The following is a 57,671-nucleotide window of genomic DNA, read 5'->3' as shown; positions in this document are numbered from 1 at the left end:
CTGGAGCTGCGGGGCGTGAGCGAGGCCGAGGCCAGGAGCCGGCTGCTGACCCGATTCGACGGGCCCGCGCGGCGGGGGCCGCGCTTCCCGTCCGCGCTGCCCGCCGTCTGGGACGGTGTGCCGCGGCGCAACCCCCATCTCACCGGGCGCGCGGAGCCGCTGGCCGCGCTGCGGAAGCGGCTGACCGCCGCACCGGCCGACACCGCCGTATGCGCCCTGCTCGGCCCGCCCGGTATCGGCAAGACACAGCTCGCGGCCGAGTACGCGCACCGGTTCGGGCCCGAGTACGACATCGTGTGGTGGGTCCGCGCGGACGGCCGCACCGCCGCGCGCGAGCGCCTCGCTGAACTCGCCCCCGCCCTGGGCCTGAGCGGCGGCGGGTTCGGGGAGCGCGTCCGGGCGGTGCACGACGCTCTGCGCCGCGGGCGGCCGTACGCCCGCTGGCTGATCGTCCTGGACGGGGCGGACGACCCCGACGCGGTCGCGGACCTGCTGCCGTCCGGGCCCGGCCATGTGCTGATCACCTCGCGGAACCGGGCGTGGGGCACCCACTACGCCGAACTGCTGGATGTGCCGCCGCTGCGCCGCGAGGAGAGCGTCGCCCTCGTCCGCCGCCGCGCGCCCGGCCTCGACGGCGACGCGGCGGCGCTGCTCGCGGAGGCGGTGGAGGACCATCCGCTGTTACTCGATCAGACGGCCGGCTGGCTCGGCGAGTCGATCGTGCCGGTCGGCGACTACGTCGAGGCGCTGCGCGAGGGCAGGACCGAGGACCTGGGCCTCAAGCTGGCGGCCGCGTATCCGCTGTCGTACCCGGTGGCGCTGAGCATCCAGCTCAACCAGCTCAGGGAGACCGTGCCGGCCGCCATCGACCTGCTCCGGCTGTGCGCCCACTTCGCGCCCGGGCCCGTCCCGCTGGACCTGCTGCGGGCCGTGCCGCTGCGCGAGCTGTCCGTCCCGCTGGCCGAGTTGCTCGACGACGACCTGCGGTGGCATGCGACGGTCGGCGCGCTCGCGCAGTATTCGGTGGCGCGTCTGGAATCCGCTGCGCTGTGCCTGCCCCGCGCACTCCAGCAGGCCGTACGGGCGTCGATCGCCGGCGCCGAGCGCGAGTCGTACGCCCGGGTCGTCCGCCTGGCGCTGCGGCAAGCGGACCCCGGCACCCCGGACGACCCCGCCGCCTGGCCGAGCTACGCCCGGCTCGTGCCGAACCTGGAGCCCTCGGGCGCGCTGGACTCACCGGATCCCGTGTCGCGCGAGCTGGTCGTCGGATTCCTCACCTATCTGACGCTGAGCGGCGACTACGCGACGGGTGAGCACATCGCGGAACGGGCGACGGGCAGCCACCCGGAGCTGGCCACCCGTCGTGCCGCGCTGCTGCGCGAGACCGGGGACTACGCCGCGGCGGAGGCGCTGGACCGGTCGGTCCTGGAGAGCCTGACCGAGACCGACGCACCGGGCCGATGCGTCGCCATGGCCAGGCTGGCCGCGGACCTCCGGGGCCTGGCCCGCTACGCCGAGGCACACCAGCTGGCCTGCCGACAGCGTGATCTGTGCGCCGCGAGCCGCCCGGAGGACGGTGCGGAGGCGCGGAACGCCCAGCGCGGCCTGTCCCGCTCACTGCGCATGCTCGGCTCCTACACCGAGGCCGCGGAGCTGTCCCGGCAGGTGCTGGACAGCGCGCGGGCCCAGCTGGGCCCGACGGCGCTGGTGACGCTGGCCTGCGAGACGGAGCACGCGTACGACCTGCGGCTCTCCGGCCGTCACCGGGATGCCCTGGAGCTTCAGGTGCCCAGCGTCGATCGGCACGTCGCGGTGCTGGGCGCCGGGCATCCGCTGAGCCTGGCCGCCGAGTACCACGTGTGGCTGTGCGGCGGACACGGCGACGTCGACGACATCCACGGCCTGTTGCGACGCGCGGCGGACCTACTGGGCGAGGGCGCACCCACGACGCTCATGATCGCGACCGGGGTCACCCGCGCCCTCCGGCGCGAGGGCCACCTGACCCGGGCCGGGGAGGCCGCACTGGAGACCGCGAACCGCTACCGGGCCGCCCTGGGGGAGCGGCATCCCTACACCATCGGGGCGCGCGCGAACCACGCGCTCACGCTGCGTACGGACTTCGCGGTACGGCTTCTGGACACCGCGCTCATGGACATGACCGCCGCCGTCGGCGAGCACCACCCCTGGACACTGGGGATCGCGCTCAACACCGCCGCCACGTACCACGCGACGGGGCGGCACCAGGACGCCTGCGCGCTGAGCCGCGAAACCGGGCTGCACGCCGCCGAGGCGCTGGGCGAGCGGCATCCGCTGGCCCTGTTGGCCCATATCGGTCTGGCCGCGGACCTGCGGATGATCCGCGGCGGGCGCGACGAGGCGGACGTGATCGAGGAGGTGGCCCTCGGCGGTCTGGCCGCCGTCTTAGGACCGAATCACCCCGAGACCGCGGCGGCCCGCAAGCGCATCCGCCCGGTCTGGGACTTCGAGCCGCTGCCGGTCTGACGCGGCCGAACGGCCGGAAGGCCAGGCCCCTCAGGGGACCTGGCCTTCCGGGACGGACGGGGCGAATCAGATCTCGAAGACCTCGCTCACCAGCGCCCCCTGCTCCGACTGGTGCCGCTTGTTCGACCCCACCGCGGGCGAGGACGAGTGCGGGCGGGAGACCCGGACCAGCCGCTCGGCGGCGGGGACATCCGCGCCGACCGACAGCTCCAGGTGGTCGATCAGGTTGAGCGCGACGAACGGCCAGGCACCCTGGTTGGCCGGTTCCTCCTGCGCCCAGACGAACTTCTGGACGCCCGAGTACTTGGCGATCTCGGCCTGGAGCTCCGCGCCCGGCAGCGGGTACAGCCGCTCCAGGCGGATGATCGCCGTGTCGTGCGCACCGCGCTTGTCCCGCTCCGCGGCCAGGTCGTAGTAGACCTTGCCGGAGCAGAAGACCACCTTGCGCACCGCGGCCGGGTCGGCCGTCTCGTCACCGATCACCGGGCGGAACGAGCCGCTCAGGAACTCCTCGGTGCTCGACGCCGCGGCCTTCAGACGCAGCATCGACTTCGGGGTGAAGACGACCAGCGGCTTGTGGTGCGGGTTGTGGACCTGCCAGCGCAGCAGGTGGAAGTAGTTCGACGGCAGCGTGGGCGCGGCGACCGTCATGTTGTTCTGCGCGCACAGCTGGAGGAAGCGCTCGATACGGGCCGAGGAGTGGTCCGGGCCCTGGCCCTCGTAGCCGTGCGGCAGCAGCAGGGTGACTCCGGAGGTCTGGCCCCACTTCTGCTCGGCCGAGGAGATGAACTCGTCGACGATGGTCTGCGCGCCGTTGACGAAGTCACCGAACTGCGCCTCCCACATGACCAGCGCGTCCGGGCGGGCCAGCGAGTAGCCGTACTCGAAGCCCATCGCCGCGTACTCGCTCAGCAGCGAGTCGTAGACGTTGTACCGCCCCTGGTCCTCGGTGAGGTACAGCAGCGGGGTGTAGTCGTCACCGGTCTCGCGGTCCACCAGCACCGCGTGGCGCTGGCCGAAGGTGCCGCGGCGGGAGTCCTGGCCGGCGAGCCGGACCGGGGTGCCCTCCATCAGCAGCGAGCCGATGGCGAGGGTCTCGCCCATGCCCCAGTCGATCGAGTCGTCCTCGATCATCGCCGCGCGCCGCTGGAGCTGCGGGTACAGCCGCGGGTGGACGGTGATCCGGTCGGGGATGTTGACCTGGGACTCGGCGATCCGCTTGACGACCTCCTGGGAGACGGCCGTCTGGACGGTGACCGGGAACTCCGGCTGCGGCTCGGGGACATGGGCCGGGGCCGGGGCCGAGACCGCGTCGCGGACCTCGGTGAAGACCTTCTCCAGCTGGCCCTGGAAGTCCTGGAGCGCCTGCTCGGCCTCTTCCAGCGTGATGTCGCCGCGCCCGATCAGCGACTCGGTGTAGAGCTTGCGCACCGAGCGCTTCTTGTCGATCAGGTCGTACATCAGCGGCTGGGTGAAACCGGGGTTGTCGGTCTCGTTGTGGCCGCGGCGGCGGTAGCAGATCAGGTCGATGACCACGTCCTTGTTGAACGCCTGGCGGAACTCGAAGGCGAGCCGCGCGACGCGCACGACGGCCTCCGGGTCGTCGCCGTTGACGTGGAAGATCGGCGCCTCGATCATCCGCGCGACATCCGTGGCGTACATCGAGGAGCGGGACGCGGCCGGGGCGGCGGTGAAGCCGACCTGGTTGTTGATCACGATGTGCACGGTGCCGCCGGTGCGGTAGCCGCGCAGCTGCGACATGTTCAGCGTCTCGGCGACCACGCCCTGGCCCGCGAAGGCCGCGTCGCCGTGGAGGGCGACGGGCAGCACCGTGAAGTCGGTGCCGGCCTTGCCGATGATGTCCTGCTTGGCGCGGACGACGCCCTCCAGGACCGGGTCCACGGCCTCCAGGTGGGAGGGGTTCGCGGTCAGCGAGACCTTGATCTGCTCGCCGTCCAGGCCGGTGAAGGTGCCGTCGGCGCCCAGGTGGTACTTGACGTCGCCGGAGCCGTGCATGGACTTCGGGTCGAGGTTGCCCTCGAACTCGCGGAAGATCTGCGCGTACGACTTGCCGACGATGTTGGCGAGGACGTTGAGCCGGCCGCGGTGGGCCATGCCGACGACGACCTCGTCCAGGCGCGACTCGGCGGCCGCGTCCAGCACCGCGTCCAGCAGCGGAATGACGGACTCGCCGCCCTCCAGGGAGAACCGCTTCTGGCCGACGTACTTGGTCTGGAGGAAGGTCTCGAACGCCTCGGCCGCGTTCAGCCGGCGCAGGATGCGCAGCTGCTCCTCGCGCTCCGGCTTGTCATGGCTGCGCTCGACGCGGTCCTGGATCCACTTGCGCTGCTTGGGGTCCTGGATGTGCATGAACTCGATGCCGGTGGTGCGGCAGTACGAGTCGCGCAGCACGCCCAGGATGTCGCGCAGCTTCATCATGGTCTTGCCCGCGAAGCCGCCGACCGCGAACTCGCGCTCCAGGTCCCACAGGGTGAGCCCGTGCTCGATGATGTCCAGGTCGGGGTGCTTGCGCTGGCGGTACTCCAGCGGGTCGGTGTCGGCCATGACATGGCCGCGGACCCGGTAGGAGTGGATCAGGTCGAAGACCCGCGCCGCCTTGGTGACATCGTCGTCGTGGCTGACGTCGATGTCCTTGAGCCAGCGGACCGGCTCGTACGGGATGCGCAGCGCCTTGAAGATCTCGTCGAAGAAGTCGTTCTCGCCGAGCAGCAGCTGGCTCATGATCCGCAGGAACTCGCCGGAGGCGGCGCCCTGGATCACCCGGTGGTCATAGGTGCTGGTCAGCGTCATGACCTTGGAGATGCCCAGCTTGTTCAGGGTGTCCTGGGAGGTGCCCTGGAACTCGGCCGGGTACTCCATGGCGCCGACGCCGACGATCAGGCCCTGGCCGGGCATCAGCCGCGGCACCGAGTGGACGGTGCCGATGCCGCCGGGGTTGGTCAGGGAGGCCGTGACGCCGGTGAAGTCATCCATCGTGAGCTTGCCGGCGCGGGCGCGGCGGACGATGTCCTCGTACGCCTGCCAGAACTCGAAGAAGTTGAGGGTCTCGGCCTTCTTGATCGCCGCCACCACGAGCTGGCGGTCGCCGTTGGGCTTGACCAGGTCGATGGCGAGGCCGAGGTTGATGTGCTCGGGCTTGACCAGGGTCGGCTTGCCGTCCTTCTCGGCGAACGAGTGGTTCATCGAGGGCATCGCCTTCAGCGCCTGCACCATGGCGTAGCCGATCAGGTGCGTGAAGGACACCTTGCCGCCGCGGGCGCGCTTGAGGTGGTTGTTGATGACGATGCGGTTGTCGAACAGCAGCTTGACCGGGACGGCGCGCACCGAGGTGGCCGTCGGCAGCTCCAGCGACGCGTTCATGTTCTTCGCCACTGCGGCGGAGGGACCGCGCAGCGTGACGAACTCGGGCCCGGCGGCGGGCGCGGCGGGCTCCTTCTTGGAGACCGTCGGCTCGGCCGGGGTCGGCTTGACCGGGGCGGGCTTGGCCGGAGCCGCGGGGGCGGCCGGGGCGGCCTTCGCGGCGGGGGCCGCGGGCTGCGCCGCCGCGGGCTTCGGGGCAGCCGGAGCCGCGGCCGCGGGCTTGGCGGCCGGGACGGCGGGCTTGGCCTCCGCCGGCTGGGCCGCGGCGGGCTTGGCCGGGGCCGCCGGGGAGGCGCTCGCGGCTACTGCCTGTGGTGGCGCGGCCACCGCGGAGCCGGTGTCCTGACCCGGCTTGTAGTCGGCGAAGAAGTCCCACCAGGCTCGGTCGACCGAGTTCGGGTCCTGGAGGTACTGCTGGTAGATCTCGTCGACGAGCCACTCATTGGGGCCGAAGGCAGCGGCAGGGTTACTTCCCTGCCCGTCCTGTTCTTCGGTCGAGACGCTCGAGGTGTTGGGGGACTGTGGCGACACGGCGGCAACCGCCCTCTTCCGCTTCCTAAGGTGGTGGACAGCGGGAATAAAGGCTACGCCTTCTGGACCCTTACGTGCAGGTCGCACTGGTCATCGTCGTGCAAGTCACATTGATTGGCGGGTTTCAGCGCATGTCCGACCGGGAAACACACGGGGTTTCGTGTGTTTCCTCGGGCGCGGAGCAGCAGACGTGCACCCCTGCCGCTCGTATGTGCGCGACAGGTTCGATTTTACTTCAGCTTTGATCTCAGGGGGTGCCTGGTTTGGGTTCCGGTGCCGGTCCGGGGATGCTGACCTTGATCCGGCAGCCGCGCGGGGACTCCGCCACCCCTATCCGCCCGCCGTGCAGATCCACCGCCCAGCGCGCGATCGCCAGTCCCAGGCCGGTGCCGCCGTCGCTGGCCGGGCCCGGCCGCCGCCGGCCGTCCGCCGAGCCGTCCGGGGAGAGCCCGCCCCGGTTGAACCGCTCGAAGACGCGGTGCCGCTCCGCCTCGGGGATGCCGGGGCCCTCGTCCAGCACCTCCAGCTCCAGGCTCTCCGGGCCCTCGCCGCGCCGAGCGCGCACGGTCACCCGGCCGTGCGCCGGGCTGTGCTTCACCGCGTTGTCGATCAGGTTCGCCATCACCTGGTGCAGCCGCTCGGCATCGGCGTGGGCGGTCAGCTCGGGCGGGGAGACGTCCAGGTTGAGATGGACGTCCTTACGGGTGTGCGCGCCCGAATGGGACTCCGCGCCCTTGGCCATGCCGGCCTCCTTGAGGATCCCGGCCAGATACGGCCAGACCTCGAACCGCCGCGCGTGCAGCGGCACCACCCCGTTGTCGAGCCGGGAGAGGTCGAGCAGCTGATCCACCAGGCGGCCCAGGCGCTGGGTCTGCTTCAGTGCGACCCGCATGGTCTCCGGATCGGCGTCCGACACCCCGTCCACCACGTTCTCCAGCACCGCGCGCAGCGCCGCGATCGGGGTGCGCAGCTCATGCGAGACGTTGGCCACCAGCTCCTTGCGGTGGGTGTCCACCGCCTCCAGGTCGGCCGCCATCCGGTTGAACGCGGACGCCAGGTCGCCGAACTCGTCCCGGCGCTGCGCCGCCCGCACCCGCCGGGTGTAGTCGCCGTTCGCCATCGCCCGGGTGACGGCGGTCATCTCGTCCAGCGGGGCGGTCAGCCCGTTCGCCACGAACTGGGTGATCAGCAGCGAGGCGATGATCGAGAAGATGGTGATGACGCGCAGCTCGGTGTCGGAGTGCATCGCCGCGAAGACCAGCAGCGTGGTGATGATCACCGAGCCGACGACCAGCGCCCCCAGCGCCGCCTTGACCGAGCGGTACGGGTCGAAGGGGCGCAGCGCCTCCCAGATCCGGGCCCAGGTGGCGCGGGACCACGCCCGGCGCCCCTTGGGGTCCCCGGGCATCCGGCAGACCTTGGGGACCCTGCGCGCCCAGCCCCCGGGAGCCCGGCGGGCCCAGCGTCCGGGCGCCCGGCGGGCGGCCTTCCGTGCCCAGTCCTTGCGCGTCCAGCCCTTGCGCGCCCAGCCCTTGGGGGCCCGGCGGGCCCAGAGCTCGGTGACCCTGCGTGCCCAGAGGGCCCTCTTCATGCCGCCGGGGTCTCCAGGGCGTAGCCGACGCCGTGCACCGTACGGATCCGTTCCGCGCCGATCTTCCGGCGCAGCGCCTTGATGTGGCTGTCCACGGTGCGGGTGCCCGAGGCGTCCGCCCAGTCCCACACCTCGGCCAGCAGCTGCTCACGGGAGAGCACCGCACGCGGGGTGTTCGCCAGACAGACCAGCAGATCGAACTCGGTCGGGGTGAGGTGCACATCCGAGCCGCGCACCCGCACCCGCCGCTGGGCGTGGTCGATCTCCAGCTCGCCCAGGCGCAGGATCCCGCTGCGCGGGGTGTGCGCGGCCAGCGCCGCCCGCTCGACCCGCCGGAGCAGCACATGCACCCGGGCGGCCAGCTCGCGCATGGAGAACGGCTTGGTCATGTAGTCGTCGGCGCCGACCCCGAGCCCCACCAGCATGTCGGTCTCGTCGTCGCGCGCGGTCAGCATCAGCACGGGCACCGGCCGCCGGGCCTGTACTCTGCGGCAGACCTCGAGACCGTCGAAGCCGGGCAGCATCACGTCGAGAACCAGCAGATCGGGCTGCCACGCCTCGGCCGTGTCGACCGCCGCCGGACCGTCTCCCGCCGTCTGGACCTGGAACCCCTCGGCACGCAGCCGGGCCGCGATGGCGTCCACTATGGTCGGATCGTCCTCGACGACGAGGACCCGGCGCTGTGCGCCAGGGGTGGTCGTGGCGGTCCCGTTGTGACCGTTGTGAGTCTGCTCCATACGCCCGCCCCTGCGTCTTCCGGTGAAACCCGCGGCTCGCGCCTGGTCATCGCTCAGCCGCGTTTGGTAGGCAAGCAAGCGTAAAGCCAGCGTACGCGGCTTTGCTACGCGCCCCGAACCGCGAGATGCACGACGTCGGGAACACCCCGGGCAACGGTGACCTCTTCCGTACGCACCCGCGTGAACCCGGCATTCCGGAGAGATCGCTCGAACGCGGGCGACGGCTGCGCCGACCAGACGGCCAGCACTCCGCCCGGTGCGAGGCGCGCCGCGCAGGCGGCGAGCCCGGTGGGGGAGTAGAGGCCGTCGTTGCCCTCGGTGACGGTCCAGTCGGGGCCGTTGTCGATGTCCAGGCACAGCGCGTCATAGGTCTCCGGGCCGGTCCGCAGCCACTCGACCAGGTCGGTGTGGAGGATCTCGGTGCGCGGATCGGCCAGCGCCCCGGCGGATACGGCCGCCAGGGGGCCGTCGAGGTGCCAGTCGATCACCGCCGCCTCCCGCTCGACCACCGCGATCCGCCCCCACCGGGGCTCCGCCGCCGCCTCGACCAGCGAAAACCCCACGCCGAGCCCGCCGATGAGCAGTGCGGGAGAGGGACGGTCGGCGGGCAGCGCGTCGAGGGCGGTGCGGATGAGCAGCCGCTCGGAGCGGCCGTCGGAGGTGTCCATGAGGAAGCACCCATTGGCGATGATCTCGAAGACGGCCTCGCCCGACGGCCCGCCACCGCGCCGCCGCAGCACCACCTCGCCGTACGGGCCCTCCCGGCGGTCGACGATCACCGGCCGGTCGTCGTCGGCGGGGTGGAGGTCGTACATCGGCTGCGGCTGCATAGGGGTGGGGTCCTCCCGGATGGTTCTGACGCCGCCATCCTCGCGCCGCCCCGCCCACCGGTCCAACCGATTCCACGGTGGCCCGGCGGGCGGGGCCTGGCGTCGTCCACGTCACAGCTCGGGGGGAGGTGAGATGACTCACGGCACCCGGGTTGTTGTTCGGGCGTGGCGGAAATGCGCGGGGCAGGGGGAGCGGAGGCGGGAGTGAGGAAGGGGCGCGGACGTTGACGACATCGATACGGGGGACGGCCGTCCCGGGCGCGCGGGCGGCGGACGGGGGCGACCCGGACGAGGCCCGGGGCGCCGCCCTGGCGGTTCCGTGCGCCCGCGCGGCCGGTTGGCGGCTGGTGGCGAGCTGTGCCGGGCCCGTGGCCATCGGGGCCGGCACACCGCGGGTGCCGCCGGCCGCTGGGGCGGGGCGCGGGCGCCGTACGGCGGCCATGGCGGCGCGGCTGCGGCGGCTCTCGCATGCGCTCATCGCCGTGCCGCTCACCCTCGGCTACACGCTCGTCCTGCTCGGCACCGGGCTCTACACCCATCTCGGCGACCCCGGCACGGTGCGCGATCTGCTCGTGGGCTCCAGCACCGATGTGGCCCACCTCTCCCAGCGGCCGCTGCTGACACTGCTGGTCAGCGCGTTGTGGGCGGTGGGCGGGATCACCTCGCCGTATCTGCTCGCCTTCCCCCTGGTGCTCGGCGCGCTGGAGCGGCGCGTCGGCGCGATGCGCACCGCCGGGGTGTTCCTGCTCGGCCATGTGCTGGCGACGCTGCTCACCGAGCTCCCGGTGGCCGCATCCGTGGCCGTCGGACATCTCCCGGCCAGTTCGCTGCGGCGCCTCGACTACGGGGTCAGCTACGGGCTGATCGCCTGCGCCGCCGCGCTCGCCGGGCTGCTGCCGCCCCGGCGGCGGTGGGCGCTGCTCGGCGGGATCGGCCTCGCGCTCGCCGCCGGAAGCCTCGTGGACATCGATCCGCTCACCGGGTGGGGCCATGCCTTCGCCCTGCTGATCGGCGTCGTCTGCTGGCCGTACATCCGGCGAAACGCCAGGTGGCGGCCCTCCTCGAACGGCGGCGACGGCGCCGGACGCCGCTTCGCTCACAGCGAACGAGCCTCCGGGAACACCTGAGGCCCCTTCGCGCATTGAGTGGGCATTGACTTATTGAGTCCTTCTGACTCAACTTGCCTGCCGAAGGGAGATCATGGCTTCGCTGTCCACACCGCTCACCCTGCCTGTGCTGCCTCTCGATGACGAGGTCGTGCTGCCCGGCATGGTGGTGCCGCTGGACCTTTCCGATACCGAGGTGCGCGCCGCGGTGGAGGCCGCCCAGGCCGCCGCCCGCTCCAGTGGGAGCGGAGGAGGCAAGCCGAAGGTGCTGCTGGTGCCGCGCGTCGACGGCACCTACGCCGGCATCGGCACGCTCGGCACCGTCGAACAGGTGGGCCGGCTCTCCGATGGCGACCCGGGCGCGCTGATCCGCGGTGTGCGCCGTGTCCGCATCGGGGCCGGGACCACCGGACCCGGGGCGGCGCTGTGGGTGGAGGGGACCACGGTCGAGGAGATCGTGCCCGATCCGCTTCCCGGCGCCGTCACCGAATTGATCAAGGAGTACAAGGCGCTGGCCACCAGCTGGCTGCGCAAGCGCGGCGCCTGGCAGGTCGTGGACCGGGTGCAGCAGATCGACGATGTCTCACAGCTCGCCGACAACTCCGGCTACTCGCCGTTCCTGAGCGTGGCCCAGCGCGTCGAACTGCTGGAGACCACGGACCCCGTGGCCCGGCTGAAGCTGGCCGTTACCTGGCTCAGCGACCACATCGCCGAGCAGGACGTGGCCGAGTCGATCGCCAAGGACGTCCAGGAGGGCGTCGACAAGCAGCAGCGCGAGTTCCTGCTGCGGCGCCAGCTCGAAGCGGTCCGTAAGGAGCTCGCGGAGCTGAACGGCGACTCTGAGGGCGAGTCCGACGACTACCGCGCCCGGGTGGAGGCGGCCGATCTGCCCGAGAAGGTCCGCGAGGCGGCCCTGAAGGAGGTCGACAAGCTGGAGCGGACCAGCGACCAGAGCCCCGAGGGCAGCTGGATCCGCACCTGGCTGGACACCGTCCTGGAGCTGCCCTGGAACGAGCGCACCGAGGACGCCTACGACATCCGGGGCGCCAAGGCCGTGCTCGACGCCGACCACGCGGGCCTGGAGGACGTCAAGGAGCGGATCACCGAGTACCTGGCGGTGCGCAAGCGCCGTGCCGACCGGGGCCTCGGCATCGTCGGCGGCCGCCGCGGCGGCGCGGTGCTCGCCCTGGTGGGCCCGCCCGGCGTCGGCAAGACCAGCCTGGGCGAGAGCGTCGCCCGCGCGATGGGGCGGAAGTTCGTCCGGGTCGCGCTCGGCGGCGTCCGCGACGAGGCGGAGATCCGCGGCCACCGGCGCACCTACGTGGGCGCGCTGCCCGGCCGGGTCGTCCGGGCCATCAAGGAGGCGGGCTCCATGAACCCCGTCGTCCTCCTCGACGAGATCGACAAGGTGGGCTCCGACTTCCGCGGCGACCCGGCCGCGGCCCTGCTCGAGGTCCTGGACCCGGCGCAGAACCACACCTTCCGCGACCACTACCTGGAGGTCGAGCTCGACCTGAGCGATGTGGTCTTCCTCGCCACCGCCAACGTCCTGGAGGCCATCCCCGAGGCGCTCCTGGACCGGATGGAGCTGGTGCGCCTGGACGGCTACACCGAGGACGAGAAGGTCACCATCGCCCGTGACCACCTGCTGCCCCGCCAGCTGGAGCGGGCCGGTCTGGAGCCGGGCGAGGTCACCGTGGCGGACGAGGCGCTGCGCAAGCTGGCGGGCGAGTACACCCGCGAGGCGGGCGTACGGACCCTGGAGCGGTCCATCGCCCGGCTGTTGCGCAAGGTCGCGGCCCAGCACGAGCTCGGCGAGCGCGAACTCCCCTTCACCGTCGACGTGGCGGAGCTGCGCCCGCTGATCGGCCGGCCGCACCACACCCCCGAGTCCGCCCAGGACCCGGCCGAGCGCCGCACCGCCGTCCCCGGCGTGGCGACCGGGCTCGCGGTCACGGGCGCGGGCGGTGACGTGCTGTTCGTGGAGGCGTCGCTGGCCGACCCGGAGACGGGCGGCGCGGGGCTGAACCTCACCGGTCAGCTCGGCGACGTCATGAAGGAGTCCGCCCGGATCGCGCTCTCCTTCCTGCGCTCCCACGGCGCGGAGCTGGAGCTGCCGGTCGGCGACCTGAAGGAGCGCGGTGTCCACCTCCACGTCCCGGCGGGCGCGGTCCCCAAGGACGGCCCGAGCGCGGGTGTCACCATGACCACCGCCCTGGCCTCGCTGCTCTCCGGCCGCCAGGTGCGCCCGGACGTGGCGATGACGGGCGAGGTGTCCCTGACCGGGCGGGTGCTGCCCATCGGCGGCGTCAAGCAGAAGCTGCTGGCGGCGCACCGGGCCGGGGTGACCACCGTGATCATCCCCAAGCGCAATGAGCCCGACCTGGACGACGTCCCCGCCGAGGTGCTGGACAAGCTGGACGTCCACCCGGTCTCGGACGTCCGCAGGGTCCTGGAGCTGGCCCTCGAACCCGCCTCGACGGCCGCCGCCCCCGAGGTTCCGGCAGCGGCGTGACGGACGCTGCCGGTGGCGCCGTGGCCCGGGGCCCCGTGTCGAACGGGGTTCCGGGCCACGCGTGACCTCTCGGCCGTGCGTATCGTTGGACTAACCGGTCGCATACGTTCGGTGTGCGGCGGGGAGGAGCGGCACGGTGACCGTCATGGAGATTGACCGGATCGACACTGACAGGATCGAGATGGCCGACAGCAGCGACGAGCGGACCTTGGACGCGATGTTCGAGTGGCTCGAGAAGATGCCCGTCCCCGAGGGATTCAAGGTCGAGATTGTCGAGGGACACATCTTCATGTCGCCGCAGACGAACACCCACTGGGACATCATCGCCGACATCTACGACCAGCTACGTGCGCAATTCCCGCGCACGCGGATCAAGTCGGATGTCCGTATCGACTACCCGGGCCACCTCAACGGCTTCGCGACCGATGTGACCCTGGTCGCCAAGGGTGCGGCTATGGATGCCAAGGGCTTGTGGCGCTATCAGGACGTTGAGTTCGTTGCCGAGGTGATCTCGAAAGGCACGGCGGCGAACGACTACGGCCCGAAGAAGGCGGCCTACGCGGAGGCCGGGGTTCCCATCTACCTGATCGCGGACCCCTACACCGGCAAATGCCACCTGTTCACCGAGCCCAAGGAGGGCGACTACCTCAGTGAGCTGTCGATTCACTTCGGCCAGGATCTCGACCTGACGAACACCGCCGTCGACCTGCCGCTCAAGACCGACGAGTTCCCCCGCGACTGACCCGCCGACGCCCTCCGGTGTACAGACAGACCTGTCCGTACGCCGGAGGGCGGGACCGCCGGATGTGGGGAGTGACGAGCCGCGGGGCCCGACCGGAGCTCAGCGGGCTCAGCCGGCATTCGGCTCAGCCGGAGCTCGGCTCAGCGGGGCTCAGCCGTTGGCGAGCGCCTGAAGCCGGTCCATGGCGCCGTTGAACTTGTTGTGATCGCCGACCGTCGGGCCGGTGGAGGTGTACTGCCAGATGGTGTGGAAGCCCCAGCCGGCCGGAAGCTCACCCACGGACGAGCCGTAGCGCGGAATCCACAGCGGGTTGATGCCGCCGAAGGCGGCGGAGTTGCCCGTGCAGGTCTTCCACCAGCTGGTGGAGGTGTAGATCACCGGATCGCGACCGGTGCGCGACTTGTAGGTGCTGCTGAAGGACTTGATCCAGTTGACCATCGCACTGGCGCTCAGCCCGTAGCAGGTCGCGCCGTAGGGGTTGTACTCCATGTCGAGCGCGCCGGGCAGCGTCTTGCCGTCCTTGGACCAGCCGCCGCCGTGGTCGACGAAGTAGTTGGCCTGTGCGGCGCCAGTCGAGTTGTTCGGCAGGGCGAAGTGGTACGAGCCACGGATCATGCCGACGTTGTACGAGCCGTTGTACTGCTGGGTGAAGTTCGGATTGGTGTAGCTGGTGCCCTCGGTCGCCTTGACATAGGCGAACCGGACACCGCTGCTCCACAGCGTCGCCCAGTTGACATTGCCCTGGTGGCTGCTGACGTCCACGCCTTCGACGGTGGCGAGCAGCCCCAGCGGCTGTTCACCGGTCGTGGATCCGCCCTCGTGCTTGAGTATTTGTGAACCCGCCCAGTCCTGCTCGGGGTGGGGGATGGCCTTGTCACCCTCGCCCTGGGCGGCGAACGCCGAGCCGGGCAGTGCGACGGTCATGGCGAGTAGAGCGGCGAGAACACCGATCAGCGCGCTGATGGCGCCTCGGGTCGAACCAGGTCTGTGCGCGGGCATGGCGTTACCTCCGAAGCCTCGGTGGGGGAGAGGGACGTCCGATTGGAATGACCATGTCAGGATCGACGCTACGGGCGTAGATAGGCGGACGGAAGGGGGAAGGTGTGATGCCGTTGGTCTAATCCTGCGAAATACTGGTGGAGCTGCGGTAACTGCTGCGCATGATAGAAACTTTCACCAAGTGAAAACCCGGAGAGGGCTCTGACGTGCACAACAATGGGGGACTGTCCCCTGGGCGGGGTGAGGGCGGCACCGCGGGCGGCATTGGTGTGGACCACGCATTCCTCGCTCTGGAGCGCGAATTGGCGGTTTTCCTCCGCAGGGCCCGCGCCGCCTCGGGGGAATTGGCCCGGGAGGTCCACCCCGAGCTCGAATCCGCCGCCTACGGACTGCTGATGCGGCTGGAGGACGCCGGTCCGCAGCGCGCCACCGACCTCGCGGCCTTCGTGGGCGTCGGAAAGGCCACGATGAGCCGTCAGCTGCGCGCCATCGAAGGGCTCGGCCTGGTGACGCGGACGCCCGATCCGGCCGACGGCCGGGCCTTCCTGGTGGAGTTGACCGAGGAGGGCCGCAGCCGCTTCCGCGCCGTGCGGGTCGCCCGGCGGGCGCGCTACGCCCGTCGGCTCGCCGCGTGGGAGCGCAGCGAGGTGGCCGAACTCGCCAGGCTGCTGCACCGGTTGAACGCGGAGCAGGAGGCCGACGACCCCGGTCAGGCGGCGCGCGCGGCGCAGGAGTAGGGCGCTCATACCCGCCAGGATCCGCGACCCCCGCGCATCCGGCGACGCGGATGTGGCAACCGCGCTACCCGGCCCCGGAGGGCGCGGCATCCGGCCCGGTCAGGGCTCCACGAAGACCACGGCGGCGTCGTCGTGGGTCTTGCCCCGCGGAAAGGCCGTACCGTCCGGATCGGCGTGCTCGGCCGCCCGAACCCGGTCGATCAGCGCCTGCGGGCCCTCCTTGCGCAGCAGCGCGAAGCATTCGCTCCAGTCGCCCTCGCCGAACTTCTCCACCCAGCGCGACGCCCCGTCGGTGAGCGCCGCCAGCGCCCGCACCTCGCCGCGCGGGAACTCCCCGGTGACCGCCTTGCCGGCGACGCCGGGGTCGGCGGCGGCGGTGAAGAAGCCGTCCTCCGCGTTGCGCAGCGGGGCGAGCCGCCGGCCCTCGGCGCGCAGCCGGTCGATGCGGTCGTCCAGCACCGGGGTCACTCCGTCGTGGAGCAGCTCGATGAGCAACACCGAGTCGGAGAGGACCAGATGCTCGATGCGCTCGTCGTCCCAGCGCGCCATGACGACGGTTGCCTGTGGGGTGAGGGGGTGAGAAAGGTCACACGTTGAACTGTGGAATGCGGCGGTTCGCCCGATCGCCTCGGCGAGGCACTGTGTCAGAGGCATATCCCGTCGCGAACCGGACAGTTCGAGCAGCGATCCGCCGAGCCGCGCGGTGAACCAGCTCACGCTGTGCACACATCCGTCGTCGCCCTCGGGCGGAGTCACCCCGTCCAGTACCACCAGCGCACCGCCGCTCCCCGAGGCCGGGAGGGCTACTGAGGCGTAGTCCTCATTGGGGTATTGCTGATCGCCGGGGGCGGTCGCGAGTTCGATGCGCATTCCATCAGTCTGCCGGACCGTCGACGATCAACCTTGGCGCGGGGGCCGCGGCGGGATTGGTCCGTACCAAATGCCGCGCCGGTTTCCCGGCTGTCTGATTGGGGCGGAAATTGGTGCTTCTGGGAAGCTGCGGGTGGGCATCTTGTCAGGGCATGGAGGTCTTTACCAATCCGCACAAGGTTGACGGGAGGGTATGGCCGCGCGTCGAAGTTGGTGGTCAACTACGCAATGCGGTTCACTCGTTCGGGTGGCCGGGTGGGTGATGTGTACCCGCCCCAGACCCGTCCTGAAAGGGTCGGAATCCCTACCAGGGGTGGGGAAACACAATTGTTGATCCGTCGTCACCTCTGGTCCAACATCAGCGGTCGGGCGAGAATGGATTGTGAGCACCGGTGCGGAAGAAACGGCTTCGGGGCACCACGCGCGATGCGGTAGACGAGCCACGCCAGGACGAGATGACGCCACGACGGAACACCACACGCGTCCGCCGTCGGCTCACCACGTCCGTCGTCCTCGTCTCCGTCGCCGTCCTCGGGGCCGGAACCCCCGCCGTTCTGCTCGCCCTCGATGACACCACCGACGCCCAGCGGCTCGTCGACCTCGCGGAGACCAACCGCGGCGCGGTGACCCTCGCCCACGCCCTCGCCGACGAGCGCGACGCCATGACCCGGTTCGTCGCCGACGGGCGCTCCACCGCCTCCGGCGGCGGGGTCTCCGAGGAGACCCGCGCCCGTGTCGACCTGCGGATCCGGGAGGTGCGCCGGCAGGTCCCGGCCTCGGTCCGGCGGCTCCTGGACGCCCTTCCCGAACTGCGGCAGGAGGCGCTGACCGGCAAGGGCTCGGCCCTCGACGTCTTCACCTCGTACACCCGGACCGTCCAGGCGCTGAACGGGGTCACCGACACCCTCGCCCACCGGCTCCCGGCCGACTCCGAGACCGCCGCCACCGCCGCGCTGGCCCCGCTCGGCCGTGCGGTGGAGGAGGCGTCCGCCACCCGCGGGCTGCTGCTGGCCGCGCTCGACGCGGGCGGCGGCCAGTCCACGCTGGTCTCCGCCGCCCAGCGGACCAACGTCCGCGAGCAGTCCGCGCTGGCCGACTTCGAGCAACTCGCCCCGGCCGCCATGCGCGAGGCATACGACCGCACCGTCAACGGCACCGAGGTCACCAACGCCGAGCACTACCTCGACCGGCTCACCGACCAGGACCACTTCGCGGGCAATGACTTCTTCCTCAACGAGGACCGCGTCGAGGCCGGGCTGAACGCCAGGATCGACCGGATGCGCGGCGCCCAGTCCTCGCTGGCCTCCGGTGAGGCCGCCCAGCTCGCCCGGTTGCGGGACGACGAGGTCACCGCCCTCGAGCTGCGCATCGGCATCGTCGGCGCCGCCCTGCTGGTCGCCCTCGGCGCCGGAGTGCACAGCGCCCGCTCGATGACCCGGCCGCTGGCCGCGCTGCGGCTCGGCGCCCGGCGGGTCGCGGCCGATCCGCCGGCCGAGGAGCCGGTGGCCTTCACGGGCCGCGACGACGAGTTCGCGGACGCCGTACGGGCCGTCAACGAGCTGCACGCCAAGGCCGCGCAGGCGTACGAGCGGGTCACCGAGCTCGAGACCGAGCGCACCCGGCTGGTCGGCGAGCGGCAGCGGCTGGCCGATGAGCGGGACGGGCTGCGCGCCGAGCGGGACGCGGTCGCCACCCGGCTGGAGGGGCTGCGGGCCCGGGTCCACGGCAGCTTCGTCAGCCTCGCGCTGCGCTCGCTCGGCCTGATCGAGCGGCAGCTCGCCATCATCGAGTCCCTGGAGGAGCGGGAGCAGGACCCCGACCGCCTCGAAACGCTCTTCCAGCTCGACCACCTGGCCACCGGGATGCGCCGCTACGGCGAGAACCTCCTGGTCATCGCGGGCTCCGAGAACAAGGCCACCCATCCGGGGCCGGTGCCGCTGCTGGATGTGCTGCGCGCCTCGATCAGCGAGGTCGAGCGCTACGACCGGGTGCAGATCCAGGCGCTGCCGCCGCATGCCCAGGTCGCCGGGTTCGCCGCGGACAGCGTCAGCCACCTGATCGCCGAGCTCCTGGAGAACGCGACATCGTTTTCACCGCCGGACGCCTCGGTCCAGGTCTCCGGCTGGCTCCTGGAGACCGGTGAGGTCATGCTCTCCGTCCAGGACGAGGGCATCGGGATGACGCCCGAGCGCTTCGTGGAGCTGAACAACCGGCTCGCCGACCCGGTGCCCGAGTACTGCCAGGGTCCCCAGCCGGAGGACCCGCTGGGCCTCGGGCTCTACGTGGTGACCCGGCTCGCCGCGCGCCACGGCATCCGGGTGCAGCTGCGTGAGCAGCAGCCGGGCGGGGTGGCGGCCGTGGTCGTCCTCCCGACGAAGATCCTCCCCTCCGGTCCGCCCGGTGCCGGGCTGCCGCCCGCCCCGCCGGTGGGCGTGGGCGCGACGTTCGCCGGCACCGGATCGGCGTCCTTCCTGGGCTTCCCGGGCTCCGAGGCCGAGGCGAACTCCAACACGCTTCCGGGGCAGACCCGTTCGGTCTCGCCCGACCAGGAGGGTGCGCCGCCGAACGGTGCGGCGGGGGCCGGTGCCGAGCCGCCGGCCGAGCCGGTCGCGCCCGCCGCGCCGCAAGCGGAGCCGATCGCGCCCGCCGCGCCGCCCGCGGAGCTGCTCGCGGCGCTCTCGGCGTTCGCGGAGCGGGGTCCGGCGCCCCGGGCCGCCGAGCCGGAGCCCGAGGACGAGCCGCGGCCCGGCCCTGAGCTCGGGCCCCGCCCGGACCCCGCGCCCGCCGACGCGGCCACGCCCGTCGGGACGGCCGCGGATCCGGAGCGGACCGCCTCCTCATGGGCCGTCTCCGGCGAGGGGTGGGGGCGGACCGTGGACACGGGCCGCGACTACCCCATGGATCCCACACCGCCGCGCGGCCATCCGGCCGCGGAAGACGCCGGTGCGCTGCCCGCCCTGCCCAAGCGCGTCCCCAAGCTGACCCAGGCCGACGAGCGGGACGGCGCACGGCATGGCGCGGACGACCAGGCCCCGGCGCCTCAGGACGGGGAGCCCGAGGTCCCGGCCGTCGAGCAGACGATGGAGCTGACCCCCCGGCGCCTGCGCGAGGGCTATGGGGACCCCGAGGACCGCGATGGCCGCCCGGACCGTACGGATCGCGCCGACCGTGAGAGCCGCACGGGCCGCGCGAGCGGCCGCACGGTCCGTGAAAGCCGCGAGAGCCGTCAGGACCGCGACGGTCGCGACGGACGTGAGGACGCCGCGGACCGCGCGGACCTCGACGACCCCGCGGACCGCGAGTGGTATTTCGGCGGTCATGGCATACGCCCGGTCGGCGCGGCCGCCTGGGGCCCGGCCCATGGCGGTCCGGCATCGCGCGGCGGGCTGACGGACGGCGCCCCCGCGTCGCATGACGGCCCGGAGGACAGCGTCCCCTCGACGCCCGGCGGCGTTGCGGGGACGGGTGGTGCGCGGGCAGGCGGCGGTGAGCCGTCCGCCGATCCGTACGCCATCGGCCCCGACCAGCACGCCCGCCCGGCGGACGAGGCGGCGCGCACCGACAAGGGGCTTCCCAAGCGCACACCGCGGAACCTGGCGGTCCGGGAGCCCGATCCACGGGAGCGGACCGGTTCGGTGAGCGCGGATGAGCTGCGGCGCCGACTCGGCGGCTTCCAGCGCGGCGCCCGTGAGGGACACCGCGACGCCGCCGCCGAGATCGCCGCCCGCGGCGAGCCCGTACGGCGGCGCGGGGAATCAGCAGGGCAAACGGGGGCGCAGATCGAGGGTGGCACGGTTGAGGAGGCACGCGGGTGAATGCGCCCAGTAGTACCTACGGGTTGAGTCGCGAGGCCCGTAATCTGCACTGGTTGCTGTCGAACCTCGTCGAGGAGGTGCCGGGCGTCCGCTCGGTTGTGGTCGTCTCGACCGACGGGCTGATGCTGCTCTCCTCCGACGCACGGCACCACGCCGCGACCGCGGCGGCCGATCCGGTGGCGCAGGACGGCCCCAAGGGGTCCAGTGCGGATCTCGCGACGATCGTCTCGGGGCTCGGAAGCCTCACGCTCGGCGCGGCGAAGCTGATGGACGGCGGCAGTGTCAAGCAGACGATGGTGGCGATGGACGAGGGAAGTCTGTTCGTCATGTCGATCAGCGACGGTTCGCTGCTGGGGGTGCACGCCACCCCCGACTGCGACATGACCGTCGTCGCCTATCACATGGCGTTGTTCGTGGGCCGGGCCGGACATGTGCTCACCCCCGAACTCCGCAATGAACTACGCAGGTCGCTGGAGCACGCGCAGTGACGACCGCCGGGTCCGGTCGACCCGCCCGTAAACCCGCTCGCGTACGTCCGTACTCGCTCACCGGTGGTCGCACCCGCTCCGGCCATGTGCTGCTGGTGGAGACCTTCGTGGCGGCGCTGGAGGCTCCGGACGGACGGCTCGACCTGGCCCCCAGCGGGTTGAACACCCGGATGCTGCCGGAGATCCGGGCGATCATCGAACTGTGCAGCAGGATGCGTTCCGTCGCGGAGGTCTCCGCGATGCTCAAGATCCCACTCGGTGTGGTGCGCGTCCTGCTCAGCGACCTGGCCGACCAGGGAAAGATCCGCGTCTACGGCACCGGGCGGGGCCCCGGCCAGCCGGAACGCGCGTTGCTCGAAAGGGTGCTCAGTGGACTTCGCAGGCTCTGAGACGATGACGGCGACACCGCCGGCGACGTCGGAGATACCCCGGGCCGGGATACCCGGGGCCGAGGAGGTGCTCCAGAGGTGGCAGACGGACCGCTCCCGCGCTCCGATCGCCACCAAGATAGTGATAGCGGGAGGCTTCGGGGTCGGCAAGACGACCTTCGTCGGCGCGGTTTCGGAGATCACTCCGCTCCAGACCGAGGCGCTGATGACGCGGGCCAGCGAGAGTGTGGACGATCTCGAGGCGACGCCCGAGAAGCTGACCACCACCGTCGCGATGGACTTCGGCCGGATCACGCTGGAGAACGATCTGGTCCTGTATCTCTTCGGCACCCCCGGTCAGCAGCGCTTCTGGTTCATGTGGGACGACCTGATGCGCGGGGCCATCGGCGCCGTGGTGATGGTCGACACCCGGCGCCTGGACGAGAGCTTCCCGGCGCTGGACTACTTCGAAAGCCTCGGTCTGCCGTATGTGGTGGCGGTCAACCACTTCGAGGGGACCCCGGTCTACCAGCCCGAGGACGTGCGTGACGCGCTCTCGGTGGCCTCCTCGGTGCCCGTGGTGATGATGGACGCCCGGCGCCGGATCTCGGTCGTGGACGCGCTGCTGTCGCTGGTGAGGCACGCTGTTGCCGTGTCACCCGAGTGACGTAACCTCGGCTCCTCCCGCGGAATGGAATGGCCCGTTCCCGCTTTTGGCCCGAGCCTGAGGGAGAGTCGACAGCCATGCGGAAGATACTCATCGTGGGCGCCGGCCAGTCCGGTCTCCAACTCGCTCTCGGCCTCCAGTCCAAGGGCTACGAGATCACGCTGATGTCCAACCGGACGGCTGATGAGATCCGCGGCGGCCGGGTGATGTCCACCCAGTGCATGTTCCGCACCGCGCTGGGCCATGAGCGCGATCTGGCGCTCAACTTCTGGGACGAGCTGGCGCCGCGGGTCGAGGGCCTTGGGCTCTCCGTCGCCGGGCCGCCGACTCCCGGGGGCCATCCGCGGGTCGTCGACTGGGTCGGCCGGCTCCACGGCCATGCCCAGAACGTCGACCAGCGGATCAAGATGGCCGGCTGGATGGAGACGTTCGAACAGCGCGGCGGCCAGGTGGTCATCCATGGCGCCGCCGTCTCCGACCTGGACGTCCTCGACCGGAAGTACGACCTGGCGCTGGTGGCCGCGGGCAAGGGCGAACTGGTCTCGCTCTTCGACCGGGACGCCGCCCGCTCCCCGTACGACACCCCGCGGCGCGCCCTCGCGGTCGCCTATGTGCACGGCCTCGGCCCGCGCCCCGAGCACCCCGACTTCGACGCGGTGCGCTGCAATCTCGTGCCCGGCGTCGGCGAACTCTTCGTGATGCCCGCGCTCACCACCACCGGCCGCGCCGACATCCTCTTCTGGGAGGGCGTCCCGGGCGGCCCGGTCGATGTCTTCCGGGGCATCACCGACCCCTCGGAGCATCTGGAGCGCGTCCTGGAGCTCATGGAGTGGTTCACGCCCTGGGAGTACGCGCGCGCCACCAAGGTCGAGCTGACCGATGCGGGCGGCACCCTGTCCGGGCGGTACGCGCCGACCGTACGCCACCCGATCGGGCGGCTGCCGGGCGGCGGGCTGGTCCTGGGCGTCGCCGATGTGGTGGTCGCCAACGACCCGATCACCGGCCAGGGCTCCAACTCCGCGGCCAAATGCGCCGCCACCTATCTGGCGAGCATCGTCGAGCACGGCGACCGGCCGTTCGACGAGGAGTGGATGCGGACGACCTTCGACCGCTACTGGCAGAGCGCGCGGCACGTCACCAAGTGGACCAACACCATGCTGGCCCCGCCGCCCGAGCACATCGTGAACCTCCTGGCGGCGGGGACCACCTTCCCCGCCGTCGCCCACCGCATCGCCAACGGCTTCGACGACCCCTCCGACTTCGAGCACTTCTTCTACGAGCCGGAGAAGACGGCCGCCTATCTGGACGAGGTCAGGGAAGAGGCCGAGGCGGCGGCCGCCGCGGCAGCGGCCGAAGCCGAGAGCGAAGCCGAGGCCGACGACGGGGCCGAGACCGGGGCCGAGGCCGACGACGGGGCGGGGATCGACGGCGGGGCCGAGGCCATCCGGTCCGTCCGCTGACTCCGGTCGGCCCCGGGGCCGTCAGCGCTTGGGCACCACGGCCCGACCCGGGCGCACCGCGCCGTGCAGCGGATTGGAGGCGAGCGGGGAGAGCTTCACCCGCTGGCCGGGGCGCGGTGCCTGGACCACCTGGCCGTCGCCCGCGTACATCGCCACATGGCTGGCCCCCTTGTAGTAGATCACCAGATCGCCGGGGCGCAGCTTGTCGAGCGGCACCCGGGGCAGCTGGCGCCACTGCTCCTGGCTGGTGCGCGGGATGACCCGCCCGGCGTACGCCCATGCGGAGGAGGTCAGCCCCGAGCAGTCGAAGGAGTTCGGCCCCTCGGCGCCCCAGACGTACGGCTTGCCGATCTGGTCCAGGGCGTAGGCGAGCGCCCGCTTCCCGGCCTCCGCGGATGCCGTTTTGGGGCCGGCGGCGGACGGGCGGGGGCGGGGCGCGGTGACGGTGGCCATCGGGGCGGGGGTGCCCGCCGCCGGGGTGTCCCGGCCGCCGCCGGGGGGCTTGGTGGCGCCGGTGCCCGCGCCGTTGCCCGGGGTGGGGGACGGGGGCGCGGCGCCCGGTGAGGCGCCGTTCGCGGTGCCGAGCGCTCCGGAGGCGAGCAGTTTGCGCTGCGCCTTCGCGGTCTCCTCGCGCTCGCGCTGCGCCACCTGGGCGATCTGCCGGGTGCTCAGCTCGGCGAGCAGCTTCTCGATGGAGCGCAGCTGCTTCTTCACCTTGTCCTGCTGTTTCTTTCGCTTCACCGCCAGCGACAGCTGTTTGTCCAGCGCGCTCCTGGCCCGGGTGGCGACGGTGTCGGCGCGTCGCTCGCCCCTGGTCAGCCGCTGGATCAGGGCCGCCTCGCGACCGGCCGCCCGCTCCAGCTCACGCGCCTCGTCGGCGGCGTCCTCCGGATGGGGGGTGAGCAGGGTCAGCAGAAAGCCGTAGGAGGAGAGCGCGCTGTGGCCCTGGTACTGCTGCCGGGCCAGCCGCCCCGCGTCGTCGTGGCTGTCGGCGAGCCGCGTACGGGCCTGGACGAGCTCGGCGGCGAGTTCCCTGGTCCTGGTGCGCTGCTTGCGCAGCTTCTCCTCGGTCCCGTTGTACGCCTCCGTCGCCTCCTCGGCCTTCCGGTACAGCGTCTTGAGCTGCGTCAGCAGCTGGGAGACGGACCGGTCGGCGGGGCGGGAGGGGGCGGCCGACGCCGTGGCCGCCGGAACGGCGGGTACGAGGGCTGCGGCCGCGGTGATCGCCGCCGCGCAGACCGAGCCCACGATCCGTCCTGACACGTGATCACCTCCGGTTCCGTGACGCCTCTGTTCGGCGTCCAGCTCAGCAGGGATCGTGGCATGACGTTCGTATCTTCAGGAGAATTGTGGGCGAGTCGGACGAATACGGTCACTCGTCCGGCGGGCCGTGGGCCCGGCTTGGACCATCAGCTCGGCTTGGACCACGGCCACTTCAGCCCGCCGCCCGGCTTTCCCTCCGGGTCGTATGCGTAGGCCCAGCCCCGGATCAGGCCCAGCCGCTTGGACGTCGCGGCGGGAACGCGGCGGTAGACGTACACCGTCGGCGGTCCGCCCGCCTCGTCCTCCACCGGCACCTCGTAGGTCTTCGGCGGCTGGCCCGTGGGGCCGACCAGCACCCGCAGCACCCGGCCGTCCATCGGCCCGCCCACGAAGGGCGTCTCCTCGCTTCTCACCGCACCAGTCTCACAGCATCGCCCGCGCCACGTCGGTCACCGGCCGTACGCCGCACAGCCGCCACACCTCACGCCCGCACATCTCACCGGCCGCACCCGTCACAGCGCTCATCGGCCGCACCCGTCACAGCAGATGCGACGCCTCGCCCAGAGCGGGCACCACGCGGCGGGCCAGTCGCCCGACCGGGCCCTCGGCGGGCTCGATCACGAGCGCTGCCCGGATCACCCGCGCCGCCTGCGGATCCGTGGTCGCGGTGGCGGTCAGCAGCGCGACGAAGTGGTCCACGAGCCAGTCGCGCAGCTCCTCCACCGGCGGCTGCTTCTCCTCGTCCAGCCAGATCAACGAGGCCGCCTCGACGGCCGTGATCCAGGTGCGGACCATCATCCGCAGCCGTACACCGGGCTCCTTGACCGCCAGATGGAGCAGGATCTCCTCGGCCGCCGTCCGCCGCACCTCGTCGACGATCGCGTTCGTCCGCGAGGTCTCGACCACGCTGCCGCTCTGCAACAGCGCGCTGAACCCCGCGTCATGCTCGTCCACGAAGGCCAGATAGCGGTCCAGCACCCGGCTCAGCCGGCCGCTGAGCGGACCGCTTCTGGGCTCCTCGAAGCACCGTTCCAGCTCATCGGCGGCGCTGCGCAGCGCCGCCTCGTACAACTGCTGCTTACCGCCCGGGAAGTAGCGGTAGACCAGCGGCCGGGAGGCGCCGGCGGCCGCGGCCACATCGTCCAGCGACACATCCTCGGGCACGCGATGGGCGAAGAGGCCGAGGGCGGCGGTGAGGAGTTCGGCGCGCCGCGCCTCGACGCTCAGCCTGCGGTAGCTCCCCCGCCGCGCGGCCGGTGGGCCCGCGGTGCCCGGAGGGCGTGCGGCGGGCGGGGGTTCCGCCGCCGGGCGGGCGGCGGCGCTCGCCGCCGCCGGGGGTGTCGCCTCCGGGGGCGCCGAAGCGGTGCCGCTGCCTGTCGTCATGTCTGGCAGCGTAACCGGCCATGGTGACGAAGCGGATGCCCCCTTCGATTCGGACCGAATACCCCCTCGGGCCCCGGCCCGATGCCCTCCCTGATGAGCGACGGCGGGGCTCCGGCGGGGCGCTCAGGCCAGCAGCCCCGAGCTCTTCCACAGTCGGCGGCCCACGCCCCGCATCACCCCGACGTCGTCGAGGAATTCGGTCAGCTTGCGGGCGCCGCTGCGCATCACCTCGCGCCGGTGGGCGCTGGCCCGCACTTGAGCGACGGCCGCGCGCCGGTCGAGCCCCACGTCCGTGTAGACCTTGGGGTTGATGAACGCCTGCGAGAAGATACGGGAGAACTCGCCCGATCCGATCCGGGTCAGCTCCGCCTCCCAGCGCGGCGCCCGCAGCATCTGGCGGCGCAGTTCCTCGCGCGCGTACCGCACATGGCGGGCCTCCTCGACCACATGGATCCGGGTCACCCCGCGCACCAGCGGCTGAACGCGCTCGTCGGGGAAGGTGAGCCGCTGCATCCAGTCCAGGATCTCCTCGCCGAGGAGGGTCGCGGTGAAGGAACCGGGTGTGGTGGAGACCGTCTTGAAGAACCGGCCCAGATTGTGGTGGAGCCGGGCGACCGGATACGCCGGGGTGCCGCCCTTGGCGATCAGCCGCGCGAACATCTTGGAGTGGCGGCACTCATCGGCGATCTCGGTGAGCGCGTACCGCACATGGGCGCTGGTCGCGGGCTTGTCGTAGATATGCCGGGTGAGCAGTTGGATCAGGATGATCTCGAACCATATGCCCAGCGAGGCGAGGGCCGCCGCCTCGTGCTGGGACAGCAGCAGCCGCTGCTCCTCGGACATCCGGCGCCACATGGGGGTGTCGTAGAGCGAGACCAGCTCCGGTGGCCAGAACCACTTGCCGGGCTCGAACGGCGCGTCCCAGTCCAGTTCGGTGTCGGGGTCGAAGGAGTGCTTGGCGGAGGACTGGAGCAGCCGCTCGGCGACCCGTTCGCGGTCCTTGATCAGCCCGAGCGCGTCCCGGAGCGCGGGCGGTTCGGTCGTGGTGGTCATCGCTGAGGGCACCTCACTGATGGCTCGGACAGACGCCGGTGGGAAGGGTTACCGGCGGATACAGTTTATGAGACTCCGTGTCAGCAAGGGCGTCAATCCCTTGGGGAGGTCTTATTGACCGCTGGTAAAGGACGTGTGAGCCTGCCGAGTACGCATCCGTTCACGGGGGAGCGAGGCGAAGGAGGCGTCGGTGTCGACGCAAGAGCTCTACGCGATGGATCCCGGGGACCCCCTGTGGCAGGTGCCCGCCGGCGGCGCCGCCCGATTCAGCTGGGAGTACGACGACCACCGGGCCCGGTTGCTCGCCCTCTACCAGAAGGGCAAGGACAAGCAGTGGGACGCGGTCAAGCGGATCGACTGGGGCCTGGATGTGGACCCGTACGATCCGCTGGGCACCCCCGATGAGTCCCTCGCCCTCCACGGCACCCGCCACTGGGACCGGATGACCGACCGGGACAAGGGCGAGCTGCGGCATCACGTCGCCGCCTGGCAGTTCAGCCAGTTCCTCCACGGCGAACAGGGCGCGATGGTGTGCGCGGCCCGGATCGTGGAGTCCGCGCCCGACCTCGACGCGAAGTTCTACTCCGCGACCCAGACCATGGACGAGGCCCGCCACGCCGAGCTCTACGGCCGCTTCCTGCACGACAAGCTGGGCACGTTCTACCCCATCAACACCGATCTGCGGACCCTCCTCGGCGACACCCTCCGCGACTCCCGCTGGGACATGGCCTATCTGGGCATGCAGGTGCTCATCGAGGGCCTCGCGCTCGCCGCGTTCGGCCTCATCCGCGACACCACCGACAAGCCGCTGCCCCAGCAGATCCTCGCCTACGTCATGCAGGACGAGGCCCGCCATGTCGCCTTCGGCCGGATGGCGCTGCGCGACTACTACCGGCAGCTGAGCGACGCGGAGCTGCGCGAACGCGAGGAATTCGTCATCGAGGGCTGCTACTTGATGCGCGACCGGCTGCGCGGGGTGGAGGTCCTGGAGAACTTCGGCATCCCGAAGGCCGAGGCCGAGGAGTACTGCGAGCAGTCGCCGTTCCTGCATATGTTCCGCAAGCTGCTGTTCAGCCGGATCGTGCCCTGTGTGAAGGACATCGGGCTGTGGGGCGAGCGGCTCCAGCGGGCGTATGTCGACATGGGCGTGCTGGAACTGGGCGACAGCAACCTCGACCAGCTGATGAACCAGGACGAGGAGCTGGCCGAGCAGCTGGACCGACGGCGCTTCGCGACGGAGGAGGCGGAGCGCACGGGCGAGGTCGAGGAGGCGATCGCGGAGGGCGCGGCGGCCGAGGCGGAGGCGTAAGGACCCGGGCGGTCGAGGCGTAAGACCTGGCGGTCGAGGCGTAAGGACATGGCGGCCGAGACGTGAGGGCGTGGCGGTCGAGGCGTAAGGACGGAGGGGCCGGGGTGTGCCGACGAATATGACACCCCCTCAACCTCGCCCCCAGGGGCGGACCTTGGTAAGTTCTTGATCATCACCAGCGGAGAAGCCGAGGTCATTGGGGTGACCTCGGTCCGGTGGTGTTCATATGCGTTCATATGAAGGAACGGCCGAAGGGTGCCCTCCACGGCGGTGGGGGGCACACCTTTGTTCCTCCGTTCCGGAGGATGATGGTGGGGTGCGGATTCGAACGAGCACCAGTGAAGAACTCCCCGTCCTCCAGGACATAGAGCGCGCCGCCGGACTCTGCTTCCGGGACATCGGAATGGACGAGGTCGCCGATGACGAGCCACTGAGCCTGGAGGAGCTGAGCCGCTACCAGCGGGCCGGACGGGCCTGGGTCGCGGTGGACGAGGCCGACCGGGCGATGGCGTACCTGATCACCGACCCCGTCGACGGAAACATCCATATCGAGCAGATCTCGGTCCACCCCGACAGCGCCCGCCGAGGCGTGGGACGGGCCCTGATCGACCACATCGCGGCACGGGCCGCCGACGACGGCGTGCCCGCGCTCACCCTGACCACCTTCGTGGACGTGGCCTGGAACGCCCCGTACTACGCCGCACGGTGCGGCTTCCGGACCCTGACCGAGGCCGAGCTCACCCCCGGCCTGCGCGAGATCCGGCGCTGCGAGGCCGGTCATGGGCTGGCCCGCTGGCCACGGGTGTGCATGCGCAGGGATGTGCCGTAGCCGATACGCCGAGGCGGGAGGGGGCGGCCACGTGCTTCGGGGCACGGCACCGGGGCACGGCACCGGGCACGGCACCGGGGCGGAACCGCGAAGCGGCGTGGCCGCCCTCTCGGTATTGATGAGCCTCGCTCATGTATGGCTGAAAACGTGGGCGTTGTTCCCGCAGGGGTACAGCTGTTCGCTTAGGACATGGCCAATAGCACGGAATCCACCGCTCCGGCAGGCGCATCCGGGTCACCTCCCGCGGTGCGCTCGCCGCTCAGGGCCTGGCTCGCCGTCGTCGCCGTCGCGGTCGGCACCTTCTCCGTGGTCACCACCGAAATGCTGCCGGTCGGCCTGCTCACCTCGATGGGCTCCGCGCTCCGGGTCTCGGACGGTACGGCGGGGCTGACCATGACCGTGCCCGGTCTGGTCGCCGCGCTCGCCGCCCCGCTGCTCACCGTCACCGTCGGCCGCTTCGACCGGCGGCCGGTGCTGTGCGGTCTGATGGGGCTGCTGGCCGTCGCCAATCTGCTGTCCGCGCTCGCGCCCGGCTTCGCCGTGCTGCTGGCCGCCCGGGTGCTGCTCGGGGTGAGCATCGGCGGGGTGTGGTCCATCGCGGGCGGGCTCGCGGTGCGGCTGGTCCCCGAGCGGTCCGCGGGCCACGCCACCACGCTGATCTTCAGCGGTATCGCGGTGGCCTCGGTGCTCGGGGTGCCGATCGGGACGCTCATCGGCGATCTGCTCCACTGGCGGGTCGCGTTCGCCGCCATGGCCGCCCTGTCGCTGACCGTGGCCGCCGCCATGGCCGTCACCCTGCCGCCGCTGCCCGCGACCGGGACCATCCGGCTGCGCGAGGTGCCGGCGCTGTTCCGCAACGTCCGGCTGCGGATCGGCCTCATCACCACCCTGCTGCTGGTCACCGGCCACTTCGGCGCGTACACATACGTCCGCCCGGTGCTCGAGGACGTGGCCGAGGTCGGGACGGGCCTGATCAGCACCCTGCTGCTGGCGTACGGCGTGGCGGGCATCGCCGGGAACTTCCTGGCCGGCACCACCGCCCACCGCGACCCCCGCCGCACCCTCATGGTCATCTTCACCCTGCTGGCGGCGGCCGAGCTGCTGATCCCGGTCGCCGGTGCCACGACGGCCGGGGCGGCCGTGCTGCTGCTGGTGTGGGGCCTGGCGTACGGCGGGGTGTCGGTGACCTGCCAGACCTGGGTGCTGCACGCGGCACCGGACGCACGGGAGGCGGCGTCGGCGCTGTACGTCGGGGCCTTCAACGTGGCGATATCGCTGGGCGCGCTGCTCGGCGGCCGGGCGGCGGACGGGATGGCGGTCGCCGGCGTGATGTGGTTCGGCGGCGCGCTGGTGGTGCTCGCCCTGGCGAACGTGGCGCTCTTCGGCAGACGGGGGACCGCCGCCGCTCCCGGCCGGACGGGGGAGCCGGGAGCCACGGGCGCCACGGGCGACAGAGGGGCCACGGGCGCCACAGGGGCCACTTCAGGCCATGTGGACCAGGCGATCAGGTGAGACCCTGAAACCAGGGGACTCGTCTGCGGGAGTGGGTCCGATGGCAGTGAGCATGCACGTGGTCTGGAGCAAGTGTGAGCCGGGACGCGTCATCTACGAGACGCATTCCATCGAGACGGTCACCGACGGCTCGGGCGTTCACGCGACCGTTGACAGCCACACATATGAGATCTCCCTCCGCAGCCGTTCCCAGGCGGAGTCCATCGCGGACGAGGAGGGCTTCGAGCTGTACCGCAAGGGCGAAGCGTGGGAGAGCCTCCCCGAGGAGGACGAATGAGAAGGAGCAGCGCCCGGGGGCGCTGCTCCATGGCTCCGAACCTCCGACGAGCGTGCTACCGCTGCGTGCGCGGCAGCTAAAGACTCCGTCTCACTCCTCGCCGTGACCCAGCAGGAAGTCCACATCCCGCCGCTCGGGCCCCGCCGCGCCGCCGACCGTGATCTGCCGGGTCGCGGGGGCGTAGCCGCTGGCCACCACCGTGTAGTGATCGCCGGTGAGGGCCTCGAAGCCGAAGGACCCGTCCGGACCGGTGACGACCTGCCCGACCACATCACCGGACGCGTCCAGCAGCGAGACCCGGGCATCCCCGAGCGGCCGGCCGCCCCGGTCCCGTACGGTGCCCCCGACCCGGGCCGCGGCCCGCAGTTCGGCGTCCACGTGCACCGGCTCACCCGCGGTGAGCCGCACCTGGGTGGCGTACGGCCGGTGCCCGGCGGCGGCCACGGTCAGGGCGTACGTCCCCGGGGCCAGCTCGGGCAGCGCGAACTCGCCCTTCTCGTCGGCGGTCGCGGACCCGGCCACATCGCCGTCGGGCCCGGTGGCCGTGGCGGTCGCACCGGCCAGCGGCTCGCCGCCCACGGCCCGTACGGATCCGGTCAGCCCGCCCCCGCCGGACAGCCGCAGATCGCAGACGACCGGCAGGTCCGACACCAGCAGCGTGGCCGCCTGCGGCTGGTATCCGGCGGCCGAACCGATGAGGACGACGCTCGCGGTGTCGGGGGCGGGCAGATGGTACCGGCCGTCGCGGCCGGTGACCGTACGGCCGAGCTGACGGCCGCCGGTGTCGATGAGGGTGATGGCGGCGTCGGCGAGCGGGGTGTCGCCGGGGCCGAGGACACGGCCGTGGATGGCGCTGCCGGTGAGGACGGGCACGTCGTCCGCGACCTCGGCGTACTCCGCGCCCCCCGCGCCCCCCTCGACCGTCGCCACCGCCGCCGAAGGCGAGGCGGCAACGGCGGCCGGGACGCCAACCGGAACGAGGTCGACCGCAGGAGCGGAATCAGCCACTGGAGCGGACTGAGCCGCGGGAACCGAGGTGGCGATGGGGGCCCGCACGGCGCGCCGCCGCGCGGGCAGGAACAGGGCGATCAGCAGACCGCCGACCGAGGCAGCGCACGCCACCAGGAAGGAGATCTTGAATCCGTCCTTGCTCGGCAGGGCCGCCCCGCCGAAGTCGATGGTCTGGTGCGCCAGGATCACCCCGACCACCGCGCTGGAGGTGGACATGCCGATGGACCGCATCAGGGTGTTGAGCCCGTTCGCCGCACCCGTCTCGGCGGCCGGAACGGAGCTGACGATGAGCGTGGGCATGGCGGAGTACGCGATGCCGATACCGATGCCGAGCGCGGTGGAGAGCACCACGATCTGCCAGATGTGGTCGATCATCACCAGGCCCGCACCGTATGTCGCGCCGATCACGATCAGCCCGATGACCAGCGAGACCTTCGGCCCGCGGGCGGCGTTGATGCGTGCGGACAGCGGAGAGACCAGCATCATGGCCACGCCCATCGGGGCGAAGTAGAGCCCCGCCATGACCATCGACTGGCCCAGGCCGTAACCCGTGGCCTCCGGGAGCTGGAGCAGCTGCGGAAGGATCAGCGACATCGCGTAGAACGAGAAGCCGACCATGATCGAGGCGAGGTTGGTCAGCAGCACCTGCCGCCGTGCCGTGGTCCGCAGGTCGACCAGCGGCTCCGCGGTGCGCAGCTCGAAGACGCCCCACAGCAGCAGGATCACCACGGCCGCGCCGAACAGCCCGAGCGTGGTGCCGCTCGTCCAGCCCCAGTCGCCGCCCTTGGTGATGGGCAGCAGCAGACAGACGAGACCGGCCGTCAGCCCGAGCGCGCCGATGGCGTCGAAGCGGCTGGGGGTACGGACGGAGGACTCCGGGATGACGCTGAGCACCAGGGCTATCGATATCGCGCCCAGCCCCGCGGCCCCGTAGAAGAGCGCGTGCCAGTTGGTGTGCTGCGCCACGAACGCGGCGGCGGGCAGCCCCAGCGCGCCGCCGATGCCCAGCGACGAGCTCATCAGAGCCATGGCCGAGCCGAGCTTATGCGGCGGAAGCTCGTCCCGCATGATGCTGATGCCGAGCGGGATGGCCCCCATGGCCCCGCCCTGGATGGCCCGGCCGACCACCATCACCACCAGATCCGAGGTGACGGCGCAGGTCAGCGAGCCGATGACCATCAGCGCCAGCGCGACCATCAACATCCGGCGCTTGCCGAACATATCCCCGAGCCGCCCCATGACGGGGGTGGAGACCGCACCGGCGAGCAGGGTGGCGGTGACCACCCAGGACGCATTGGAACTGGTGGTGCGCAGCAGCTGGGGCAGCTCCGCGACCAGCGGAACGACCAGCGTCTGCATCACGGATACGGCGATACCGCAGAACGCGAGCACCGCCACGAAGCCACCACCGACCTCCCGCGGGAGCGGCATGCCGGACGGCGCGACGCTCATATGTTCCGCGGCGCGAGGTGGGGCTGACTGGGGCATGCGAATGCCGCCTCCAAGGGATTTCGAGAGTCGAGCGATGAGTGGAACGATAAGAAACGATGAGAGGTGTGCATCCTACACATGGTGTGTATCGTGCACACTTCCATTGATGGGCGCGGGGGAGGCGAGGAGGAATCGTGCTCGATCGACGGCTGGAGCGACTGGAACGCGAGCTGATGCTGGTGGCCAGGTGCTCAGTCCTGACACCCCGCGAACGGAAGGGCTGCCAGGCGACGGACCCCCAGACCGCCGAGTCCGAGCAGCCCACCGCGAAGCGGGACACCGGCCCGGACCTCCGCAAGGAGACCCGCGCAGAGTCTCGCGGTGACGCCCGCGCCGAACCTCGGACCGAGTCCCGGACCGAGTCCGGAACCGAGTCTCGCGGCGAACCCGGCCCCGACCCCTGCGCCACCACCCCCGCCCGCCTGGACCGCTCCGGCTATCTGCTCCTCTCCCGCCTGGACGCGGAGGGCGCGATGTCGATCGGCCAGCTGGCGGACGCGCTCCAGCTGGACGTATCGACGGTCAACCGCCAGACCGGCGCCCTGCTCCGGGCCGGCCTCGTCGAACGCATTCCGGACCCCGACGGCGGCCTGGCCCGCAAGCTCCGCGTCACCTCGCAGGGCGCGGACCGCATGGCGGCGGAGCGGACGTGCAGGCAGACCGGCCTGTCCCGGCTGCTGGAGTCGTGGAGCCCGGAGGATGTGATCCGCTTGGAGGACGTCCTCACCCGCTTCAACCGCGAGGTGGAACGCCAGGAGGGCCGGGCCTGGCCCCGGGAGACGCACGACGCGGAATGACGCCGCCACCGGGAGCGTTGCGACAGACAGGAGAGATGACGTCTGTCACACCGGGAAACCGAGGGAGCCCGAGGGCCCCGGAACCGCAGACCCGCACAGCTGAACGCCCGCATGCACCGGCATGCACCCGCACACCGAGGAGGCAAGGAAGAGATGCCCACCCCCGCTTCCCACCCGCCGACCACCGGCACCGGCGGACACCGCGTCGATGTGGAGCGCGGCTCCCAGCACGTCACGGTCACGATCGACGGCCGTGTCGTCGCCGAGTCGACGCACCCCCTGCTGGTCCACGAGACCGGTCTGCCGGTCCGCTACTACCTCCCCCCGGAGGACGTGGACCTGACCCTCTTCGAACCGACTGATTCCCACACCACCTGCCCCTTCAAGGGCGAGGCCGCGTACTGGACCTACCGCGGAGCGGCGGGCGACGAGGCGGAGCCCCGGCCGGACGTGGTGTGGGCATACCCGCAGCCGATCGAGACGGTGGCGGAGATCAAGGACCATCTGTCGTTCTACGACTCGGTGGCGAAGATCGAGATATCGGAGTAACGCGACAGCCGACCACCAAGGGATCACTCACCCAAATCACCCACCCATCACCCCATCAGTGGCCTTCCGGGAGACCCTCGGGGGGAACCCCTGACGCGTGCACATCCACGCGTACTCGTGGCTGGGCGAGAAGGAGCTGTTCGACCGGGAGGCCCGACGCCGCCTGCCCGACCGCCCCCGCCTGCCCGTCACGGCGGAGGACGAGGAGCACTACCGCACGCTCCTGGAAACGTTCCGCCGCTCGGAGCTCCCCCCGCTGGAAACGTCCCTCTGGCTGCTGAAGTCCCGCACCCTCATCCGCGCCACCTTCGAAGAACCCAAGGACGCGGCGGCCTGGCTGGGCCGCGAACTGACCGAACACGCCCCCGGCTTCCTCTCCCACCAGGAAGCCGACACCGCCCGCCTGGCCCGCCTGGTCACCACAGCCACCGCCCGCTTGACCCACGGCACGGACGTCTCGTTCGGCTTCTACCTGGGCCGCACGTCTTTCCTCTCCCTGGCCCTGGTGACCTGCACCCCCAACCACTGGCTGCCGGACCTTCGCTGTCCCCTCACCCCGTGATCGCGTCGTCCGACACAGTCAGGGGACAGGCGAGGCCATCCTTCTTCGGCTGGCGACGCCTGGGCCAGGACATCCGTGCCGCATTGGAAGCGGACGTCGCCGAGTTGTGCGCACAGGGCGTGTTCGTGGACGCGGAGGGACGGATCACCGTGGCGCGATGAGGCCGGCCCGCAGCCCGGCGGGCCCCGGAAGCAGGTCGGACCACCTCAGCCCACCGGCTCCGGGGTCCTGGCCTCGGCCTGGACGAGTTCGCGCAACTTGGCACGTGTCTCGGCGTCCGTGGAGTAGATCACGGTGCCTTTCATGCCCCGGGTGAGCAGTACCTTGTACGTATTGCGGATCAGCCGGTCCACGTCCTCATACGGAGTGGATTTCTTGAACACCGGGTCCTTCGACGCGGCATGGTCGGCCACCCAGCGGCCATCGCGCCACACGAGGTCCGGCCCCATGATGACGCCACTCCAGTCGTACTCGAAGCCCTGCGCGGTATAGACACAGCCGACCTGCCCGAAGCCGGCCGGGTCCGTGGCCCACAGCGCGGCCGGAGGCGCACCGGCCACCGCTCGATCCCCGTAGACATTCCATGGCCGGGCCCAGTCACCGATGACGACATCCGCCGGGAGCGACTGGCCCGGTGCGACCTTGGTGGTCCACTTCCAGCAGTACCCGGCGGACATGCGGGCGCCATACCCCTGAGCGCGCTGACCTTCGAGGAAGTTCTCCATCGCCTCAGGGCTCTCCGCCACCATGAGTTCCATCTTGGAGTCGGGCTCCCAGACGGTCGGGCCTCCCTCTTCCAGACCGAGCAGCCGGACCACCCACTGCAGATAGGCGTCACTGCCGCCGCAACGGAACTGTCCGTCAAGGGGCACTGTGGTCACCCGTAGCCCCTTGGCCGCCGCCGCCTCTTCGATCTCGTGCAGAGAGCCCATCTCGCCGGGGCGTACGACCTGGTGCTCGTCGAGGAGGAACACCGGCACGCGGGCCGCGTCGATCAGCTCTTCAACCTGGCGCTTGCCGGTGCGGTCGGCGGCTCGGGTGTAGCGGTTGGCCGATGTCTGGCGCATCCGGTGAGCCTCGTCGCAGACCAGCACGTCGAGACCGTTGGGTTCGGCGGTCATGAAGCTGTTGAAGTACTTGAAGAGATCTTGGACCTCCCGCTTGCGAGTCCCCGCGACCTTCCGCATCGTTTTGGTGAACGAAGCCGAACCGGTGGCATGCAACGCGGACCGACCCTGCCGGTACAGCTCTCCGAGAAGAGACAGTGCGATGACGCTCTTCCCGCTCCCTGGCCCACCGGTGACGACAAGGACTTCCTTGTTGTCGGCCTGCCGCGAGTTCCGAACGGCTTTGAGTACGAGTTCGTATGCGACCTGCTGCTCATCGAGCAGCCGGAACTGCTCCCGATCGCGGATCTCCTGAGCTGCGACATTGACGAGCTGCGTGGACGGCTTGCTCTTCCCTGCCTGGAAGGCGTCGGCGGAGAGAGCGCCGGACTCCGGCGCGAGGTGCGCCTGAAGAAACTCGATGAACTTGCCTCGCTTGTCCCCGGTGAAGAACCGGCCGCGCGGGCTCTGTCCGGCAATGTCCAACGCTCCGGCTCCGAACTCCGTGGCGTTGTGCAAATAGGCCACGCCGACAATCTGGTGTTCCCGCTTGTCCAAAGCCCCGTTGAACCGGGCCAGGTAGTCGCAGTACGCCCGGACCTGCTCGATGGGATTCAGCATCGCGCGGGAGCGCATTCCGTCGACGTGGCAGAGGCGTGGGGCTTCCTCGTCCGGATGAGCCTCGGTCCACTGCTTCAGTTCCACGACTACGTAGGAAGGTTCACCGGTCTTCGGATGAACGCCAGCGAGTATGGCGTCGGCACGCTGGCTGGTGAGCGGCAGCGTGTACTCCAGCATCACCTCGACCTCGCCGAGACCAGCCTCCATCACCGCGTTCACCAGAGCGGGAAGAGAGTGTTCCCACGATCGGCGTTCGGCGTAGGAGGGCCGATGTCCGTGCGCATGAACGAACTTGTCCTCCAGATGGAAGTACAGTGCTCCCGACTGGATCTCGGCGGCGGCCGATGCAACGGATTCACGGATCAACAAGAAGGGCCCCCAGACAGCACACGATCGCTGGAGCGGGTGGGGGCGTGTCCTTCACATCCTGTACGGGGGGAGCCCGTCAGAACCGGAAGCCCGGCGGGCCGCAGGAAAATCGGTATCAACTGTAGCTCTGTCACGATGCTTCTCTCCGCCATCGTGGGCAGAGGGCGTGCTCGATACGCCCCCTGCCCCTTGGGTGGAAGGTCTACCTGCGCCGCCACCACGGCCGCAGAAAATGACGAAAGGCCGTGCCCAGGGCCTGGATGATCTGTGGGCGGTCGGCCGAACGGCTGCCCCGGAGCGCGGCGGCAGCGATCTTGCCGAAGGTGGTGCAGACGAAGGCGCAACAAATCACCGCCGCCATCGAGGCGACACACACGGTGACGAGAATGGGCGTGGAAAGCACAGCAGTCCTTTCGGGCCCGGCCGGCGCAGCGGGAGGACCGTTTCCCCGCAGTCCCGGGCGCGGGCATGAGGTCGAGAGGTGGGATCAGGCGGAACGGAGGAGGGGGCGAATCGGCGACGCCGCGCCACTCCTGTGGCCTGTCTGCTGTGCGAACGATGATGACCGACGGTGCCGAACCCTGGCTGCCGTATTGCCGTCGGTGAAAGAAGAAGGCACGTATGTGCTCCACATGTAGGCGGGAAGGCGATGTCCGAGTCGGACCCGGAAGCCTTGTCGTGGCCGATGATCTTTCGAAAGTTTACGTAGTCGGCCTGATCGCGACAAGAAAGTTCTGGAGACTGATCAGTGGCCTTCATCACCGCTGGGGCCTGGGAGTACGGTCCGGAGGAATGCCTGGGTCGCGGGATGCGTGGAGTAGAGGCGTGTGCCTCGTGTGCCTCGTGTTGCGAGGACGCGGTACGTGTTCAGTGCGTAGCGCAGGTATTCGTCGGGGCTCAGTCCCTTGAGCTCTGAGTCGTGGCTCTTTTCGGGCTGTGCCTGCCACCCGCGGTCAGTCCAGATGATGTCCTCCCCCAGAATGACTGCGCCGTAGTCGTACTCCATGCCCTGAGCGGTGTAGACGCATCCGACCTGCTGGTGCCCTCCGCCGTCCGTGGCCCAGAAGGCGCGTCCGGGGACCCCTTCCCCCGCGAGGACGCCATCGGCCCGGGCGTTCCACGGCCGCTCCCACACGTGCTCTCCAGCGGCGTCATGCCAAGGAATCGAGACTTCTGGTAGCAGCGGCGGGACGGGAGGGGACTGCCAGGACCAGCAGTATCCTGCCGTGACCCGCGCGCTGTGTTCGTGGCGGAGGTGACCGTGGACCCACTGTTCGAGCTGGGCGGGATTTTCAGCGCACGCGACGTCGTAATCGTTGCCACACCAGCGTGGCGCGTGTGCCCCAGGCGCGAAAAGGGCATCGATCCAGTCCAGATAGGTCCGCGAGCCACCGCATCGGAACTGGGCGTCGAGCCCGACCTCGGCGAAACCGTAGCCGTAGTCGCTGGCCATTCGGCGCAGCTCGTCCACGGTGGTGCCCTCGCCAGGGCGGACGATCTGGCCTTCATCGAGGAAGAGGACGAAGACGGCGCAGCGTTCCATCAGCTGGGTGAACGGCTGTGGGTAGGGGAAACGGGCGCTGCGCCGTCCGAGGTCGGTGCGCGCGCGGTGTGCCTCGTCGAGGAGGACGATGCTTGTGTCCTTTTTCAGTCCGCTGGGCTGGCCCCTGGTCCAGGTGGCGATCAGGCCCTTCGCAGAGTCTCCGACCGCGCGGTTGAGTTGCTGCGTGAGAGTCCCAGAGGGAGAGAACAGGCGTGGGTTGGCGTCGGACGCGCGGCACAGATCAGCGAGGACCCGTGTCGCGATGGCTGTCTTTCCCGTGCCGGGGCCGCCCGTGACGACGACGATGTGTCCGCGACGGCCTGGTTGGGCGGTCTCGACGGCGTGAAGGATCTCTTGACGCGCCTTGTCCTGTTCCCCGAGGAGGCGGAACGTTTCACTGCCATGGATGACGTTGGCGAACCGGGTGAGCAGCTGCGGGGAAGGGCGGTGGCGAGCCTTCAGGAATTCATCGATCCGCTCCGGGGGCGCAGGGCGTAGATCTGTGCACCGGAGGCGTTCAGCCAGCACATCTGGATCAGTGTCCAAGGGGAGGTCATGGGCACCCAGTACGGGATAGGCGGCGCTCGGGCCCGAGCCCCCGTGCTCACGCAGCCCGCTTATCAGATCCGGGCTCGCTGCGTGGAGATAGGCGATGCCGCTGACATCCAGCTTTAGTTCGGAGGGCACCCAGTCGATGAGGTAACGCACGTAGCCGCCGACTTGGCGGGCCGGGTGTAGAACATCCCTGCCGCCGACCTTGAGCATTCCTCGGCACGCCTCGTGCGGCGAGGCGTAGGTCCACTGCTTGAGCTCGACGACCAGCGCGACCAGCTCATCACTCTCGGGGCGGCGGCCGAGAAGCAGGGCGTCAATTCGCTGACTGGTGCCCGGGAGCTCATACTCCAGCAAAAGGTGGAGATCCCCCAACCCCGCTGTGGACAAGACCTGGAGCAGCGCCGGCCAGCTCTTCTCCCAGCTGCGTAGTTCGGCTTCGCCTGGGGAGCGTCCATGAGCGGTGGAGTAGCGGTGGACGCACTCTCTGATGAAGTCAGGGTTGGCCACCCTTGCCGCGGCCTGCGCCACCGTTCCTCCGAAAATATGCATACCCATGATCTATACCAGCGACCGTCGGAGCTGGACACTCAGCCCCTTTGCGTAGCTTCCGAGTCATGGGCGTACCGAGAATATGAGCCACTGGCTGATTCGGCCTCTACCTACACCTGCATGGGTGGGTCACGCTGTCGGAAGCGCCCGAAATGTCGACTGGCTCGGCGTGCGCAGCGGCGCCTGGGGGCGGCCGTGGCATACGTACCGATACTCAAGGGCAAAGCGGGCGAGTTCATGGCCCTTGAGCACGCCACGCCTGAGCTTCGAGCCCACATCCGTCCGGTGATGGAGATCGTCCCCGATCCGGACCTCAGGGACATCTTGGAGACCTTCTGCGACCACGCCATGGACGCCGTGCCGAATGGCATGGTCCTCACCGTTGACTGTGGTGCCCTACCAGTGGTTCAGGTACTACAAGGCGACATTGGCGGTCCGATGGCCCGAGCGAGCGAGTCGCTTGGTCTCAGGGGCGTCACCATGTGTCCGGTCGTTCGGTGCACCGATACCGACGACGTGATGGCCGAGGCGGCGAGCGCGGTGGCGGGGCACCAGGGCGGGGCGTGTCTTCGCATCACGGTGGCCGCGGACTCAAGCGACCCCGTCCCGGACGAAGGGCAAATCCGAGCGCTGCTACGGAGATTAAAGGTGGAGCCCGAGGAGATCGACCTCCTCATAGATGCCGGACCCGTACGGTCCATCCCCGGTCGGGATAGCGCCATGGTGTGCCTTCTGGAAGCATTGAGGTTGCTTTCCCCGTGGCGTTGGCGAGAGAAGTGTGTCGCTGCAGGCGCGTTCCCCGTCAATCTCAGCGGCTTCCCCCGTGGCCAGGCGACACCTGTGCCACGGTTGGATGCACAGCTGTGGCAGCAGGTGATCAACCGATGGGATGGCGAGCCGCCGGATTTCGGGGACTTCGGCGTCACGCACCCGCGCATGCCCGTGAAGTCCAAGGGGACGCCAGACCCGAACATGCGCTACACGACCAGAGGTGACTGGCAGGTCTTCGTCTACCCGAGGATCCGCTCCGGCAACGATGACTTCTTCACCCTGAGTCAAGATCTCGTCGCCTCTCCCTACTGGCCATCGACTGGTGCGCAGACCTCGTGGGGAGACGCCCGGCTCCTCGACTGCGCTGATCGACGACGGCCCAAGGCCGGTGGTGGTACAGAGTGGCGAGCCTGCGCGACCTCACACCATCTCGCCGTGGTTTCGGCCAACTTGGAGACCCTCGGGCGACCATGAACCGCCGCCTCCTATACGAGGATGTCACCCTCTCGGCCTGGCCAAGCGAGCTCGATCCCCGCTCGGTGACATATCCCGAGCCAACGAGAATCGCTGGGTTCGTGCTCCACCCAGAGGACCGCCCGCACATTCGCGGTTCGAGTCCGAAGCAGATCGTAGTAATCGAGAAGCTGCCCCACGCCAAGGCGCAGCTGTCGCGCCTCATTGGTTCTCGTCAGAGACTTGACCTCACATACGACGAGGTCATCGTCTCCTCTGCGCCAGGCGAGATCGAAGTCCGGATCAGCTGCGCTGGGTGAGAGGACCGTCATGCCCCGCTCCCTGGCAGCAGCCGCCAGATCGTTCTGCAGTCTTCGGTGCGCCTTGAGGTTCCTCGTGGCGAGGTCTGCGTTCACTGGGCTGGGGCCGGCGGCGGCCGGCTCGACAGTGTCGTCCGCGACTCGGTACTCACAGCCCACGGGCACGCTGGCCGGTTGCGAAGCGATACCTACTGGCAGGAGATGGAATCGGATGACCCGTCGGGTCGATCCGCCGCCGAGCTTCGGGACGTCTGCGTAGTCGTACGGAGCCGAGGGATCCACGGCGAACTCCCCGACGTAGCGGACCACATCGCCGTCTCCGTCGAAGAGGCGCAGCGCCAGGCCCTCTTGCGTGTGGTCACGGATCGCCGTGTTGTTCGTGCTCGCGAAGTCTTGATCGCCGTCCGAGCCTTCACCGATGTAGTGGAAGGTCCCGTCCTCCGCCCACCCGTTAGGGCAACCCCGTCTGTGATTGGTGTGTGGGCTGGCGAAGAGGAGAACGTTCCCGGACTCCGTGCATGTGCTGATGTCCCCGACTCGGCTGCCTCCGTAGAGGCCGTGGAGGTCCCCGCGCGGGATCGTGTCACCGGGCCGCAGCTCCCAATTGGGCGATCCAGGAGTACGTCGCTGCTCGAACGCTTTGTTGAAGGCTTCCCACTGGTCATCGCTCAGGCGGTGGGGATTTCCGGCGAAGAGCATCCGAAATGGCGAGGTTCCCAGGAACCGTGGATCCTCGGTGAACTCGCTTCGAGGGACCGGCTCGTCGAGCCACTCATCCATGACGAGTGGGGCGTACCAGCGTTGCCCTGGATCCTCCTGCCAGTACTCGTCCGGTGAGGATGCCTGCTGTGTCGGAGGCCCGGTGAATCGACCGCGGCCGATGAGACCGCCTTTGGACCCCGTAATCCACATGACGAACCGGTCGCCGTCTGCCAACTCCCTTCTGTAACGCACCACACTCCACGATTGAAGCTCATGCCCGTCCTGACGGAATGAGGCCAGATCGAACACGTCTTGGTTGCAGGTGAGGAGCCAAGCGTTCATAGACACCCTCCGAGTTGGCCAGCCTGTTGAGCAGGATTTGGAGGTTACGGCACGCCGCTGACACACGGTCTCCTAGTCATCAGGCGCTCCACGTCGTGATCACATGCGGCCGCGGGCTGCTGGAGCGGTCGGCAGCATCGAGCTCTACTGCCCGTTCCTCGACCCGCAACCGGTCCGTAAATGGTCCGTTCTGCCGGGCCGACGCGTCGCCGACGGCGTCAAGGTCGTCGTCCATACCCGAGCTGCTGAGGAACAGCGCGACGATACGGCTGCCCAGCGTCATCAGCAGCGCATCGACGAGCTCCGGTCAGTCGGTTGTGAAGTGGACTTCCGGGAACGCATGCACGAGAAGGTCCTGATTCTCGACAGCTCGGTTCTCTGGCACGGATCGCTCAACCTCCTGGCGAACACGGGGCCGACGGACCTGATGATGCGCTTCACGGACCCCGCGTCGTGTGAAACGGCATCTGTGGTACGCCGACGCGGCAAACGTCAGCCGCGCCCAGGCCAGCCGGTGGCTCCCCTCGGCCAGCTGCGCGCGGCCAGCCGCTGCCATTCCTTGAATGCTTCGGCGGTAGCGGTACATGGCCCTGTGGCTGAGGTGTCTTGAAAAAGTCCCAACCTTTAGTAGAAGACGACCGGGACGCCGGTAGGTCCGGTCGGGGCGGCTAGCACCGACTGAGGGCCGGAGCTCCGCGGGGCGCCCCGCTGGATGGGGTACGTCCAGCGGGGCGCCGGGTGTGGAAGCCTGAGGTCGCGGGGCTACGGCTCAGCTGAAGTTCACGTCACTGCACAGGAAGTACGTCTGGTCCATGTGCGACGCCTGCCAGATCGTGTAGACGACGTGGCGGCCGGTGTAGCCGGAGGTGCTGACGTCGATCGAGTAGTTCTGGCTGGGGCCGTACTTGCCGGTCGTGGTGACCAGTTGCAGGTCACTCCACTTCAGCGGCTGGGAGGTGGGGTCGTACCCCTGGCGGCTCACATACACCTTGAAGTAGTCCGCGCCGTGGCTGGCCTGGTCGTACAGCTTGACGGTGAACTTGCTGCCGATGTTCGTCGTCTGCCAGGCGCCGGGCGTGTCCAGCGAGTTGTAGCGGCCGCCCTCGGTGTGGCCACCGCTGCACAGTTGCCCGTCCGGGATCACCGCCGGGAAGTTACCGGCGGAGCCGTTGCGGTACAGCCCGTTCCAGTTCCACATGGCGTTGGGGTCGTCCTGCCATGCCTGCCAGCACATGGGGTCCTTCTGCGCCATCTTGGGGTTCTGGAAGTCGTCACCCCAGCGCAGCCAGCAACCGTAATTGCGGGACGCGGGGTCGACGACCGAGCCATGGGCGCTCGCGGCGGTGGACCACGGGATCAGACACAGCAGCGCCGCGGCCAGCAGACCGACGGCGCGAGATGCCCAACGTAAGGAATTGCCGCGTTCATGACAAATCATTCGCGATCTTCCTTCATCGTCCTTGGGGGAGAGTGGGGCGGTGGAAGTGCATGGGAGCGCTCCCAAGCTGGCCACTTCCCCGAGGAGCAGCTCCCGAAACCCTGAGCGGGATCGGCGACGCCGTCGGCCGGCGAACTGGGCCACATCGACGTCATGAAACTCGGCCGATCTCTGCCTGGTCTATGCCTGGTCTATGTCGAGAACCTGCTCGATGAGACTGCCGGGTCGGGTGGTGGCAACGGGCCCTGCCGTCTGCTGCGGCGTCTGATCAGGGATGGCAGGTGATGTGCAGGTGGGCCGCGGCGTTGTTGGCGTACCCCCTGGGGTTCCACACGGTCGCCGGGGATTCGGTCTGCACGGCCGCGGTGGAGTCCCAGGCGCGTGCGATGAGTTCGGCCTCGCCGATGGGCAGGCTGAGCGTGGTGCGCCAGTGCTGCCACGTCCAGGGGTTCTCGGGCGGGTCGAGGTCCGCGTGGATCCAAGTGCCGCCGTGGTCGGCGGAGACATCCACGCGTGCCACGGTGCGGTCGTCTCCGGCGAAGGCGAACCCGCTGACCTCGGTCGGGCCGGAGGTCAGGTGGGCGTCCTTGCCGGGCCGCAGGATGGCGCAGTGGATGGCGACCGGCCCGAGGGTGATGCCGGCGCCCGGTTCTGCCGTCTCGGGGTCGGCTTCGGGAGGCAGGATGCTGTATTCGGTCTGGAAGTAGTTGTCGGTCGGTTCGGCCTGTGCGCTGATGCGCTGGAGCCATTTGACGCTGCGGGCGCCGATCCAACCCGGGACGACCACGCGCAGGGGAGCGCCGTGCGCGGTGGGCAGCGCCTGATCGTTCATGGCCCAGGCCAGGAGTACCTCGCTGGAGGTGGCCTTTGCCACGGGTATGGAGCCGCCGAAGGGCTGGGGCGGGTCGGCCAGCTCTGACACGTCGGGGCCGGTGAAGGCGATGTGGGCGGCTTCCGGCCGTACCCCGGCCTTGGCCAGCACATCTGCCAGGCTCACCCCGCTCCATCTCGCGGTGGAGATGGCTCCGGGACCCCAGGGGACCTGGCCGGGTATGTCGCGGACCTCGATGAGATCGGCGCGGCGGTTGCCCGCACACTGCAACGTCGCCACCACCGTCCGCCCGGGGAGGCGGCGTAGATCGTCCATCGACAGCTCCAGCGGGCGATCGACCAGACCTTCCACTCGCAGCCGCCAGTCTGCGGAGTCGAGGTGGGGGATGGGCGCGTGGTTGCGGCCGTAGAAGGCGTCCAGGGGCGTGATCTCGGCTGCGAGGGCGCTGGCGGGCGTTTCGGCGTTGTAGGGCTCGTCTTGATGGATGAGCATCTCGTCGCATTTATTCCATATGCCCATAAGGTCAATATCGGCCATGTTCGGCGAGTACGCGAACCCGCCCGCCAAGGGTGCGGTCATGAGCTTCCGGCCGATCGGACGCCGAGGCCGTTTCGGCGCGGACCGCTCGGGCTCGGCCACCTGTGCACGCTGACGAGGGCGCGGAGGCCGATCCACGTTTCACCGTCGTCGGCGAACGCATGTGTTCCTGGCGTGGAGTCGTACCGCACCTCGCACTAGTAGCCAGCATTGCCGGTCGGCGGTGCGAGCCCCCGCCGCGACGGTCAGCGACTTCGATACGCAGCCTGGCGCATGCGCTGTCTGTCGCCTCGGCCAAGACGAGAGCCAGGAGGCTTCCCGTCCGTGAAGGCTGGAGCGAACCGTCGGGGGTGGCGAGGCAGGTCTTCCGTGCGCACGGCGAGGCAGGTCTCGGCCGTTACGGATTCGATTGCGTTCCGCACCGGCGGGTGCTCGGGCAGCGGCGCGGTGCGGCCTGAGCACCCCGGGACGTGCGGGTCAGCCGCCCTGACCGATGCCCCCGATCGGGCCGACCTTCACCGGGGAGCCGGAACCGTCCGTGACGGGCAGCGTGCCGTCGCCAGGCCAGTCGAGGGTGACCGACTTCGTCTCGTTCGGCGGGGTCACCACCAGCCCCGTGACGCGGACGCCGGAACCGCCCGACTCGTTGAACGGGTAGTTGACGCCGAAGTACGTCGACTCCCCGTCCTTGAGGACGTGCGGTTCGGCCGGCTGGCCACTGCGCTTCGCGGACAGCGCCCCCTCGCTGGTCTTCAGGTCGACGCCCGCGAACCCGGAGATCGTGCAGTCCCGGCCGCCACCGTTCTTCAGCGTCACCGCGACGGTGCCCTCGCTGTCGCCGCCGATGGTGCCGTCCTCCGCTGTGATCTCCAGCTCGTCGGTGCGGCACTTGCCGATCTTGCCGTTCTCGTTGGAGCCGGTCCCGGCGGCCGTGCCCTGCTCGCCGGAGTCCTTCCCGCCGCCCTGATCCGAACCGCCCGAGCCCGAACCGCCGCTCGAGGAAGACGCACTGGACGCGGACGAGGGGTCGCTCTGTCCCGCGCTGTCATCGTCGTTCTGGCACGCCGTGAGCGAGAGCCCCGCGGCAACGACCAGGGCGGCGAAGGTGAGCTTGTGAACGCGCATCGTTTCTTCCTCAGTATGGGTTGGGGGTGCCGACCGCTCGGTACACATCGGTACGAGCGAGCGTTTCTGATCAGCAGGAGCCGCCCGGCCCGGGGCACGTTCCGCCCAACTGCCTCCCTGATACACCCCTGTTACACGCACAGCCAGGCACAACGCCCACCACCGACGGGCACACCCCGCCCGCACTGCCCCTCCCGCACCCCTGCCGTACCCCCTCCGTTGCCGCCGCCCGGCGCGGGAAACGGGGCCGGAACGCAGCGCGCCACACCGCTCCGGGGCACGCCGCCGATGGACCCGGGGCGGCGAATCCCGCCACCGTTCCACCCCTGTTCGCGGCCACCGCCCGCTGGGACAGACCCGTAACCCGGCGGATCTTGACCACAACCCGCCTCATGGGCGGTGCGCTAGATGAATGAGTCCGATGTCTGGGTTGGCCGCGACCATGGCGAAGGGCGTCCGTTGGCCTGAGTGTGACTTCTGGCCTGGACGCCCTTCTGGCGGCACTGTACGTGTTCATCGACGACCATGTGGCCCCTTGTCGCCGGATCGGGCGACCTCCGAAACTGACGGACGCCGAACTGCTGTGCCTGGCGGTCGCCCAGGTTCTGCTGGGCTTCCCCTCGGCCCGCCAGTGGATCCGCTTCGCACACGCCCGCCTGGGACACCTCTTCCGCTACCTGCCCCAGCAGTCCGCCTACAACAAGCGGCTCAACGCCTCCGGCCCGCTGATCAGCCACGTGATCGAGGCCCTGGCCCAGCAGGTACCGACCTGGCACGACGACCTGCGGCTGATCGACTCCACCCCACTGCCCTGCGCGGCCTCCCGCGAGACCGTCAAACGCTCCGACCTGGCCGGTCACGCCGGATACGGCTACTGCCGCAGCCACTCCCGCTACTTCTGGGGGTTCCGGCTCTACCTGCTCACCACCGCCGAGGGCATGCCGGTCTCCTGGTGCCTGGCGAACCCCAAGCTCGGCGAGCGGGAGGTGATGACCGCACTGCTGGAACGCGACCATCGCCTCGTCCGCGCCGGGCAGGTCATCCTCGCCGACAAGGGCTTCGCCGGGAAGGAGTTCGAGGCATTCATCACCGAACGGCTCGAAGGCCATCTGGTACGTCCGGACCGCAAGGACGAACCCACCCGGCATGGACGCCTGGCCCGATGCCGCCAGTGGATCGAGGCGGTTTTCGACACCCTCAAGGGCCAGCTCAGCCTGGAACAGCACGGCGGCAGAACACCGGCCGGAGTCTTCGCCCGCACCGGCCAACGACTCCTCGCCCTCGCAGCCGCCATCTGGCACAACTGGACCACCGGAGCCGAAGCCAAGCGATCCCTGATCGCGTATGACCACTGAGGACATCGGACTCACTCATCTAGGCCCGGCGAGCATGCCACCGCCGAGAACGCCCCGCGCTACGAGCACGATCGGCACGCCGGTCCCCACGGATGGGCAGCCGCGCCCGCTACCACCAGCGCCCCGAGGTGGCTGTCTTCTTCGAGCTGCGGCTCGGCATCTGCCAGGCGCGCAGCACCACCCGTGCCCGTGCCCATCCAGTCCCGCAGGACGTGGTGCGCGAGCTGCGTCAGATGACCTCTACGGATGAGCTGTTGGCGCCGAGGGATTGACGCTGTCGCCTTCCCTGCGCTGGGCACCATGACGAGCTCGGCCCATCCCTTCTCGGCTGATGGCCAATCCTCCATAGCCTGTCCACTCTGGCTTGGTACGAGCCAAAGCACTGGGCCGCTTATTGCCACTACTGCGTACCAACGACGAAGTGTCAGACCCAGTGAGATTGGGCCCTACTCTCGAAGTCCGGCACTTCAGCAGGTCAGCGAGATGATCACGTGATTGCGGCTTGAGTGCCTCCGGCGAGGGACGCAGCAAATGGGGGCAAACCGATCCATTGATCGACGGTGAGCTGGTGATCCAGACGGCCGTCCCGGTGCCGGTGACTCGGGCGCGCACGTAACCGACTGGCGCTCCGACCGCACGGGCGCCGCCGCTGGTGGCTTCTGTCCCACCAGCCCGGCGGCTCGGCCGTGGGGCGACCCCCTCACCTATGGGTGTGGTCCTGGATACAGTGGGTAGCCACAGCGTGCTCGACCACCTCGACCGGAGGCAGACATGGCCCGTGCCTGGGAGGCTGACCCGTCCGCGTTATTCGAGCGTCGGCTGGGCAAGTCGGCCGAAGAGCTCGGTAACTCCGACGGCAATGACGAGTGTCCGGACATCTGGCAGCTCGACAACGGCGATGTGGCTGTGATCGGCAGGGATCTGACAGCCGTCTACGGCCCCCGCCTGCCGCAGGGCGTGAACCTCGCTCCTGATGAGCGGCTGGTCGTCATCCCAGGGAACATGCTCAGCGCGGCAAAGAAGGACATCCCCGATGCTTGATCTCCTCGCCCCCGTTCTTGTTCCCGAGCAGGGCGATCGGCTCACCCGCACCGCCTACAAGCAGGACTTCCGGCAACGGGAGGAGGCGATCCGTAACGGGAGTTCCTGGAAGCTGGAGCGCCGACAACACTTCGAGGAGCAGGGCAGTCCGAGCCGGGACGCCCTGCGCCGGGGTGACTGGGAGGAGGCGCTTCGGCTCCTCGCCGACCGGCGCGACACCTTGGCCGCGACCGCTGAAGAGGACGAGCGCAGAGGGTATGCCTTTCACCGTGTGCGGGTGGTCGAGAGCCCACTGACGCCGTATGTGCAGTGGGAACTCCACTCCCAGCGGCAGCGTGCGGAGTACGGGCAGCGGATCAGGGTCGTCCCCGCCGAACAGGTGGCCGCCTCGGAGGACACCGGCCCGCTTCCGGAAGTGGTTGTGCTGGGCGGCCGCACCCTCTTCCAAGTCGTTTACACCGAAGCAGGAGTTGCGAACGGTGCGATCCGCTATACAGACCGTGACCTTGTCGAGCGCTGGGAGAACTACATCAAGGCGCTCTACGCGGTGGGTGAAGAGGTGATCTCCTACTTCGACCGCGAGGTGGCGCACCTTGATCCGCCGATGCTGAGCGACGCGGGAAGGGAGTAGGCCGATCACATCGCCAGGCGGACAGGACGAGCACTTCGGCAGCACCCACTCCGAGCTGTCGGGATCCTCACGTGACGTCGTCCAGGCGAGAAGTGTGCACGGAGGCATCCACTTCCACGCGCAGGGCACACCGGACCCGGGGAGCTCTTCCAGCCCTGTCCCACGCCAGTTACCGGCCGACGTGGGCGGATTCGTCAACCGAACCGATGAGCTCGCCCAGTTGAATGCCGTCCTCACCACCGAGGACGGCGGTTCGCTCGTCGTCTCGGTATACGTGATCGCCGGCACCGCCGGCGCCGGAAAGACATCGTTGGCACTGCGCTGGGCACACCAGGTCCGGGAGCGCTTCCCGGATGGCCAGCTGTACGCCAATCTGCGCGGCTACGACCCCGGGGAGCCGGTCGCGGCACGCGAGGCCCTGCACCGCTTGCTGACCTCGCTCGGTGTTCAGCCCGAAGCCGTACCGCAGGATCTCGACGCGGCAGCCGCGTTGTACCGCTCGTTGCTGGCCGACCGCCGGGTACTGGTCGTCCTGGACAACGCGGCCACCGTTGGCCAGGTTCGGCCGTTGCTGCCGGGGAGCGCGCACAGCCTGGTGCTGGTCACCAGCCGCAGCCGCCTGTCCGGCCTCGCCGTCCGCGACGGGGCCCGCCGGCTCACGCTTGGCGTGCTGCCGGAGTCGGAGGCGGTTGCCCTGCTGCGCGTCGTCACCGCGGGATACCGGCCGGTCGATGACGAACGACAGCTCGCCGAGTTGGCCCGGCTGTGCGCACGGCTTCCGCTCGCTCTGCGTATAGCCGCGGAACGTGCCGCCAGCCACCCTCACCTACGGCTGGACGACCTGATCGCCGAACTACGTGACGAATCGGCCCTCTGGGACGCTCTGAGCACCGGCGACGACGAGGAAGCCGAAGCCGTCCGCACCGTCTTCGCGTGGTCCTATCGCGCCCTGTCCGAGCAAGCCGCCCGCCTGTTCCGCCTGCTGGGCCTACACCCCGGACCCGAGTTCGGGCTGCGGGCCGCCGCGACCCTGGCAGGGTCGACCAGCATCAGTCGGTCCCGGCAACTGCTGGACTCTCTGGTCGGCGCACACCTCCTGGAACAGACCGCCCCGGACCGCTACCAGTTCCATGACCTGCTGCGTGCCTACGCCATCGACCAAGCCCAGCACGAAGAGCCGTCGGCCGAGCGGGAGGCAGCGCTGCGACGTGTGCTGGAGTGGTACCTGCACACCGCCGACGCCGCGCAGAGCTGGATCAACCCCGCCGAGGACCGTGTGCTCCTCACACCCGCCTCGGATGACATTAGCCCGCTGACGTTCTCCGACTACGACTCTGCCGTGGACTGGGCCGAGCGGGAGCACGTCAACCTCCTCCAGTCCGTCCGTACGGCGGCCGACACCGGGCATGACCGACTGGCGTGGCAGTTCGCCACAGTCCTGTGGAACGCGCAGTTCCCTTCCGTGTCAGGCACAAGCTGGCCGGCCGTGGGCCGCATCGGCCTGGAGGCAGCCGAACGGTTGGACGAACGCGCCGCACAAGGCGCACTCCATACCTACCTCGGAATGGCCTACACCCGCCTCAACCGCCAGACCGAGAGCCTCGAATCCCACGAGAACGCGCTGGCCATCCGGCGCGACCTGGGCGACCGCCTTGGCGAAGCACGCTCACTCAACCTGATCGGGCTGAACCACCTCCGCGCCAGACGACTCGACCCCGCTGTCTGCCACTTCGAGCAGGCCGTCTCCGCCTTCCAGGAGCAGAACGCCGCCCACTGGACTGCCACGGCGATGTCCAACCTCGCGACCACCCACTACCGCGCCGGGCGACTCCCGGAGGCGGCGACCGTCATCGACCAAGCCCTGGCAGCGCACCGAGCCCTCGGCGACCAGCGTGGCGAGGGCAACATCCTGCGCGTGCTGAGCGACGTCCAGCGTGAGCAGGGCGATGTCGAAGCGTCCCTGGTCTCGGCCCAGGCAGCCCTCGACATCGCCCTCAACCTCCTTAACCTGCGCCTGGAGGGCTTCTGGCTGCTGACCCTCGGCGATGCCCAGCAGGCGAAGAGTCAGTACGCCGAGGCCCTGACCTCCTACCAGCGCTCCGCCACACTCCACCGACGTCTCACCGACCGCAGCCGAGAGGCGCTGGCCTGGCAAGGGGTTGGTGAGGTGTACCGCCGCCTCGGACGTCATGCCGAGGCGGCCGATTTCCACCGCCAGGCTGCCTTGGCGCATCGGGATCTGGGCGATGGATGGCATCAAGCCCTGGCCCTCGATGGCATGGGCTCGGCCGTACTCGGCGAAAGCCCTGAGGAAGCCCGCCGACACTGGGCACACGCGCTGAGGCTCCTTGCCGACTTCGGAGACCCTCGGGCAGTAGCGGTGCGCGAGGGCATCGAACGTCGGCTGAGAGAACCAAGCTGAAGCAGCGGCTGAGGCGGAGGCCGAAGTGGGCGCGACAGGGCTGCCGCTTCGGGGACTTCTTTGGCGCTGTCCACCGAGACCAACAGTCGGAGGCTGTCTGACGGTCTCATGCGGGCTGGCCCTATCAGGCTCCCAGTCGCTGGTCACGGGCGTGCAGTAACTGCTTCCGCTTGGCCTGAGTCTCTTCCTCAACGATCGGCCCGTGCTCGGCCTCGGCGATCGAGATCAGCTCATCGAGATTGTCCCGTTCGACCTGGTGGGTGGCGTACGCGGAGAATCGGGAGGGGACGTTGCACACGCGGGCGGCCTCTGTGATCTTCTGCGGCGTCGTGATCGAGTACTTCCCGCTGGACTCATACACGCTTACCCTCCCCACCGCTTTGGGTGCTTCGCGACCTTCGCCCAGGCCGAATGGCCGAAATGCCCGCAAGTTGAACCGGCGAGCCGGCGCGAAAGATCGCGCTAAAGATTGTCGAAGTCTCCGGCGGTCATCCCTGCCTTGAAGGCTCGCCACTCGCCCGGGGTGAAGCACAGATGCGGGCCGGACGGGTTCTTCGAGTCGCGGACAGCCACCCCTCCCTCAGGGAGGGCCGCTAGCTCGAAACACTGGCCGTTGTTAGCGGTGAAGCTGCTTTTCTGCCAGGCGAGCGTGGCAGGGTCGATCGAGTAGAGGTCTATCTTCTCCATCAGTCAGCTATCCCTGTTTCTCGTGTTGGCGATGACCTCACGGCTCTCCTCCTGAGAGAGGGCAGCGTCTGTGAGGCTGCGGAAGAGCCGGTGCAGGCGGCGCAAATCCCGTGGATCGTCCATAGTCAAGCTACCAGCGACCGACTCGCCGAAGGCCACGTCAGGTACGTCCTCGTCCAAGAACTGAAGGATCATGAACGCCGAGATCTGCGCGGCCTGTTCACCCTTCTCGTAGGGGATGACGCGGAGGTCGACACTCGGATGCATTGAGATCTCCAGTAGATGCTCCAACTGCTCCTGGTGCGTGCGCGCACCACCGACCTGAAAGTCCAGAGCAGCCTGCGCGATGACGTAGTGGCACTCCAGTGGGGATTTCGCCTCGTGAAGACAGTGCCGCTGACGCAAGCTGCGCACCTCGACAAGAGTCTCGATCTGGTCGGGTCCCAGCGAGGCGAAGCCCACGCCGGTCACAGCCGCCGCGTAAGCCTCTGTCTGCAAGAGCCCTGGCAGGATGCCGACTTGATACTCGTGGACCGTCGAGGCTGCCGCCTCGAACCCGAGGAAGCGTCCGTACTGCGCGCTGATCACTTCGCCGTACGGTGCCCACCACGGCTGGCGCCGCTCCCGGGAGGCTGCGTGCAGCTCGGCAAGTTCGTCACGCTGGTCAGCGGGGACCTGGTAGAGGTCCATGAGCTGGGCGAAGTGCCGCTGGGAGCAGACCCGCTTTCCGTTCTCGATCCGGCTGATCAAGGAAACATCGCAGCCGAGCGCCGCCGCAACTTCCACGATGGTGAAGCGATTGGCCTCATGGCGCAGACGTCGTAGAGCCCGGCCGAACGTGACGCGTGACATCAGCAAGGTGCTGTTGCTGTTGGTCATTGCTTCTCCTTGTGCCCGCGAGTTGACCTCAAAGACCGGGCGGGTGAGGAACATTCTCGATCCCGATGTGACCAAGAACGATCAATTGGCAACGTCCTGTCAATTGACACGACGTGTGACTTGACGGTGCCTACCTGTGGGGTGCAGCTTAGCGTTCATGACGTTATGCGCTCAACCGAACGCTGAGCGTGGCAAGGTCCGTGCGATGACTCAGGGGCGCGGGCAACTGACGACCGAGCACGTTCCCGCTCTCACCTCGGAGTTCGAACGGCTCGCTGGATCGGTGGGAGCTGTCGTGAGCGAACCGTACGAAGTCAAGTTTCGCCTGCCCCGTCGACGGAGCAGCGTTCCGCAGGCGCGGGCGCTGCTGCATTCCGTGCTCGCCGACTGGGGTGTCGGGCAGGAGGCCGCAGAGGTGGGGGAGCTGGTGTTGTCGGAGCTGGTGACCAATGCCCTGCGTGTGCGTGTGCCCAATGACCGACTGGTGGAGGTGCGGATCGCACGGCTGGTGGATGAGGGCGTGCTACGGCTCGAAGTCAGCGACGCCGGCGAGGGTAAGCCGGAGGTGCGGAAGCCGGAAGAGGATGAGACGGGCGGGCGAGGGCTACTGCTCGTGGAGGCGCTGGCTCATCGCTGGGGCTATGAGAGGCGGGCCTGCGGGATCGGGAAAACCGTCTGGGTCGAGCTGAAGGCGCCGGATCTGGTGTCGGAACGAGACGGAGTAGAGATCGCCGCGTTGGCGGTCCGAGTGGGTCAGCGTGTACGGGTGTGGGGTGAGTGGCGCACCGTCCGCAGTGTGGGCACCCAGCAGCGCACATCGGGCGGGCTCACCGTGGTGCTAGCCCTGGACGACGGATCGGCACTACGAATCGATGCTGCCGAGCCGCTGACCGTCCGAGACGCTGGCGCGTCCTCCTCGCCCCGAGGTAGGGAGGACGCGTCAGGATAGCGGCCTACGCGCGTCGGCGATCTGCCATGACCACGCGGCCCCTTTCATGCGACATTCCTCCCAGGCGCAACATACTCATCCCGCCCAAGCTGGTTGCTGTGCTTCGGGTACACCCCTCCTGGAATGTCTATTGATCACATCAGCATCAGACGGCCGCCACCGTGGAACTCGACACAATGTCTAAGGGCTCGCAGAGAATCAAGGTGTTGCTTCGCGTGATGCGGCTCGTTGTTGTGATATGAGCGTCTCCGGTGAGGTCCGTGGTCAAGTTCGGGGTGTTGTTCCCGCATCTGGACGAGCGGCAGCGGCGGTTGATGATGGGGGCCGAGGCCCGGATCCTGGGGCACGGCGGTATCCGGGCGGTCGCGCGGGCGGCCCAGGTCAGCGAGACGACGGTCCGCAAGGGTGTGGACGAGTTGGAGGCCGGCGAGGAGCTTCTGGGTCGGATACGCAGGTCCGGTGGTGGCAGGAAGAAGGCGGTGGACCTTGATCGGGGTCTGCGGCCCGCGCTGTTGGCACTGGTGGAACCTGACGAGCGGGGCGATCCGATGTCGCCGCTGCGGTGGACGGTGAAGTCGACCAGGAATCTCGCGGCCGAGCTCACCCGTCAGGGGCACAGGGTGAGCGCGGACACGGTCGGGGACCTGCTGCGTGAGGAGGGCTTCAGCCTGCAGGCCGGCGCCAAGACCATCGAGGGCAAGCAGCACCCCGACCGTGACGCCCAGTTCCGCTACATCAACGAGCGAGCCAGACAGCACATGGACGCCGGAGAGCCGGTGATCAGCGTGGATGCGAAGAAGAAGGAACTCGTCGGCGACTACAAGAACGCCGGTCACCAGTGGCGGCCGACCGGTGAGCCGGTCCTGGTCAAGACACACGACTTCCTGGACCGGCAGGGACCGGGGAAGGCGATCCCGTACGGGATCTACGACATCGCCGCGAACACCGGCTGGGTCAGTGTCGGCACTGATCACGACACCGCCGCGTTCGCTGTCGCCTCCATCCGCCGCTGGTGGCAGGCCCGAGGGCGGCATGACTATCCGGCCGCCGGCCGTCTGCTGATCACTGCGGACGCCGGCGGCTCCAACGGCTACCGCACCCGCGCCTGGAAGACGGAACTCGCAACCCTGGCCACCGAGACCGGTTTGGACATCACGGTCTGCCACATGCCACCGGGCACCTCGAAATGGAACAAGATCGAGCACTGGCTGTTCTCCCACATCTCGATGAACTGGCGCGGCCGCCCGCTGACCAGCCACGACGTCATCGTGAACAGCAGCGCGGCGACTACGACCCGCACCGGGCTGAAAGTCCACGCCGAAGCTCACGTCACGGCGTTTCTCGCGAACAGCAGTCCCACGGAGATCAAATCAGCATGTTGATTCTCTGCGAGCCCTTAGAGAAGACGGTCTGCTCACGGTTGCGCTTGTACTCGATGATGACCGGTGTGCCGTTCTCGTCAGGGAGTCGATCCGGCCTCCGTGATGGCCCGTGCGGTACTCGGTTGCCAGGAAGCGGATGCCGAGCATGGCCTCCATGTTGGCCTCGATCAGCCGCTGCAGCTCGACCTCCACGCCCACGGTGCCCTCGGTACCTCAGTCGCCTGCCTGCTATTCACCCTCAAGACATTCAGGGTGCTCATCAGCCTCCCCGCCTTGTATTGCGACGGAAGGAACAATGGAGGCCAGGAAGTATATATTCCGGTCCCTGTCGGATTAGCCTTGATGTCCGGCGAAACCGCTCACCGCCGGAGGTACCCACAGCCGAACGGTGCGGTCGACACTGGCGGTGGCGAGCACAGAGCTATCCGGCGAGAAGGCGACTGCCGTCACGGTGCCGTGGTGGCCGGTGAGCGGCTCGCCGACGGGTTGGTGGGTGGTCGGGTCCCACAAGCGCACAGTGTGATCGGTGCTGGCTGTAGCGATCAGACCGCCGTCGGGAGAGAAAGCCAGGGCCGTGACGGCGTCGTTATGGCCGGTCAGGGGCTTTCCGTCGGGCTGATAGGTGGCCGCGTCCCACAGTTGAATCGAGTGATCGTCGCCAGCGGTGGCTATCAGACTGCCGTCGGGGGAGAACGCGACAGAGCTGACGGATCCTCTGTGGCCGTCCAGGAGTTCGCCCGTTGGCTCGCGGCTGGTGGAATCCCACAGGGGTACTGTGCCGGCATCCGTGGCGGTGGCGATCAGATTGCCATCGGGGGAGAACGCGATCCCAGTGACGAGCCCGTGATGGCCGGTCAGTGGGGTACCGGCGGTCTGTCGGGTGGCAGGCACCCACAGTCGTACGGCAGCACCATCATTGGCGACGGCGAGCAGGGTTCCGGTGGGCGAGAAAACCGCCGACGTGATGGGGCCGAGATGGTCGGCCAAGGGGCTGCCCGACGCTGGCACCCGGGTAGCCGCGTCCCACAGGCGTACTGAGCCGCCGTGGTCCGCCGTGGTGATCAGGGTACCGTCGGGGGAGAACGCCACCGCCCTCACGGAGTCTCGGTGATTCGTCAAGGGCCTGCCGACTGGTTGCCGGTTGGCAGGGTCCCAGAACCGCACCGTATCGTCGGCGCTCGCCGTAGCGAGTTGGGTTCCGTCAGGGGAGAACACCACGGACCAGACCGCGTCGCGGTGTCCGACCAGAGGCGCCAGAGAGATACCTTCACCGTTCTTGAGCGCGGTAATGACACTTCTACTGGCGAGGCCGCGCGCGGTCAGGAGGTTTAGGCGGGCGCGTAGTTGCGCGTTCTCGGCGATCAAGTTTTCATGCGAGTCCTCTTCGTGCCACGAACGCTGTGTCGAGGCAGGCGCTGGCTGGGCGTCCTCGGCTTCCCACAGCCGCACCGTGTGATCGAAGCCGGCGGTGGCGAGCAGGCCGCCGCTGGGGGAGAACGCGACGGCTGTGGCGGAGCCCGTGTGGCCGGTAAGTGGCGCTCCGACGGTCTGGTGGGTGGCCGGGTCCCAGAGACGCACCATGCCGTCGATGTCGGCGGTGGCGAGCAGGCCGCCGCTGGGGGAGAACGCGACGGCTGTGGCGGAGCCCGTGTGGCCGGTAAGTGGCGCTCCGACGGTCTGGTGGGTG

The 57,671-nt window shown here is 69.5% G+C and carries 48 protein-coding genes and 1 pseudogene (1 of these 49 only partly in view); 26 read left to right on the top strand and 23 right to left on the bottom strand.

The features are described 5' to 3' along the window. Nucleotides 1–2,502: the 3' portion of an FxSxx-COOH system tetratricopeptide repeat protein gene (fxsT, locus tag AB0E24_RS01655; RefSeq protein ID WP_359374350.1), read on the top strand. It extends 1,251 nt beyond the left edge of the window; 2,502 of the gene's 3,753 nt are visible here — the last part of the coding sequence; its start codon lies off the left edge, out of view; its stop codon occupies nucleotides 2,500–2,502. 66 nt (nucleotides 2,503–2,568) lie between these two features. Here the strand turns inward: fxsT and AB0E24_RS01650 are convergent, their stop codons facing one another. The 4 genes from AB0E24_RS01650 to AB0E24_RS01635 all read right to left on the bottom strand — a co-directional run bounded on the left by AB0E24_RS01650 (nucleotide 2,569) and on the right by AB0E24_RS01635 (nucleotide 9,572). Continuing rightward, nucleotides 2,569–6,414 carry a multifunctional oxoglutarate decarboxylase/oxoglutarate dehydrogenase thiamine pyrophosphate-binding subunit/dihydrolipoyllysine-residue succinyltransferase subunit gene (locus AB0E24_RS01650; RefSeq protein ID WP_359374347.1) on the bottom strand — a complete coding sequence of 1,282 codons (3,846 nt, stop codon included), beginning with the start codon at nucleotides 6,412–6,414 and terminating at the stop codon, nucleotides 2,569–2,571. Between the two features lie 247 nt (nucleotides 6,415–6,661). Beyond that, the gene (locus AB0E24_RS01645; protein WP_069873295.1) at nucleotides 6,662–7,822 is read right to left on the bottom strand and encodes a HAMP domain-containing sensor histidine kinase; all 1,161 of its coding nucleotides are present in this window, start codon (nucleotides 7,820–7,822) and stop codon (nucleotides 6,662–6,664) included. Between the two features lie 179 nt (nucleotides 7,823–8,001). After that, a complete protein-coding gene (locus tag AB0E24_RS01640) occupies nucleotides 8,002–8,742 on the bottom strand; it encodes a response regulator transcription factor (RefSeq protein WP_014054863.1) in 741 nt (246 codons plus the stop codon). Nucleotides 8,743–8,846: 104 nt separating this feature from the next. Then, the gene (locus AB0E24_RS01635) at nucleotides 8,847–9,572 is read right to left on the bottom strand and encodes a spermidine synthase family protein (protein ID WP_359374344.1); all 726 of its coding nucleotides are present in this window, start codon (nucleotides 9,570–9,572) and stop codon (nucleotides 8,847–8,849) included. Nucleotides 9,573–9,796: 224 nt separating this feature from the next. Here AB0E24_RS01635 and AB0E24_RS01630 point away from each other — a divergent pair, with 224 nt between their 5' ends. From AB0E24_RS01630 to AB0E24_RS01620, 3 genes are all read left to right on the top strand, one after another. Continuing rightward, nucleotides 9,797–10,699, top strand: a complete 903-nt coding sequence (locus tag AB0E24_RS01630) for a rhomboid-like protein (RefSeq protein ID WP_359374342.1) — start codon at nucleotides 9,797–9,799, stop codon at nucleotides 10,697–10,699. A 73-nt stretch (nucleotides 10,700–10,772) separates the two neighbouring features. Then, the gene (gene lon, locus AB0E24_RS01625) at nucleotides 10,773–13,193 is read left to right on the top strand and encodes an endopeptidase La (RefSeq protein WP_069873222.1); all 2,421 of its coding nucleotides are present in this window, start codon (nucleotides 10,773–10,775) and stop codon (nucleotides 13,191–13,193) included. 136 nt (nucleotides 13,194–13,329) lie between these two features. Then, the gene (locus tag AB0E24_RS01620; RefSeq protein WP_435865235.1) at nucleotides 13,330–13,935 is read left to right on the top strand and encodes a Uma2 family endonuclease; all 606 of its coding nucleotides are present in this window, start codon (nucleotides 13,330–13,332) and stop codon (nucleotides 13,933–13,935) included. A 150-nt stretch (nucleotides 13,936–14,085) separates the two neighbouring features. Here AB0E24_RS01620 and AB0E24_RS01615 read toward each other — a convergent pair whose 3' ends face one another. Beyond that, nucleotides 14,086–14,934: a lysozyme gene (locus AB0E24_RS01615; protein ID WP_093703388.1), complete on the bottom strand. Its 849-nt coding sequence runs from the start codon at nucleotides 14,932–14,934 to the stop codon at nucleotides 14,086–14,088. A gap of 206 nt (nucleotides 14,935–15,140) precedes the next feature. Between AB0E24_RS01615 and AB0E24_RS01610 the strand changes: the two genes are divergently transcribed. After that, nucleotides 15,141–15,671, top strand: coding sequence for a MarR family winged helix-turn-helix transcriptional regulator (locus AB0E24_RS01610; RefSeq protein ID WP_079153729.1), 531 nt, complete (start codon nucleotides 15,141–15,143; stop codon nucleotides 15,669–15,671). Between the two features lie 99 nt (nucleotides 15,672–15,770). Here the strand turns inward: AB0E24_RS01610 and AB0E24_RS01605 are convergent, their stop codons facing one another. Beyond that, nucleotides 15,771–16,541 (bottom strand): hypothetical protein, encoded by a 771-nt coding sequence (locus AB0E24_RS01605; protein WP_359374340.1) that lies wholly within the window; start codon nucleotides 16,539–16,541, stop codon nucleotides 15,771–15,773. A gap of 455 nt (nucleotides 16,542–16,996) precedes the next feature. Here AB0E24_RS01605 and AB0E24_RS01600 point away from each other — a divergent pair, with 455 nt between their 5' ends. The 5 genes from AB0E24_RS01600 (at nucleotide 16,997) to AB0E24_RS01580 (ending at nucleotide 23,339) form a co-directional block, all read left to right on the top strand. Continuing rightward, entirely contained in the window at nucleotides 16,997–20,356 is a 3,360-nt protein-coding gene (locus AB0E24_RS01600; protein ID WP_359374338.1) for a sensor histidine kinase, read from the top strand. Next, a complete protein-coding gene (locus AB0E24_RS01595) occupies nucleotides 20,353–20,844 on the top strand; it encodes a roadblock/LC7 domain-containing protein (protein WP_069873234.1) in 492 nt (163 codons plus the stop codon). Before AB0E24_RS01600 ends, AB0E24_RS01595 begins: the two co-directional genes overlap by 4 nt. Next, nucleotides 20,841–21,233, top strand: coding sequence for a DUF742 domain-containing protein (locus tag AB0E24_RS01590; RefSeq protein ID WP_069873235.1), 393 nt, complete (start codon nucleotides 20,841–20,843; stop codon nucleotides 21,231–21,233). The genes AB0E24_RS01595 and AB0E24_RS01590 overlap by 4 nt, the downstream gene beginning before the upstream one ends. A 4-nt stretch (nucleotides 21,234–21,237) precedes the next feature. After that, on the top strand, nucleotides 21,238–21,879 hold the full coding sequence (locus tag AB0E24_RS01585) for a GTP-binding protein (protein WP_069873237.1): 642 nt from the start codon (nucleotides 21,238–21,240) through the stop codon (nucleotides 21,877–21,879). A 77-nt stretch (nucleotides 21,880–21,956) separates the two neighbouring features. Further along, nucleotides 21,957–23,339 carry a styrene monooxygenase/indole monooxygenase family protein gene (locus tag AB0E24_RS01580; protein WP_359374334.1) on the top strand — a complete coding sequence of 461 codons (1,383 nt, stop codon included), beginning with the start codon at nucleotides 21,957–21,959 and terminating at the stop codon, nucleotides 23,337–23,339. Nucleotides 23,340–23,360: 21 nt separating this feature from the next. On the opposite strand, the gene AB0E24_RS01575 is transcribed toward AB0E24_RS01580, so the two are convergent. From AB0E24_RS01575 to AB0E24_RS01560, 4 genes are all read right to left on the bottom strand, one after another. Beyond that, nucleotides 23,361–24,602, bottom strand: a complete 1,242-nt coding sequence (locus tag AB0E24_RS01575) for a C40 family peptidase (RefSeq protein WP_359374332.1) — start codon at nucleotides 24,600–24,602, stop codon at nucleotides 23,361–23,363. Nucleotides 24,603–24,748: 146 nt separating this feature from the next. After that, on the bottom strand, nucleotides 24,749–25,015 hold the full coding sequence (locus AB0E24_RS01570) for a DUF8847 domain-containing protein (RefSeq protein WP_167503329.1): 267 nt from the start codon (nucleotides 25,013–25,015) through the stop codon (nucleotides 24,749–24,751). A 124-nt stretch (nucleotides 25,016–25,139) separates the two neighbouring features. Next, entirely contained in the window at nucleotides 25,140–25,985 is an 846-nt protein-coding gene (locus AB0E24_RS01565) for a TetR/AcrR family transcriptional regulator (protein ID WP_232564711.1), read from the bottom strand. 123 nt (nucleotides 25,986–26,108) lie between these two features. After that, nucleotides 26,109–27,038 (bottom strand): AurF N-oxygenase family protein, encoded by a 930-nt coding sequence (locus tag AB0E24_RS01560; RefSeq protein WP_173963213.1) that lies wholly within the window; start codon nucleotides 27,036–27,038, stop codon nucleotides 26,109–26,111. Between the two features lie 190 nt (nucleotides 27,039–27,228). Between AB0E24_RS01560 and AB0E24_RS01555 the strand changes: the two genes are divergently transcribed. The 4 genes from AB0E24_RS01555 to AB0E24_RS01540 all read left to right on the top strand — a co-directional run bounded on the left by AB0E24_RS01555 (nucleotide 27,229) and on the right by AB0E24_RS01540 (nucleotide 30,965). Further along, entirely contained in the window at nucleotides 27,229–28,347 is a 1,119-nt protein-coding gene (locus AB0E24_RS01555) for a ferritin-like domain-containing protein (RefSeq protein WP_100806189.1), read from the top strand. Nucleotides 28,348–28,663: 316 nt separating this feature from the next. After that, on the top strand, nucleotides 28,664–29,176 hold the full coding sequence (locus AB0E24_RS01550; RefSeq protein ID WP_069873249.1) for a GNAT family N-acetyltransferase: 513 nt from the start codon (nucleotides 28,664–28,666) through the stop codon (nucleotides 29,174–29,176). A gap of 189 nt (nucleotides 29,177–29,365) precedes the next feature. Beyond that, nucleotides 29,366–30,688, top strand: a complete 1,323-nt coding sequence (locus AB0E24_RS01545; RefSeq protein ID WP_359374325.1) for an MFS transporter — start codon at nucleotides 29,366–29,368, stop codon at nucleotides 30,686–30,688. 40 nt (nucleotides 30,689–30,728) lie between these two features. Next, on the top strand, nucleotides 30,729–30,965 hold the full coding sequence (locus AB0E24_RS01540; protein WP_069873253.1) for a hypothetical protein: 237 nt from the start codon (nucleotides 30,729–30,731) through the stop codon (nucleotides 30,963–30,965). Nucleotides 30,966–31,055: 90 nt separating this feature from the next. Here AB0E24_RS01540 and AB0E24_RS01535 read toward each other — a convergent pair whose 3' ends face one another. Beyond that, nucleotides 31,056–33,428 (bottom strand): MFS transporter, encoded by a 2,373-nt coding sequence (locus AB0E24_RS01535; RefSeq protein WP_359374322.1) that lies wholly within the window; start codon nucleotides 33,426–33,428, stop codon nucleotides 31,056–31,058. Between the two features lie 173 nt (nucleotides 33,429–33,601). On the opposite strand from AB0E24_RS01535, the gene AB0E24_RS01530 reads away from it, so the two are divergent. The 3 genes from AB0E24_RS01530 (at nucleotide 33,602) to AB0E24_RS01520 (ending at nucleotide 35,375) form a co-directional block, all read left to right on the top strand. Next, nucleotides 33,602–34,264, top strand: a complete 663-nt coding sequence (locus tag AB0E24_RS01530; protein ID WP_359374319.1) for a MarR family winged helix-turn-helix transcriptional regulator — start codon at nucleotides 33,602–33,604, stop codon at nucleotides 34,262–34,264. A 153-nt stretch (nucleotides 34,265–34,417) separates the two neighbouring features. Further along, the gene (locus AB0E24_RS01525) at nucleotides 34,418–34,813 is read left to right on the top strand and encodes a DUF427 domain-containing protein (RefSeq protein ID WP_232639741.1); all 396 of its coding nucleotides are present in this window, start codon (nucleotides 34,418–34,420) and stop codon (nucleotides 34,811–34,813) included. A gap of 97 nt (nucleotides 34,814–34,910) precedes the next feature. Next, nucleotides 34,911–35,375: a hypothetical protein gene (locus AB0E24_RS01520; protein ID WP_359374317.1), complete on the top strand. Its 465-nt coding sequence runs from the start codon at nucleotides 34,911–34,913 to the stop codon at nucleotides 35,373–35,375. Between the two features lie 206 nt (nucleotides 35,376–35,581). Here the strand turns inward: AB0E24_RS01520 and AB0E24_RS01515 are convergent, their stop codons facing one another. The 3 genes from AB0E24_RS01515 to AB0E24_RS01505 form a co-directional block, all read right to left on the bottom strand. Continuing rightward, a complete protein-coding gene (locus AB0E24_RS01515) occupies nucleotides 35,582–37,471 on the bottom strand; it encodes a DUF2075 domain-containing protein (RefSeq protein ID WP_100806184.1) in 1,890 nt (629 codons plus the stop codon). Between the two features lie 202 nt (nucleotides 37,472–37,673). Then, nucleotides 37,674–37,874: a hypothetical protein gene (locus AB0E24_RS01510; RefSeq protein WP_100806183.1), complete on the bottom strand. Its 201-nt coding sequence runs from the start codon at nucleotides 37,872–37,874 to the stop codon at nucleotides 37,674–37,676. Between the two features lie 342 nt (nucleotides 37,875–38,216). Further along, complete coding sequence (locus tag AB0E24_RS01505; protein ID WP_359374313.1) at nucleotides 38,217–40,118, bottom strand: DNA/RNA helicase domain-containing protein; 1,902 nt, start codon at nucleotides 40,116–40,118, stop codon at nucleotides 38,217–38,219. A 195-nt stretch (nucleotides 40,119–40,313) separates the two neighbouring features. Here AB0E24_RS01505 and AB0E24_RS01500 point away from each other — a divergent pair, with 195 nt between their 5' ends. Further along, nucleotides 40,314–41,363 carry a beta family protein gene (locus tag AB0E24_RS01500; protein ID WP_359374312.1) on the top strand — a complete coding sequence of 350 codons (1,050 nt, stop codon included), beginning with the start codon at nucleotides 40,314–40,316 and terminating at the stop codon, nucleotides 41,361–41,363. A gap of 11 nt (nucleotides 41,364–41,374) precedes the next feature. Here AB0E24_RS01500 and AB0E24_RS01495 read toward each other — a convergent pair whose 3' ends face one another. After that, on the bottom strand, nucleotides 41,375–42,706 hold the full coding sequence (locus tag AB0E24_RS01495) for an SRA domain-containing endonuclease (protein WP_359374310.1): 1,332 nt from the start codon (nucleotides 42,704–42,706) through the stop codon (nucleotides 41,375–41,377). 79 nt (nucleotides 42,707–42,785) lie between these two features. After that, a complete protein-coding gene (locus AB0E24_RS01490; protein ID WP_359374307.1) occupies nucleotides 42,786–42,989 on the bottom strand; it encodes a hypothetical protein in 204 nt (67 codons plus the stop codon). On the opposite strand from AB0E24_RS01490, the gene AB0E24_RS46175 reads away from it, so the two are divergent. Then, nucleotides 42,897–43,316 (top strand): phospholipase D-like domain-containing protein, encoded by a 420-nt coding sequence (locus tag AB0E24_RS46175; protein ID WP_518524785.1) that lies wholly within the window; start codon nucleotides 42,897–42,899, stop codon nucleotides 43,314–43,316. The two genes, AB0E24_RS01490 and AB0E24_RS46175, sit on opposite strands and share 93 nt — an antisense overlap. Before the next feature lie 159 nt (nucleotides 43,317–43,475). On the opposite strand, the gene AB0E24_RS01485 is transcribed toward AB0E24_RS46175, so the two are convergent. The 3 genes from AB0E24_RS01485 to AB0E24_RS01475 all read right to left on the bottom strand — a co-directional run bounded on the left by AB0E24_RS01485 (nucleotide 43,476) and on the right by AB0E24_RS01475 (nucleotide 46,638). Further along, a complete protein-coding gene (locus AB0E24_RS01485) occupies nucleotides 43,476–44,144 on the bottom strand; it encodes a lytic polysaccharide monooxygenase auxiliary activity family 9 protein (protein ID WP_359374304.1) in 669 nt (222 codons plus the stop codon). 268 nt (nucleotides 44,145–44,412) lie between these two features. Further along, complete coding sequence (locus tag AB0E24_RS01480; protein ID WP_359374302.1) at nucleotides 44,413–45,555, bottom strand: sulfite oxidase; 1,143 nt, start codon at nucleotides 45,553–45,555, stop codon at nucleotides 44,413–44,415. 435 nt (nucleotides 45,556–45,990) lie between these two features. Then, nucleotides 45,991–46,638, bottom strand: coding sequence for a DUF4232 domain-containing protein (locus tag AB0E24_RS01475; RefSeq protein WP_079258989.1), 648 nt, complete (start codon nucleotides 46,636–46,638; stop codon nucleotides 45,991–45,993). Nucleotides 46,639–47,108: 470 nt separating this feature from the next. On the opposite strand from AB0E24_RS01475, the gene AB0E24_RS01470 reads away from it, so the two are divergent. From AB0E24_RS01470 to AB0E24_RS01450, 5 genes are all read left to right on the top strand, one after another. Further along, nucleotides 47,109–47,993 carry an IS982 family transposase gene (locus AB0E24_RS01470; protein WP_069860839.1) on the top strand — a complete coding sequence of 295 codons (885 nt, stop codon included), beginning with the start codon at nucleotides 47,109–47,111 and terminating at the stop codon, nucleotides 47,991–47,993. A 128-nt stretch (nucleotides 47,994–48,121) separates the two neighbouring features. Next, nucleotides 48,122–48,265, top strand: a complete 144-nt coding sequence (locus AB0E24_RS01465; RefSeq protein ID WP_359374299.1) for a hypothetical protein — start codon at nucleotides 48,122–48,124, stop codon at nucleotides 48,263–48,265. A 499-nt stretch (nucleotides 48,266–48,764) separates the two neighbouring features. Beyond that, on the top strand, nucleotides 48,765–49,034 hold the full coding sequence (locus AB0E24_RS01460; RefSeq protein WP_069866880.1) for a hypothetical protein: 270 nt from the start codon (nucleotides 48,765–48,767) through the stop codon (nucleotides 49,032–49,034). Next, on the top strand, nucleotides 49,027–49,665 hold the full coding sequence (locus AB0E24_RS01455) for a DUF6879 family protein (protein ID WP_359374296.1): 639 nt from the start codon (nucleotides 49,027–49,029) through the stop codon (nucleotides 49,663–49,665). The genes AB0E24_RS01460 and AB0E24_RS01455 overlap by 8 nt, the downstream gene beginning before the upstream one ends. Before the next feature lie 94 nt (nucleotides 49,666–49,759). Then, on the top strand, nucleotides 49,760–52,087 hold the full coding sequence (locus AB0E24_RS01450; protein WP_359374294.1) for an ATP-binding protein: 2,328 nt from the start codon (nucleotides 49,760–49,762) through the stop codon (nucleotides 52,085–52,087). A gap of 124 nt (nucleotides 52,088–52,211) precedes the next feature. Here AB0E24_RS01450 and AB0E24_RS01445 read toward each other — a convergent pair whose 3' ends face one another. From AB0E24_RS01445 to AB0E24_RS01435, 3 genes are all read right to left on the bottom strand, one after another. After that, entirely contained in the window at nucleotides 52,212–52,448 is a 237-nt protein-coding gene (locus AB0E24_RS01445; RefSeq protein WP_359374293.1) for a CopG family transcriptional regulator, read from the bottom strand. A gap of 101 nt (nucleotides 52,449–52,549) precedes the next feature. Further along, on the bottom strand, nucleotides 52,550–52,774 hold the full coding sequence (locus AB0E24_RS01440; RefSeq protein ID WP_359374290.1) for a DUF397 domain-containing protein: 225 nt from the start codon (nucleotides 52,772–52,774) through the stop codon (nucleotides 52,550–52,552). A 3-nt stretch (nucleotides 52,775–52,777) separates the two neighbouring features. Beyond that, nucleotides 52,778–53,653, bottom strand: a complete 876-nt coding sequence (locus AB0E24_RS01435) for a helix-turn-helix domain-containing protein (RefSeq protein WP_359374288.1) — start codon at nucleotides 53,651–53,653, stop codon at nucleotides 52,778–52,780. A 295-nt stretch (nucleotides 53,654–53,948) separates the two neighbouring features. On the opposite strand from AB0E24_RS01435, the gene AB0E24_RS01430 reads away from it, so the two are divergent. Beyond that, nucleotides 53,949–54,602 (top strand): ATP-binding protein, encoded by a 654-nt coding sequence (locus tag AB0E24_RS01430; protein WP_359374287.1) that lies wholly within the window; start codon nucleotides 53,949–53,951, stop codon nucleotides 54,600–54,602. Between the two features lie 314 nt (nucleotides 54,603–54,916). Beyond that, nucleotides 54,917–55,924, top strand: a pseudogene (locus AB0E24_RS01425) (ISAzo13 family transposase); the annotation flags it as partial. A gap of 393 nt (nucleotides 55,925–56,317) precedes the next feature. Here AB0E24_RS01425 and AB0E24_RS01420 read toward each other — a convergent pair. Then, nucleotides 56,318–57,671, bottom strand: a 1,354-nt coding sequence (locus AB0E24_RS01420; protein ID WP_359374285.1) for a WD40 repeat domain-containing protein, incomplete at its 5' end; no start/stop codon positions are given.

The sequence above is a fragment of the Streptomyces malaysiensis subsp. malaysiensis genome (genome assembly GCF_040653035.1).
Lineage (GTDB): Bacteria > Actinomycetota > Actinomycetes > Streptomycetales > Streptomycetaceae > Streptomyces > Streptomyces malaysiensis.
Note: the sequence above shows the minus strand (reverse complement) of the source record. Positions and strands in the feature narration are given on the sequence as shown.

What these genes read in the sequence shown, in the direction of transcription:
- AB0E24_RS01580 (WP_359374334.1), top strand. Translation starts at nt 21,957, where the DNA reads ATGCGGAAGATACTCATCGTGGGCGCCGGCCAGTCCGGTCTCCAACTC.
- AB0E24_RS01495 (WP_359374310.1), bottom strand. Translation starts at nt 42,706, where the DNA reads ATGAACGCTTGGCTCCTCACCTGCAACCAAGACGTGTTCGATCTGGCC.
- AB0E24_RS01635 (WP_359374344.1), bottom strand. Translation starts at nt 9,572, where the DNA reads ATGCAGCCGCAGCCGATGTACGACCTCCACCCCGCCGACGACGACCGG.
- AB0E24_RS01615 (WP_093703388.1), bottom strand. Translation starts at nt 14,934, where the DNA reads ATGCCCGCGCACAGACCTGGTTCGACCCGAGGCGCCATCAGCGCGCTG.
- AB0E24_RS01435 (WP_359374288.1), bottom strand. Translation starts at nt 53,653, where the DNA reads ATGACCAACAGCAACAGCACCTTGCTGATGTCACGCGTCACGTTCGGC.
- AB0E24_RS01545 (WP_359374325.1), top strand. Translation starts at nt 29,366, where the DNA reads ATGGCCAATAGCACGGAATCCACCGCTCCGGCAGGCGCATCCGGGTCA.
- AB0E24_RS01440 (WP_359374290.1), bottom strand. Translation starts at nt 52,774, where the DNA reads ATGGAGAAGATAGACCTCTACTCGATCGACCCTGCCACGCTCGCCTGG.
- AB0E24_RS01585 (WP_069873237.1), top strand. Translation starts at nt 21,238, where the DNA reads ATGACGGCGACACCGCCGGCGACGTCGGAGATACCCCGGGCCGGGATA.
- AB0E24_RS01485 (WP_359374304.1), bottom strand. Translation starts at nt 44,144, where the DNA reads ATGATTTGTCATGAACGCGGCAATTCCTTACGTTGGGCATCTCGCGCC.
- AB0E24_RS01475 (WP_079258989.1), bottom strand. Translation starts at nt 46,638, where the DNA reads ATGCGCGTTCACAAGCTCACCTTCGCCGCCCTGGTCGTTGCCGCGGGG.
- AB0E24_RS01560 (WP_173963213.1), bottom strand. Translation starts at nt 27,038, where the DNA reads ATGACCACCACGACCGAACCGCCCGCGCTCCGGGACGCGCTCGGGCTG.
- AB0E24_RS01490 (WP_359374307.1), bottom strand. Translation starts at nt 42,989, where the DNA reads ATGACGCTGGGCAGCCGTATCGTCGCGCTGTTCCTCAGCAGCTCGGGT.
- AB0E24_RS01605 (WP_359374340.1), bottom strand. Translation starts at nt 16,541, where the DNA reads ATGCGCATCGAACTCGCGACCGCCCCCGGCGATCAGCAATACCCCAAT.
- AB0E24_RS01480 (WP_359374302.1), bottom strand. Translation starts at nt 45,555, where the DNA reads ATGACCGCACCCTTGGCGGGCGGGTTCGCGTACTCGCCGAACATGGCC.
- AB0E24_RS01600 (WP_359374338.1), top strand. Translation starts at nt 16,997, where the DNA reads ATGACGCCACGACGGAACACCACACGCGTCCGCCGTCGGCTCACCACG.
- lon (WP_069873222.1), top strand. Translation starts at nt 10,773, where the DNA reads ATGGCTTCGCTGTCCACACCGCTCACCCTGCCTGTGCTGCCTCTCGAT.
- AB0E24_RS01540 (WP_069873253.1), top strand. Translation starts at nt 30,729, where the DNA reads ATGGCAGTGAGCATGCACGTGGTCTGGAGCAAGTGTGAGCCGGGACGC.
- AB0E24_RS01535 (WP_359374322.1), bottom strand. Translation starts at nt 33,428, where the DNA reads ATGAGCGTCGCGCCGTCCGGCATGCCGCTCCCGCGGGAGGTCGGTGGT.
- AB0E24_RS01460 (WP_069866880.1), top strand. Translation starts at nt 48,765, where the DNA reads ATGGCCCGTGCCTGGGAGGCTGACCCGTCCGCGTTATTCGAGCGTCGG.
- AB0E24_RS01525 (WP_232639741.1), top strand. Translation starts at nt 34,418, where the DNA reads ATGCCCACCCCCGCTTCCCACCCGCCGACCACCGGCACCGGCGGACAC.
- AB0E24_RS01645 (WP_069873295.1), bottom strand. Translation starts at nt 7,822, where the DNA reads ATGCCCGGGGACCCCAAGGGGCGCCGGGCGTGGTCCCGCGCCACCTGG.
- AB0E24_RS01505 (WP_359374313.1), bottom strand. Translation starts at nt 40,118, where the DNA reads ATGCATATTTTCGGAGGAACGGTGGCGCAGGCCGCGGCAAGGGTGGCC.
- AB0E24_RS01640 (WP_014054863.1), bottom strand. Translation starts at nt 8,742, where the DNA reads ATGGAGCAGACTCACAACGGTCACAACGGGACCGCCACGACCACCCCT.
- AB0E24_RS01565 (WP_232564711.1), bottom strand. Translation starts at nt 25,985, where the DNA reads ATGACGACAGGCAGCGGCACCGCTTCGGCGCCCCCGGAGGCGACACCC.
- AB0E24_RS01455 (WP_359374296.1), top strand. Translation starts at nt 49,027, where the DNA reads ATGCTTGATCTCCTCGCCCCCGTTCTTGTTCCCGAGCAGGGCGATCGG.